Origin of the sequence: Marinomonas sp. A3A (assembly GCF_018336955.1) — a bacterium.
Lineage (GTDB): Bacteria > Pseudomonadota > Gammaproteobacteria > Pseudomonadales > Marinomonadaceae > Marinomonas > Marinomonas lutimaris.
In genome coordinates this window covers 2151056-2208275 of record NZ_CP025532.1, presented here as the reverse complement: position 1 = coordinate 2208275, position 57220 = coordinate 2151056, and the positions used below count along the sequence as shown (strand labels likewise).

61 protein-coding genes (2 of these 61 cut by a window edge) are annotated in these 57220 nt (G+C 41.8%); 17 read left to right on the top strand and 44 right to left on the bottom strand.

What is annotated here, in order from left to right; all coding sequences use genetic code 11:
* Positions 1 to 701 carry the 5' end (the start) of a ComEC/Rec2 family competence protein gene (locus CYL31_RS10225; RefSeq protein ID WP_212918801.1) on the bottom strand. The gene continues 1234 nt to the left of window position 1, outside the view, so 701 of the gene's 1935 nt are visible here — the first part of the coding sequence; its start codon is at positions 699 to 701; its stop codon lies off the left edge, out of view.
* An 89-nt stretch (positions 702 to 790) separates the two neighbouring features.
* Between CYL31_RS10225 and CYL31_RS10220 the strand changes: the two genes are divergently transcribed.
* The gene (locus CYL31_RS10220; protein WP_249411760.1) at positions 791 to 1261 is read left to right on the top strand and encodes a DUF2062 domain-containing protein; all 471 of its coding nucleotides are present in this window, start codon (positions 791 to 793) and stop codon (positions 1259 to 1261) included.
* A gap of 73 nt (positions 1262 to 1334) precedes the next feature.
* Here the strand turns inward: CYL31_RS10220 and CYL31_RS10215 are convergent, their stop codons facing one another.
* The 5 genes from CYL31_RS10215 to dapA all read right to left on the bottom strand — a co-directional run bounded on the left by CYL31_RS10215 (position 1335) and on the right by dapA (position 6063).
* Positions 1335 to 2033: an ABC transporter ATP-binding protein gene (locus CYL31_RS10215; protein WP_212918799.1), complete on the bottom strand. Its 699-nt coding sequence runs from the start codon at positions 2031 to 2033 to the stop codon at positions 1335 to 1337.
* A complete protein-coding gene (locus CYL31_RS10210; protein ID WP_212918798.1) occupies positions 2026 to 3270 on the bottom strand; it encodes a lipoprotein-releasing ABC transporter permease subunit in 1245 nt (414 codons plus the stop codon). The genes CYL31_RS10215 and CYL31_RS10210 overlap by 8 nt, the downstream gene beginning before the upstream one ends.
* A gap of 81 nt (positions 3271 to 3351) precedes the next feature.
* On the bottom strand, positions 3352 to 4068 hold the full coding sequence (purC, locus tag CYL31_RS10205) for a phosphoribosylaminoimidazolesuccinocarboxamide synthase (protein ID WP_212918797.1): 717 nt from the start codon (positions 4066 to 4068) through the stop codon (positions 3352 to 3354).
* A gap of 40 nt (positions 4069 to 4108) precedes the next feature.
* Positions 4109 to 5185, bottom strand: coding sequence for a hypothetical protein (locus CYL31_RS10200; RefSeq protein ID WP_212918796.1), 1077 nt, complete (start codon positions 5183 to 5185; stop codon positions 4109 to 4111).
* Positions 5182 to 6063 (bottom strand): 4-hydroxy-tetrahydrodipicolinate synthase, encoded by an 882-nt coding sequence (gene dapA, locus CYL31_RS10195; RefSeq protein ID WP_212918795.1) that lies wholly within the window; start codon positions 6061 to 6063, stop codon positions 5182 to 5184. Before dapA ends, CYL31_RS10200 begins: the two co-directional genes overlap by 4 nt.
* 216 nt (positions 6064 to 6279) lie before the next feature.
* On the opposite strand from dapA, the gene bcp reads away from it, so the two are divergent.
* Positions 6280 to 6729: a thioredoxin-dependent thiol peroxidase gene (gene bcp, locus CYL31_RS10190; RefSeq protein ID WP_212918794.1), complete on the top strand. Its 450-nt coding sequence runs from the start codon at positions 6280 to 6282 to the stop codon at positions 6727 to 6729.
* Positions 6730 to 6784: 55 nt separating this feature from the next.
* Here bcp and CYL31_RS10185 read toward each other — a convergent pair whose 3' ends face one another.
* Positions 6785 to 7765, bottom strand: coding sequence for an aldo/keto reductase (locus tag CYL31_RS10185; RefSeq protein WP_212918793.1), 981 nt, complete (start codon positions 7763 to 7765; stop codon positions 6785 to 6787).
* A gap of 107 nt (positions 7766 to 7872) precedes the next feature.
* Between CYL31_RS10185 and CYL31_RS10180 the strand changes: the two genes are divergently transcribed.
* Both CYL31_RS10180 and CYL31_RS10175 read left to right on the top strand, forming a co-directional pair.
* Entirely contained in the window at positions 7873 to 8781 is a 909-nt protein-coding gene (locus tag CYL31_RS10180) for a LysR family transcriptional regulator (RefSeq protein ID WP_212918792.1), read from the top strand.
* Between the two features lie 12 nt (positions 8782 to 8793).
* Positions 8794 to 9678, top strand: coding sequence for an AEC family transporter (locus CYL31_RS10175; RefSeq protein WP_212918791.1), 885 nt, complete (start codon positions 8794 to 8796; stop codon positions 9676 to 9678).
* 18 nt (positions 9679 to 9696) lie between these two features.
* Here CYL31_RS10175 and CYL31_RS10170 read toward each other — a convergent pair whose 3' ends face one another.
* Positions 9697 to 10590 (bottom strand): choline sulfate utilization transcriptional regulator, encoded by an 894-nt coding sequence (locus tag CYL31_RS10170; RefSeq protein ID WP_212918790.1) that lies wholly within the window; start codon positions 10588 to 10590, stop codon positions 9697 to 9699.
* 130 nt (positions 10591 to 10720) lie between these two features.
* On the opposite strand from CYL31_RS10170, the gene betC reads away from it, so the two are divergent.
* Both betC and choX read left to right on the top strand, forming a co-directional pair.
* Positions 10721 to 12244, top strand: a complete 1524-nt coding sequence (betC, locus tag CYL31_RS10165; protein ID WP_212918789.1) for a choline-sulfatase — start codon at positions 10721 to 10723, stop codon at positions 12242 to 12244.
* A gap of 42 nt (positions 12245 to 12286) precedes the next feature.
* Complete coding sequence (gene choX / locus CYL31_RS10160; protein ID WP_212918788.1) at positions 12287 to 13228, top strand: choline ABC transporter substrate-binding protein; 942 nt, start codon at positions 12287 to 12289, stop codon at positions 13226 to 13228.
* Positions 13229 to 13314: 86 nt separating this feature from the next.
* On the opposite strand, the gene queF is transcribed toward choX, so the two are convergent.
* From queF to CYL31_RS10145, 3 genes are read right to left on the bottom strand one after another with little or no spacing between them, the layout of a single operon-like run.
* Positions 13315 to 14130 (bottom strand): NADPH-dependent 7-cyano-7-deazaguanine reductase QueF, encoded by an 816-nt coding sequence (gene queF, locus CYL31_RS10155; protein WP_212918787.1) that lies wholly within the window; start codon positions 14128 to 14130, stop codon positions 13315 to 13317.
* An 11-nt stretch (positions 14131 to 14141) separates the two neighbouring features.
* Positions 14142 to 14915, bottom strand: a complete 774-nt coding sequence (locus CYL31_RS10150) for an ABC transporter permease (RefSeq protein WP_012069838.1) — start codon at positions 14913 to 14915, stop codon at positions 14142 to 14144.
* Positions 14916 to 14919: 4 nt separating this feature from the next.
* Positions 14920 to 15834 (bottom strand): ABC transporter ATP-binding protein, encoded by a 915-nt coding sequence (locus CYL31_RS10145; RefSeq protein WP_212918786.1) that lies wholly within the window; start codon positions 15832 to 15834, stop codon positions 14920 to 14922.
* Positions 15835 to 15895: 61 nt separating this feature from the next.
* Here CYL31_RS10145 and CYL31_RS10140 point away from each other — a divergent pair, with 61 nt between their 5' ends.
* Positions 15896 to 16303, top strand: coding sequence for a PA2817 family protein (locus tag CYL31_RS10140; protein ID WP_212918785.1), 408 nt, complete (start codon positions 15896 to 15898; stop codon positions 16301 to 16303).
* A gap of 47 nt (positions 16304 to 16350) precedes the next feature.
* Here the strand turns inward: CYL31_RS10140 and fabF are convergent, their stop codons facing one another.
* The 7 genes from fabF to CYL31_RS10105 form a co-directional block, all read right to left on the bottom strand.
* Entirely contained in the window at positions 16351 to 17592 is a 1242-nt protein-coding gene (gene fabF, locus CYL31_RS10135) for a beta-ketoacyl-ACP synthase II (RefSeq protein ID WP_212918784.1), read from the bottom strand.
* 105 nt (positions 17593 to 17697) lie between these two features.
* Positions 17698 to 17931 carry an acyl carrier protein gene (acpP, locus tag CYL31_RS10130; protein ID WP_012069834.1) on the bottom strand — a complete coding sequence of 78 codons (234 nt, stop codon included), beginning with the start codon at positions 17929 to 17931 and terminating at the stop codon, positions 17698 to 17700.
* A gap of 133 nt (positions 17932 to 18064) precedes the next feature.
* A complete protein-coding gene (gene fabG / locus CYL31_RS10125; protein WP_212918783.1) occupies positions 18065 to 18799 on the bottom strand; it encodes a 3-oxoacyl-ACP reductase FabG in 735 nt (244 codons plus the stop codon).
* Positions 18800 to 18886: 87 nt separating this feature from the next.
* Positions 18887 to 19810: an ACP S-malonyltransferase gene (gene fabD, locus CYL31_RS10120; protein ID WP_212918782.1), complete on the bottom strand. Its 924-nt coding sequence runs from the start codon at positions 19808 to 19810 to the stop codon at positions 18887 to 18889.
* A 21-nt stretch (positions 19811 to 19831) separates the two neighbouring features.
* The gene (locus CYL31_RS10115) at positions 19832 to 20767 is read right to left on the bottom strand and encodes a fatty acid synthesis protein (RefSeq protein ID WP_212918781.1); all 936 of its coding nucleotides are present in this window, start codon (positions 20765 to 20767) and stop codon (positions 19832 to 19834) included.
* Between the two features lie 11 nt (positions 20768 to 20778).
* Positions 20779 to 20958 carry a 50S ribosomal protein L32 gene (rpmF, locus tag CYL31_RS10110; protein WP_072839128.1) on the bottom strand — a complete coding sequence of 60 codons (180 nt, stop codon included), beginning with the start codon at positions 20956 to 20958 and terminating at the stop codon, positions 20779 to 20781.
* 18 nt (positions 20959 to 20976) lie between these two features.
* Positions 20977 to 21498: a YceD family protein gene (locus CYL31_RS10105; RefSeq protein WP_212918780.1), complete on the bottom strand. Its 522-nt coding sequence runs from the start codon at positions 21496 to 21498 to the stop codon at positions 20977 to 20979.
* Between the two features lie 137 nt (positions 21499 to 21635).
* Between CYL31_RS10105 and CYL31_RS10100 the strand changes: the two genes are divergently transcribed.
* Positions 21636 to 22238: a Maf family protein gene (locus tag CYL31_RS10100; RefSeq protein ID WP_212918779.1), complete on the top strand. Its 603-nt coding sequence runs from the start codon at positions 21636 to 21638 to the stop codon at positions 22236 to 22238.
* Positions 22239 to 22247: 9 nt separating this feature from the next.
* On the opposite strand, the gene CYL31_RS10095 is transcribed toward CYL31_RS10100, so the two are convergent.
* The 9 genes from CYL31_RS10095 to dinG all read right to left on the bottom strand — a co-directional run bounded on the left by CYL31_RS10095 (position 22248) and on the right by dinG (position 31847).
* Positions 22248 to 23162, bottom strand: a complete 915-nt coding sequence (locus CYL31_RS10095; RefSeq protein ID WP_212918886.1) for a patatin-like phospholipase family protein — start codon at positions 23160 to 23162, stop codon at positions 22248 to 22250.
* 15 nt (positions 23163 to 23177) lie between these two features.
* A complete protein-coding gene (locus CYL31_RS10090) occupies positions 23178 to 23972 on the bottom strand; it encodes a DUF4892 domain-containing protein (protein ID WP_212918778.1) in 795 nt (264 codons plus the stop codon).
* Positions 23973 to 24011: 39 nt separating this feature from the next.
* Positions 24012 to 24875, bottom strand: a complete 864-nt coding sequence (locus CYL31_RS10085) for an alpha/beta fold hydrolase (RefSeq protein ID WP_249411759.1) — start codon at positions 24873 to 24875, stop codon at positions 24012 to 24014.
* Positions 24876 to 24914: 39 nt separating this feature from the next.
* Positions 24915 to 25394, bottom strand: coding sequence for a phosphohistidine phosphatase SixA (gene sixA / locus CYL31_RS10080; protein WP_212918776.1), 480 nt, complete (start codon positions 25392 to 25394; stop codon positions 24915 to 24917).
* Positions 25381 to 25665, bottom strand: a complete 285-nt coding sequence (locus CYL31_RS10075; RefSeq protein WP_212918775.1) for a DUF4389 domain-containing protein — start codon at positions 25663 to 25665, stop codon at positions 25381 to 25383. The genes sixA and CYL31_RS10075 overlap by 14 nt, the downstream gene beginning before the upstream one ends.
* Positions 25658 to 26686, bottom strand: a complete 1029-nt coding sequence (locus CYL31_RS10070) for an NAD(P)H-dependent glycerol-3-phosphate dehydrogenase (protein ID WP_212918774.1) — start codon at positions 26684 to 26686, stop codon at positions 25658 to 25660. The genes CYL31_RS10075 and CYL31_RS10070 overlap by 8 nt, the downstream gene beginning before the upstream one ends.
* A gap of 53 nt (positions 26687 to 26739) precedes the next feature.
* On the bottom strand, positions 26740 to 28161 hold the full coding sequence (locus tag CYL31_RS10065) for a protein adenylyltransferase SelO (protein WP_212918773.1): 1422 nt from the start codon (positions 28159 to 28161) through the stop codon (positions 26740 to 26742).
* A gap of 28 nt (positions 28162 to 28189) precedes the next feature.
* On the bottom strand, positions 28190 to 29548 hold the full coding sequence (locus CYL31_RS10060; protein WP_212918772.1) for a DEAD/DEAH box helicase: 1359 nt from the start codon (positions 29546 to 29548) through the stop codon (positions 28190 to 28192).
* Positions 29549 to 29723: 175 nt separating this feature from the next.
* On the bottom strand, positions 29724 to 31847 hold the full coding sequence (dinG, locus tag CYL31_RS10055; protein WP_212918771.1) for an ATP-dependent DNA helicase DinG: 2124 nt from the start codon (positions 31845 to 31847) through the stop codon (positions 29724 to 29726).
* Positions 31848 to 31916: 69 nt separating this feature from the next.
* Here dinG and lexA point away from each other — a divergent pair, with 69 nt between their 5' ends.
* Positions 31917 to 32540, top strand: coding sequence for a transcriptional repressor LexA (gene lexA / locus CYL31_RS10050; RefSeq protein WP_212918770.1), 624 nt, complete (start codon positions 31917 to 31919; stop codon positions 32538 to 32540).
* A gap of 104 nt (positions 32541 to 32644) precedes the next feature.
* Here the strand turns inward: lexA and CYL31_RS10045 are convergent, their stop codons facing one another.
* The 3 genes from CYL31_RS10045 to topA are packed head-to-tail and all read right to left on the bottom strand — an operon-like array spanning position 32645 to position 36008.
* Positions 32645 to 32911: a hypothetical protein gene (locus CYL31_RS10045; protein ID WP_212918769.1), complete on the bottom strand. Its 267-nt coding sequence runs from the start codon at positions 32909 to 32911 to the stop codon at positions 32645 to 32647.
* Between the two features lie 2 nt (positions 32912 to 32913).
* Positions 32914 to 33384: a DUF6586 family protein gene (locus tag CYL31_RS10040; RefSeq protein ID WP_212918768.1), complete on the bottom strand. Its 471-nt coding sequence runs from the start codon at positions 33382 to 33384 to the stop codon at positions 32914 to 32916.
* Entirely contained in the window at positions 33381 to 36008 is a 2628-nt protein-coding gene (gene topA / locus CYL31_RS10035; protein WP_212918767.1) for a type I DNA topoisomerase, read from the bottom strand. The genes CYL31_RS10040 and topA overlap by 4 nt, the downstream gene beginning before the upstream one ends.
* Before the next feature lie 190 nt (positions 36009 to 36198).
* Here topA and CYL31_RS10030 point away from each other — a divergent pair, with 190 nt between their 5' ends.
* Complete coding sequence (locus tag CYL31_RS10030) at positions 36199 to 36951, top strand: DNA topoisomerase I (protein ID WP_212918766.1); 753 nt, start codon at positions 36199 to 36201, stop codon at positions 36949 to 36951.
* Between the two features lie 27 nt (positions 36952 to 36978).
* On the opposite strand, the gene CYL31_RS10025 is transcribed toward CYL31_RS10030, so the two are convergent.
* Positions 36979 to 37464 (bottom strand): hypothetical protein, encoded by a 486-nt coding sequence (locus CYL31_RS10025; protein ID WP_212918765.1) that lies wholly within the window; start codon positions 37462 to 37464, stop codon positions 36979 to 36981.
* 63 nt (positions 37465 to 37527) lie between these two features.
* Here CYL31_RS10025 and CYL31_RS10020 point away from each other — a divergent pair, with 63 nt between their 5' ends.
* On the top strand, positions 37528 to 37968 hold the full coding sequence (locus tag CYL31_RS10020; protein ID WP_212918764.1) for a universal stress protein: 441 nt from the start codon (positions 37528 to 37530) through the stop codon (positions 37966 to 37968).
* 66 nt (positions 37969 to 38034) lie between these two features.
* Here the strand turns inward: CYL31_RS10020 and cysS are convergent, their stop codons facing one another.
* The 5 genes from cysS to CYL31_RS09995 form a co-directional block, all read right to left on the bottom strand.
* A complete protein-coding gene (gene cysS, locus CYL31_RS10015) occupies positions 38035 to 39417 on the bottom strand; it encodes a cysteine--tRNA ligase (RefSeq protein ID WP_212918763.1) in 1383 nt (460 codons plus the stop codon).
* 4 nt (positions 39418 to 39421) lie between these two features.
* Positions 39422 to 41095, bottom strand: coding sequence for a glutamine--tRNA ligase/YqeY domain fusion protein (locus tag CYL31_RS10010; protein ID WP_212918762.1), 1674 nt, complete (start codon positions 41093 to 41095; stop codon positions 39422 to 39424).
* Between the two features lie 121 nt (positions 41096 to 41216).
* Entirely contained in the window at positions 41217 to 41546 is a 330-nt protein-coding gene (locus CYL31_RS10005) for an AzlD domain-containing protein (RefSeq protein WP_212918761.1), read from the bottom strand.
* Complete coding sequence (locus CYL31_RS10000) at positions 41543 to 42277, bottom strand: AzlC family ABC transporter permease (protein ID WP_212918760.1); 735 nt, start codon at positions 42275 to 42277, stop codon at positions 41543 to 41545. The genes CYL31_RS10005 and CYL31_RS10000 overlap by 4 nt, the downstream gene beginning before the upstream one ends.
* Positions 42274 to 43257 carry a bifunctional helix-turn-helix transcriptional regulator/GNAT family N-acetyltransferase gene (locus CYL31_RS09995; RefSeq protein ID WP_212918759.1) on the bottom strand — a complete coding sequence of 328 codons (984 nt, stop codon included), beginning with the start codon at positions 43255 to 43257 and terminating at the stop codon, positions 42274 to 42276. The genes CYL31_RS10000 and CYL31_RS09995 overlap by 4 nt, the downstream gene beginning before the upstream one ends.
* A 224-nt stretch (positions 43258 to 43481) precedes the next feature.
* On the opposite strand from CYL31_RS09995, the gene queC reads away from it, so the two are divergent.
* The 4 genes from queC (at position 43482) to CYL31_RS09975 (ending at position 46284) form a co-directional block, all read left to right on the top strand.
* Positions 43482 to 44141 (top strand): 7-cyano-7-deazaguanine synthase QueC, encoded by a 660-nt coding sequence (queC, locus tag CYL31_RS09990; RefSeq protein ID WP_212918758.1) that lies wholly within the window; start codon positions 43482 to 43484, stop codon positions 44139 to 44141.
* A gap of 172 nt (positions 44142 to 44313) precedes the next feature.
* Positions 44314 to 44964 (top strand): 7-carboxy-7-deazaguanine synthase, encoded by a 651-nt coding sequence (gene queE, locus CYL31_RS09985; RefSeq protein ID WP_212918757.1) that lies wholly within the window; start codon positions 44314 to 44316, stop codon positions 44962 to 44964.
* A gap of 40 nt (positions 44965 to 45004) precedes the next feature.
* Positions 45005 to 45508 (top strand): peptidylprolyl isomerase, encoded by a 504-nt coding sequence (locus CYL31_RS09980; RefSeq protein WP_212918756.1) that lies wholly within the window; start codon positions 45005 to 45007, stop codon positions 45506 to 45508.
* Positions 45508 to 46284, top strand: coding sequence for a UDP-2,3-diacylglucosamine diphosphatase (locus CYL31_RS09975; protein WP_212918755.1), 777 nt, complete (start codon positions 45508 to 45510; stop codon positions 46282 to 46284). Before CYL31_RS09980 ends, CYL31_RS09975 begins: the two co-directional genes overlap by 1 nt.
* Before the next feature lie 71 nt (positions 46285 to 46355).
* Here CYL31_RS09975 and CYL31_RS09970 read toward each other — a convergent pair whose 3' ends face one another.
* Entirely contained in the window at positions 46356 to 46670 is a 315-nt protein-coding gene (locus CYL31_RS09970; RefSeq protein WP_249411758.1) for a hypothetical protein, read from the bottom strand.
* 91 nt (positions 46671 to 46761) lie between these two features.
* Positions 46762 to 47373: a MiaE family protein gene (locus tag CYL31_RS09965; protein ID WP_212918754.1), complete on the bottom strand. Its 612-nt coding sequence runs from the start codon at positions 47371 to 47373 to the stop codon at positions 46762 to 46764.
* An 88-nt stretch (positions 47374 to 47461) separates the two neighbouring features.
* Here CYL31_RS09965 and CYL31_RS09960 point away from each other — a divergent pair, with 88 nt between their 5' ends.
* Both CYL31_RS09960 and CYL31_RS09955 read left to right on the top strand, forming a co-directional pair.
* Positions 47462 to 49219: a formylglycine-generating enzyme family protein gene (locus CYL31_RS09960; RefSeq protein ID WP_212918753.1), complete on the top strand. Its 1758-nt coding sequence runs from the start codon at positions 47462 to 47464 to the stop codon at positions 49217 to 49219.
* Positions 49220 to 49622: 403 nt separating this feature from the next.
* Positions 49623 to 52424, top strand: a complete 2802-nt coding sequence (locus CYL31_RS09955) for a bifunctional aconitate hydratase 2/2-methylisocitrate dehydratase (protein ID WP_212918752.1) — start codon at positions 49623 to 49625, stop codon at positions 52422 to 52424.
* Between the two features lie 200 nt (positions 52425 to 52624).
* On the opposite strand, the gene hpf is transcribed toward CYL31_RS09955, so the two are convergent.
* The 6 genes from hpf to leuC all read right to left on the bottom strand — a co-directional run.
* On the bottom strand, positions 52625 to 53017 hold the full coding sequence (hpf, locus tag CYL31_RS09950) for a ribosome hibernation-promoting factor, HPF/YfiA family (RefSeq protein WP_212918751.1): 393 nt from the start codon (positions 53015 to 53017) through the stop codon (positions 52625 to 52627).
* Positions 53018 to 53336: 319 nt separating this feature from the next.
* Positions 53337 to 54014, bottom strand: coding sequence for a YoaK family protein (locus CYL31_RS09945; RefSeq protein WP_212918750.1), 678 nt, complete (start codon positions 54012 to 54014; stop codon positions 53337 to 53339).
* A 166-nt stretch (positions 54015 to 54180) separates the two neighbouring features.
* Entirely contained in the window at positions 54181 to 55299 is a 1119-nt protein-coding gene (asd, locus tag CYL31_RS09940) for an aspartate-semialdehyde dehydrogenase (RefSeq protein ID WP_212918749.1), read from the bottom strand.
* Positions 55300 to 55377: 78 nt separating this feature from the next.
* Positions 55378 to 56457, bottom strand: coding sequence for a 3-isopropylmalate dehydrogenase (gene leuB / locus CYL31_RS09935; protein ID WP_212918748.1), 1080 nt, complete (start codon positions 56455 to 56457; stop codon positions 55378 to 55380).
* 29 nt (positions 56458 to 56486) lie between these two features.
* Positions 56487 to 57137 carry a 3-isopropylmalate dehydratase small subunit gene (leuD, locus tag CYL31_RS09930; protein WP_212918747.1) on the bottom strand — a complete coding sequence of 217 codons (651 nt, stop codon included), beginning with the start codon at positions 57135 to 57137 and terminating at the stop codon, positions 56487 to 56489.
* Positions 57138 to 57148: 11 nt separating this feature from the next.
* On the bottom strand, positions 57149 to 57220 hold the 3' end of the coding sequence (gene leuC, locus CYL31_RS09925) for a 3-isopropylmalate dehydratase large subunit (protein WP_212918746.1). The gene runs 1356 nt beyond the window's last position; the window shows 72 of its 1428 coding nt (coding positions 1357-1428); its start codon lies off the right edge, out of view; it ends in the stop codon at positions 57149 to 57151.

Here is a 57220-nt window from a genome sequence, read left to right as displayed (position 1 = left end):
AATAGATGAGCCAAGCCAAGAGTGCGAATTATCCAAGTATCTCGCTCACTCCACAAATCGTCCTGCCCTAACAGCAATGCTTTAGAAAACCGCCAAGAATTAAAAGATCCAAACAAGGTATCAAGTTTAGTAAATAACTGGTCGTGCAAAGAAAAATGAACTTGATCAATGCTGGATATATCTTCGTTCGCAAATTGAATAGTTAGCTGCGCCATATGTTTTTTTACATAGAGTTGCTTTTGCCACCAAGGACCGTTTTTATCTGGTAGCAAGATATTGGTCACTTCACCTCGATATGAGGCATTCGATTGGGCTTCGTGAATTGAAGCCATGCTGCTAAAGGTTAAAGAAAAATCATCAATAGTTTGCCTGCGACCCTGACCAGAAAAATACACAATACTGACAGGCAACTCCTTAGTTAAAGCAACGACACTTGGAATTTCATGTTTATTGATGATTAAGTTTTTTCTTTCAAAATCAACCAATACAACGCTACCAACGCGCAAAAGCAAAGGTGATGTTGGTAGAAGCTCGCTAGAAATGATGGAAATAAAGGAGAGAAGTGTCAAAAACAAAACTATTAAACGCTTTGACCACATTAAGTAGAGACACACCAGAATGATATGAGTAGAATACACCCACAAATAATCGCTCGGCACCAATATGGCGCCCATCAATATGGACAAACTACTTAGTAACATAAGACCTCCTTGTCTTAAATTGCTAAATTATTTTTTACCTGATTATGCCGAAGAATTATCTAAAAAAATTCATACCAAATCCAGAAAAGTTGAAGCAAAGCAAGGCTTTAGGTCTTTTAGGCGCTCAAATTTACGAAGCTAATTTATGGCATCTAAATCGTAAATCTGTGGCAAGAGCTTTCTTTAATGGCTTATTTTGGGCATTTATTCCGATGCCATTTCAAATGCTTGCATCAGCCTTACTTGCGGTTCCGCTGCGAGCGAACATACCTCTGTCTATTGCTCTTGTATGGATCACCAACCCCCTCACCATGCCATTTGTATTTTACTTCAACTACAAGGTTGGCACATTAATCTTAGGTTCTCACGATGAGAAAAACTTTCAACTCTCCGTTGAATGGATCTGGGATAAAATGGAACACATTTGGATGCCGCTTTATGTTGGCTCAATTGTATCAGGTTTGATTGTTGGTGCGATCAGCTACGCCGTAATCACTATTTTATGGCGCCTTCATGTCATTAAACGCTGGAAAGAGCGTAAACTTAGAAACAGTAAATAACCTATTCAGTAAAAATAAAAAAACCAAGATTCTTTAATCTTGGTTTTTTTGTAGCTAAATTAGCCAACCTTAACTAAGCATTCGCTTGTTTTAACGGATGCAAAGCCCCTTGTGACAAACGATAAGCAGAATCCATCCAACTCAACATTTTCTCGTCATGAGTAACGACAAGAAACGCCATATCATAAGTGGTTTTGAGTGTATTAATTAGATTCTGGATTTCTAAAGATGTTGTTTCATCTAGATTACCCGTTGGCTCATCCATCAACACACAGGCGGGGCGATTTGCTAGAGCGCGCGCAATAGCAACACGCTGACGCTCGCCACCTGATAATTGAGAAGGTTTATGGTTTAAACGATCCTTTAGACCAACCTGAGCCAAAAGCTCTTCTCCACGATGCTGAGCTTCTTTTTTATCCATGCCAGCAATCCACATTGGCATCAATACATTTTCTAATGCCGTAAACTCTGGTAGCAAGTGGTGAAATTGATAAACAAAGCCCATTTCCTTGTTGCGCATCTTAGCTCGCTTTGAATCCTTCATGCTAGACCAAGATACACCCGCCAAACTCACCTCACCGGTTGTAGCCAAATCCAAACCTGCTAACAAATTCAATAAGGTCGTTTTACCAGAGCCTGATGAGCCGACAATGGCACAAGCCTCTCCTTTACTTAAGGTTAGATCGATTGAACGAAAAACATCTACCACCTGCTTACCATCTTGATATTGCTTAGAAAGTTCACGACATTCTAAAACGATACTATTACTCATAACGTAACGCCTCCGCTGGCTCTACTTTCGAAGCTCGCCAAGCTGGGTAAATAGTAGCGGCCACCGTCATAATAAATGCAGATATAACAATTAGCTTCACATCAGACCATTGAAGCTCTGAGGGTAAATAGTTAATAAAGTAAACATCTGCACTCAAGAACTGAACATTTAATAGCGTCTGCAGAGCAGCAATAATCTCACTCACGTTGAGCGCTAAGGTTACACCCAAAATAACACCGATAAGTGTTCCGAGCATGCCGATGAACATACCTTGCACAACAAAGATCCACATAACCTGACTTGAGGTTAACCCCATAGTTCTTAGGATGGCGATGTCGTTTCGCTTATCTGTCACCACCATAACTAAGGTAGAAACGATATTAAAAGCGGCCACAGCAACAATTAACAGTAACAACAAACCAATCATGGTTTTTTCCATTTTTATCGCTTGGAAAAGGCTGCCATGGGTGCGGGTCCAATCACTCACTCTGTTTTGGCCTGGTACTGCACGAGCAATATCCCAAATACGTGACGGCGCTACAAACAAGTCATCAAATGAAATTCGTAGTGCTTCTATGTCATCGTCTTTATAGCGCTTTAACTTAGCGGCATCTTTAATGTTAATGTAGGCAAGACTACTGTCTAACTCCGCCCCAACTTCAAAGGTTCCTACTACGGTAAATCGCTTTAAGACAGGCGCGACACCTGCAATAGACACATTGGCTTTGGGCAGTATTGCCGTTACTTTATCGCCAATATCGACTCTTAACATTTTGGCTAGCTGAGCACCTAGAACAATCCCAAAGCTTGTCTCATTAAGTGCATCCAACGAGCCTGAAGCCATATTGTCGCCAATAATAGAGACCTTCTGTTCCATTTCTGGATTGATGCCATTTAGAATCGCACCATGAACACTTTCACCAGACTGAAACATAACTTGCGCTTGAATATGAGGCGCAACACCCACAACATTTGGCATTTTTTCAACTAATTTTGCGGTATCACGCCAATCATTTAATACAGGATCTCCCCACAAAGTAGCATGAGGAACCATACCTAAAATCCGTTGACGTAATTCACGATCAAAGCCATTCATCACAGATAGAACAGTAATAAGAACCATCACGCCAAGTGCAAGACCAGCGATGGAAGAAAAGCTAATAAAAGAAATGAAGTGATTTGAGCGTTTTGCTCGGGCATAACGCAAACCGATAGCAAAAGGGAGGAAGTTAATCAATGTATGTCCTTGTATAACAAGCTTGCATGGTAAAAATAGAGGAGCAAGGCTCCTCTATTTTGGACTAAGTTACCAATCCGCTTATGCGTCGAAATCGATACCTATACGACGACCTACATCTTCGTAAGCTTCGATCACGCCGCCCAAGCCTTGACGGAAACGATCTTTATCTAATTTTTCTTTGGTTTTGGCATCCCACAAACGGCAACCATCAGGTGAAAATTCATCACCTAATAAAACCTCACCTTTATATAGGCCAAATTCCAATTTGTAATCAACTAGAATCATACCGCCTTCGGCAAAAATCGCTTTTAATACATCATTCACCTTGAATGTAAGCTCTTTTGCTTTAGCCAAGTCTGCTGTTTTTGCCCAACCGAATGATTCAACATGAGATTCGTTGATCATTGGATCACCCAACGCATCGTTCTTTAAAAACAATTCAAATGTTGGCGGCGTAAGAGTAATGCCCTCTTCCACGCCTAGACGTCGACAAAGACTACCGGCAGCAACGTTTCGAACGACACACTCAACAGGCATCATATCAAGGCACTTAACAAGTGACTCTGTATCACTTAAAAGCTTTTCAAAATGCGTTGGGATACCTGCTTCTTGTAGTTTTGTCATGATGAATGCATTGAACTTATTATTCACCATGCCTTTACGGTCAAGCTGTTCAATTCTTTTGCCGTCAAATGCAGAAGTATCATCACGAAACACTAGAACCATTTTGTCAGGATCATCTGTACGGAATACAGATTTTGCCTTACCTGCATATAGCTCTTGTCGTTTTTCCATTGGAGGGTCTCCAGTTTTCTTTTTGAGGGGTTAATCGTATTTAATTTACAAAGCGTTGTGCTAAATGAAATGAAGTCACTTCAGGTGAGTCCATTCCAGAAACATCAATAACTAAAAATTCACCGGCTTTTTGACGCGTGATTTCGTAAGGATATTGACGCTCTTCCCAGCTAACATCGTCTAAGTTTCGACGCTTAGTCTTAAGAGATTTCGTCTGTTCTTTACTTACCAATGGCAAATTTAAATCTATTACATCACCTACACGAGCAACGTCCTCTGGTGGGACTGGCGCTAACAATTGATCAGATCCAGGCATTAAGTAAAAGCCTGCAGCATTTAATTTAGCTTCAATATCAGCAGATGAAAGGTCATTGCCTAGGTAAATTGCGAAAATACCATGATGATCAACCCAAACTGGGTATGAAGAAGCATCACCACGGTTAGAAAGATAAGCTGAAGATTGATTCAATTGACGCCCCATTGTCCCCCATAAACGCACAGCAACGGAATAGGCATCATCATTCTGAACTGGGCTCATCCAATTACCTGGCTCTATATCTTTTTGTTCATCACGAAACTGAACGGATACGATTGTTTTGCCATCTTCTATTTCATTAAAACGAAAAGAGAAGGCTGTTTTAGTTGGTGGAATACGGGTGATGTTACTCCATAGTGACGCCCACCAACCTTGTGGATGAAAATCAAAAGGAACCGTTGTAATTTGATTATCCGTTTGTGAAGCAATTGAAGTGCCCGCACCATGCAACGCTGTTAGAAAATCCGTCACGATACGTTTAGATTGAGCCAAATTGGCAGGAGCAGTAAATTCTATCGCATCGTCTTGCTCAGCAACATCAACGGCAACCATAGGGTAAAATACAAACGGTGCTCTTGGCGTGGTGTAAACTGTCTTTTCTTCTAAATTAGCAATGTCTTTTTCATTAGGGATAACTAACACGTCTTTCGATGGCGTAGAGCCCGCTGGCACGACCAAAGTAGAGGTTACAGGCTTATCTTCTTGATAATCATCTGAGTGATCCGTAAAGAAAATGCTGCAACCTGACAACAAAATAGTTAACGAACCTGCGCCCATTAACTTTAAAGTAAACTTATTCATACTAATAAAACTCCAGCTTCTATCATGGCTTGTCGAACGGCTGAATGATGCTGTTCAGAAAGAGGTGTAAGTGGCAATCGAATCCCTTCTTCGCATAGCCCCAATTGACTACAAGCCCACTTAACTGGGATAGGATTAGATTCTAAAAACAAATTCTTATGGAGCGAAGAAATGGTAGTGTCAATTGAATGTGCTTGGTCAGCTTTACCAGCCAATGCTGATTCAGCGGCTTGAGCGACTGCTTTTGGAGCTACGTTTGCCGTAACAGAAATATTACCTTTACCACCCAACAGCATCAACGAGACAGCAGTCGGATCATCACCAGAATATACGGCAAAACTTTCAGGCAAGGCGTTAATTAATGCTTCGCCACGCTCTAGATTACCAGTGGCATCTTTAATACCAACAATATTCTTGACCGAAGCAAGTCTTACAACTGTATCATTTTGCATATCACACGCCGTTCTGCCCGGTACGTTATATAGAATTTGGGGAATATCAACTGCTTCAGCTATCGCTTTAAAGTGCTGATACAAACCTTCTTGAGTTGGTTTGTTGTAATAAGGGGTAACGAGTAAGCACGCATCTGCACCAGCTTCTTTAGCACGACGAGTAAGGTCGATGGCTTCATGAGTAGCGTTAGCACCGGTACCTGCAATAACAGGAACTCGACCTTTTACGGTATTAACTACTTGACGAATTACATTAGCATGTTCTTCTGGTGTCAGAGTAGAAGATTCGCCTGTGGTTCCCACAGCAACAATCCCGTGAGTGCCCTCGTTAATATGAAACTCTATTAGATCATCTAATTTTTTAGTATCTACAGCGCCATCTGGTGACATAGGTGTAATAAGCGCAACTAAACTACCTGTGATCATTTCGAGTCTCCGATAAAATTATAAGCGCGCCTATAGTAACGTCCAGACTCTGGTTTAACAATAATTGACGGACGTAAAGCAGGAGTAAATTAACAAGAAACAGTATTCGAGGGGATTTTTCACTTAGGTCTTGTTAAGCTATTGCTTGTTAAACAAATACTATTAATAGATAAACTATTTTTCTTTCAATATTTCGTTGGACAGTAGAGTAACTTTATGACAATCGAAATCGGACAAACTGCACCGGATTTTAACGCCAAAGATCAGAACGGCGACACCATTACACTTAGCCAATTCAAAGGCAAAAAAGTCGTCTTGTATTTTTATCCTAGAGACTCCACTCCTGGATGTACCGCCCAAGCTTGCGACTTGCGAGATAATTATCAAACACTTCTAGACCAAGGCTTTGTGATTCTTGGAATCAGTACTGACACTGAGAAGAAGCACCAAAACTTTATCGCTAAATATGATCTACCTTTTCCACTGATCGCAGATACAGAGAAAGAAGTTCATGAGCTATATGGTACTTGGCAGCTGAAGAAGTTCATGGGACGGGAATCAATGGGCACGGTAAGAACGACCTTTATCATTGATGAAAACGGCATCATTTCGGATATCATCAGTAAAGTTAAAACCAAAGCCCACGCTGAGCAAATCTTGAAGTAAACAGGACAAAAATGGCGCGGTAATATTCGCGCCATTTTTTACTTAGTCACCAAACTTAAATACCACCTCGAATATGCTCTCTCACTTCTTCCCGATAAAAATCCGCTAATAACGCATGCAACTCTTTACTCAAAGGCGGTAGAGACGATACAGCGGCATTGCGCAACACTTGAGAAGATCGACTGGCGCCAACAATGATACTTGAAACTTGAGGCTGATCTAGAATCCAGCGTAGAGATACATCCAATACATTATGCCCTTCTGGCAGTTTTCCCTTTAACGTTTCAACTAGCTCAACACCTTTTGCGAACGGTATGCCATTAAAGGTTTCTCCCACATGAAATGCCGCGCCATCCTTGTTATAAGAACGATGATCATGCTCACTAAAAATATGATTCAGTCCCATTTTCCCTGAAAGCAAACCACTTGCTAATGGTAATCTAACAATGATGCCAACATCATTTTTTTCAGCTAGAGGGAATAATGACTCAACTGCATCTTGGCGAAATACATTAAACAATATCTGTAAGCTGGCTAATTCTGAATGATTACAACAAAACATCGCCTCATCCAACATTTCCACACTGGCACCAAAATGTTTAATGACACCTTCTTTTTTGAGGTCTTCCATCCAAGCCAATATATCACCTGAAAACAAGACATCGCGAGGAACACAATGCAATTGAGCAAGGTCGATTGTTTCAACACCTAGACGTTGAGCGGAAGCCTGCAAGCTTTTTTTCACAGCTGCCTTGCTGTAACCATCAGGGTAAAGCTCAGCACTTCTACCTACTTTGGTTGCTATAACAGGTGATTGGCTCAACGACTTACGCCATTGCCCTATTCTTTCTTCACTTAGGCCACCACCGTAAACATCTGCCGTATCAAAAAAGCGAATACCTTCCTCTACTGCTGTTTGCAGTATCGCATTCGCTTCTTTATCTTCCACTGGACCAAAATCATTACCAAGCTGCCAACAACCCAAGCCAATTTCTGATACTTCAAATCCTGTCTTTCCTAGTATTCTGGTTTTCATAAACACTCCTATAAACGAATTAATGACGAATGCCACTACTATACGAGCCTTTTAACTGTTTATAATTATCGATACATTGAATTTATTGTTTAACAAGGCTTAACAATATGAGTGCGCATTTCCCAGAAGGTATAAGAGAATTTTTAGCCGTAGTCGAAGTACACAGCTTTTCAAAAGCCGCGGAACAACTCAACATTTCTCGCGCAAGAGTGTCTCAAATAATCAGCCGTCTAGAAAAAGACCTAGGTGTCCAGTTACTCTATCGATCCACACGCTCACTTTCCCTTTCACCCGCTGGCGAAACTTTCTACCAACTGTCTCGTCAAGGTGTTGACCAGCTAGAGCATGCCGTTTTGTCTGCTCAGAATGCTCATTCGAGTATTGGAGGACAAATCAGAATCAATTCCGTGGGCGGTTTATTTGGCGAAGAAATACTCGCCCCCATCTTAATTCGATTTATGAACGAAAACCCAAAAGTAGAAATAGAACTAAGTTTTTCTAGCACAAGAGAAGATTTGATTGAGTCGCAATACGACCTTGTTGTCAGAATGGGCTCGCTTACTAATTCAAATTTAATAGGCCGAAAACTAACGAGTTACACCAACTATCTAGTTGCTAGTCCTGATTATTTTGACAGCATGCCGAAACTAAACAGCCCGAAAGATTTGCTGGATCACACGTTAATCAATGGCTCAGTAAAAAGATGGTCGTTCACGCACATTGTCAGCAAAGAGAAGTATGAGCTTCCGGCGCAAGGTAAATTAAAATGCTCAAACGGACATGTGGTAAAACTGGCAACCCTAGAAGGAACTGGCATCTCTAGACAACCTTCCTATTATGTAAAACAAGACATTCAATCAGGTCGATTGATAACGCTTCTACCAGACTGGCAATTACCTAATTCTGATGTCACTTTACTTTATCCTCAATCAAGAAATATCAGTCTTAGGGTAAAAGCATTAGTGCACTACCTTGTGGAAGCCTTTAACATAGAGGCCATAGATAACAATGCCTAACTAAGGATTTCTATGCTCTCAGCATTAGCCAACTCACTCATTCCTATCTTACTGCTTATTTCTTTGGGCTTTTTTCTTGGTAAAAAGACAGACTATTTAGAAAGTCCATCCTTAGGGGCTTTAGTCTCAAATTTGGGTTTACCCGCCCTGTTGCTTTATTCTGTTTTATCAATGCAGATGCAAGTTTTCAGCATGCTTAAAATTATCGCTGCAACCATTATTGTTTTGGCTCTAGTATCGCTGATTTCATTTGTTTTTCTCAAAGCGCTCAAGCTACCTACGCGTTTTTACTTACCCCCCTTGGTCAATCCTAACACTGGCAACCTTGGCATTCCTGTCGCTTATGCATTATTTGGAGCGGAAGGCATGGCCATCGCGGTAGTAATTTCATCCGTGGTTCAGATTAGTCATTTCACCCTAGGCGTTGGCTTTATGTCCGGAACCTACCACCCTAAGCAGCTTATAAAAAATGGTCCCGTTATTGCCTTAGTGGTTGGCGCCCTTTTCCTAAGTTTTCACATTAGCTTACCCACGCCCTTAATGAATACACTGAACATGCTCAGCCATATAACATTACCTATTATGCTAATGCTACTGGGTAAGTCCATCAGTAGCCTGTCAGTAAAAGAAAGTAGCAAAATAGGTCGGGCAACTCTTTTGTCACTATTTCGCCCTTTAGTTGGCGCACTCTGTGCATGTTTGGTAGTTTACTTTTTACCACTTAGCCCCTTAGAAGGCTCTGTATTAATTGTACTAAACACTATGCCAGTTGCTGTTATTAGCTATATGCTAGCAAGCAAATTTAAGGGACCAGTTGATGATATCGCTCTTATGATTCTTTTATCTCTACCTCTTTCACTTTGCGCTGTTGGCTTATTGTGGTGGTTGTATTTATAGGAAAGTACGGTAGAAAAACTAAGATTTTAGCCAATCTAGAAAAGCAGCAACGGGGGCCGTGGGAGCCTGTTGCTTTGAAAGAACAATGTAATAACCATTATCAGATTGCACCGTAAAGTTTGGTAGTGCGACCAATACACCACTTTTTATAAAATCATCTACTAGAGGCGACCATCCAAGACCAATACCTTGCCCAGAAATGGCAGCCTGCACTAGCAATGTATAATTATCAAACTCCATCACAGATTCTGATGGTTGCCACTGAGAGCCATTAAGTTGGAACAACAACTCCCAATCCATCCATTTTTGTCCCATATCAGCATTCAGCTTCAAGAGCGGCGCATTTACCAAATCGACCAAATCTGTAAAACCAGAGAACTCACCCAGTAGCTTAGGACTGCATACAGGATACACGACTTCAGGTAATAGCTTTTCTGTCAGATAGCCTTGATATTGACCATGGCCAAACAAGACTGCCACATCCGCCTCAAGAGAAACCAAATCCACTTCGGATTGAGAGGTTTGGATACGAATATCAATATCTTTATGTAGACGTCGAAACTCCGGTAAGCGAGGCATTAACCAAAAAGCGGCAAAAGCGAAATCCGTTGCGACAGTAATACGCTGAGATTTCGGCTTTTGCTTTATCTTTTGCATCACATTTCGCAAGTCCTGCAAACTCGACTGTGTCGTTTTTAGCAAAATATGACCCGCATCGGTCAATACCACGCCACGATAAATTCGCTCAAACAATGGCGTACCAAGTGAGACCTCTAACGCCCTTATTTGCTGGCTTACCGCTGGCTGCGTCGTCCCCAACTCTCTTGCGGCAGCGGTAAAACTCAACAGTCTTGCAGATGCCTCAAAAACGACAAGCGATTGCAATGGCGGTAATTCCGAGTTCATTAGCATAAGTTCAACTTATCCGATGTATAAGAATTTAGTCAGTTTACAGCATCTCTATCATAGCGCAATGTATCTAAAATAAAGCAAAGATCACCAATTACATCAAAGTTTAACTTTTTATCCATTAGGAAAAACCATGTCAAAAACACAACCTAATATTCTTTTTATTATGGCTGACCAACTAGCGGCATCCGCCCTTCCAATCTATGGCCATCCAGTCGTAAAGACACCTAATCTAAGCAAGCTGGCAAAAGAAGGTGTTGTATTTGATTCCGCCTATTGCAACAGTCCCCTTTGCGCACCTTCTCGATATGTTCTTATGACAGGCCAGCTGCCAAGTAAAATTGGTGCTTATGATAACGCTGCCGATTTATCTGCTGACATTCCAACATTCGCTCATTACCTTCGTGCGCAGAATTACAAGACGGCGCTATCTGGGAAAATGCACTTTTGTGGTCCAGACCAATTACACGGCTTTGAAGATCGCCTCACTACAGATATTTACCCAGCAGATTATGGCTGGTTTCCAAATTGGGACGATCTTAAAACGCGCCCAACCTGGTACCACAACATGTCTTCAGTTACTCAAGCAGGCCCCTGTGTACGCAGCAATCAATTAGATTTTGATGACGAAGTGGTTTTTCATGCTCAGCGTTATCTCTATGATTATGTAAGACGTGAGCAAGATAGACCCTTCTGTTTAACTGTTTCCATGACACATCCTCACGATCCCTACGCAATCCCTCAAGAGTATTGGGATAGATACAGAGATGACGAAATAGACATGCCAAAAATATCCATCAGCAGAGAAGATCAAGACCCACATTCTGCTCGGCTACAAGAAGTTTATGCCTACTACGATCAGGAGCTGAGCGAAAATCAAGTACGTAATGCTCGACACGCCTATTACGGAGCGATCAGTTATGTAGATGACAAAATAGGCATGCTATTAAAAACATTGAAAGAAACCGGCTTAGACGACAACACAATTATTATTTTCTCGGGTGATCATGGCGACATGTTGGGCGAAAGAAATCTTTGGTACAAAATGTCGTTCTTTGAAGGCTCTGCTCGCGTACCAATGATAGTCCATGCACCTAAACATTTTTCACCTAAGCGAGTTAAAGAGTCGGTTTCCACAATGGATCTATTGCCTACCTTTCTAGAGATAGCCACTAACACCTCTGATCACACCTATGCCATGCCTATTCAAGGAAGAAGCTTAATGCCTCACATCGAAGGTCGAACAGATGGCCACGATGAAGTGATTGGTGAATATTTTGGTGAAGGCGCAATTGCTCCTTTATTTATGATACGAAGAGCACAGTACAAATATGTCTATTGCCATATTGACCCAGAGCAGCTTTTCGACCTAGAAAATGACCCTGATGAACTCGTGAATCTAGCGACAGACCTGAAATACGCCGATTTATTACAGACATTCAAAAATGAAGCACTGGAGCGATGGGATTCTGCGGAATTAACTCAAGATGTACTTATCAGCCAGCGCCGTCGTCGTTTGATAGTAAAAGCCATGGGCAAAGGCAAAAAAACAGCTTGGGATCATCAACCAATCTTTGATAGTAGTGAAATGTACATGAGAAATCATATTGATCTAGACGACCTAGAAAGCCGATCCAGATTTCCTAAAGCACAGTAAACAACATCTTAAAAAAGCACAATCACAAATAGGAGCACGAGAATGAAAGTACTTTCTTTTAGCGCAGGATTAAAAACGCTTGGTATAGCGAGTCTACTTTTAGGAAGTGGCGCCGCCCTATCTGCTGAACCCGAGCAATGTAAAAAAATCACTTTTAGTGATCCTGGTTGGACAGATATCGGCGCAACAAATGGTGTCGCCACCACGCTACTAAAAGCAATGGGATATGAGACACAAGTCTACCTTCTTGGCGTTCCCGTCGGCTTTGAGAGTTTAAAGAATGGCGAGATTGATGTCTTCATGGGCAACTGGATGCCAGCCCAATCTGCTTTCATGGATAAATACAAAGACAATATCAATATTATCCGTACCAATTTAGAAGGCGTGAAGTTCACTTTGGCCGTGCCTAAATATGTCTTCGACGCAGGTGTTAAAGATTTTTCAGACCTAGCCAAATTCAGCAAAGAGTTTCGTCAGCGAATATATGGTATTGATGCCGGTGCACCAGCAAATCAAAAGCTCCAAAACATGATAGATACCAATGACTTTGGCCTCAAAGACTGGAAGGTTGTCGAGTCTGGTGAACAGGCTATGCTATCTCAAGTAGCAAGAACCGTAAAACGCGATAACTTCATTGTATTCCTTGCTTGGGAGCCTCATCCGATGAATGTTAATTTCGATTTAAAATACCTAACAGGTGGAGATAAATATTTTGGCCCTAATTACGGTGGTGCCACGATAAGGACAGTCACTCGCAAAGGCTATACAGAAGAATGCCCAAATGTGGGTAAACTACTAAGCAATCTAGAATTTGGCCTGAAGATGGAGAATGAAATAATCGCTTCAGCTGAAAAACCAGAGCAAGCAGCTGCCAGCTGGATTAAAGCTCATCCTGAAACGTTAGATAAATGGCTACAAGGTGTAACAACTTACGATGGAAAACCAGCATTACCAAGCGTCAAAAAACAACTTGGCCTAATGTAGCGCAAATTTAAAAACTAAAAAACCGCACAATTTGACATTATGCGGTTTTTCATTCCAGTACTTCCAGCCTTATAAATTACCAAACTTTACTGGCGCGTTAAACGATCATTCCCTAACATCAATGGCGCTGTTGAACGATATGGATTGATATCCAATCCTCCACGCCTTACATAGCGTGCATAGACAATTAAACTCTCAGGCTTACACTGACGCATGATATCAATAAAAATCCGCTCAACACATTGCTCATGAAAGTCCGTATGCTCACGAAATGAAACAACATACTTCAACAAGCTTTCGTGGTGAATCTTAGGTCCTTTATAATCAATAAAAACTGATCCCCAATCTGGCTGATTGGTCACAGGACAATTTGATTTTAAAAGATGGCTCACTAATCTCTCTTCGACCACCCCCATTGATTCATCAGTTTCTAACAAACCAGAATTTGGGTGATATTCTGATATATCAACATCCAATTCATCGATGCAATAATCAGGCGTTAATACCACCAACGAAGCCATTGAATCAACATCGCGAATAATAACCGTCACTTCTGCACCAGCAGCACTTGAAAGATCCTTCTCGAGTATGGCCTGCACTTCTTCAACTGAGCCATACCGCATTTGATTCAATGAATTCAAATACAATTTAAAGGATTTGGATTCAATGATATTTGGCGAATTACAAGGCAAACGAAATTCAGCCAAGGCAACCATTGGCTTACCTTTCAAATTTAGCCATGACAACTCATAAGCATTCCAAACATCTTCACCAAAAAATGGTAGACGCTCAGACTCAATAGCCATCTCAGTCCATTTATCAACTCTTGCAATGGGGTAAAGCAACCCTGCATCGTATTCAGAAACATATTCTGTTTGCTGACCTAAGGGTAAAAAGCCCATATAACACTACCTCAACTTCTAATACCTTTGCCCTGATTGAGCAAACGTAGACCGAACCCAAACAACACCACAATAAATACGCAAACAATGACAAGTGCCCAATATACGTTGATATCAGAAACACCCAAAATACCGTAACGAAACGCATTAACCATATAAAGAACTGGGTTTAATAGCGAAACAGATTGCCAAAAATCAGGCAATAAATCGATAGAATAAAAAACCCCGCCTAAATAAGTGAGCGGTGTTAAAATAAAAGTGGGAACAATGGATACATCGTCAAAACTTCTAGCGTATATGGCGTTAACAAAACCGCCTAGAGAAAACATAATAGCAGTCAAGCACACCACAAGAATGGTTAGAAACAAACTCTCTAACGCTAAATGAGTAAAAAACAACGACAGCACGGTAACAATCAAGCCAACACACAAACCACGAGCCACACCGCCAAGCGTGTATCCCATTAGAATCACCCAATTTGGTGTAGGTGAAACCAATAATTCTTGCACACTATGTTGAAACTTCGCAGAGAAAAACGACGAAGAAACATTCGAATAGGAGTTGGTAATGACAGACATCATAATCAAGCCCGGCACAATGTACTGCATATAACTGAAGCCACCCATTTCACCAATTCGATCACCGATTAAGTTTCCAAAAATAGCAAAATATAATGTCATCGTAATGGCTGGCGGCAATAATGTTTGTGGCCAAATACGAGTAAATCGACGAATCTCTCTTACCAAAATCGTATAAAATGCGACCCAAATTTCCGAATTTTTCATCTATCTAGCCTTTAATTAATTTAACGAAGAGCTCTTCGAGTCGATTAGACTTGTTACGCATACTCACGACGTTAACGGAAATTGCATCAAGCGCTTGAAAAATAGCGTTGATAGACTGCCCTTTAATCACTTCAACTTCGATCGTACTCGCATCTTTACTCATTACCACACTGAAGCCAGGCAAAGCCCAGCCATTGGGCAGACTAGTATCTAAATCCAAAATAAAGGTTTCTTGATTAAGTGTTTTCAACAAAGCCTTCACACTGGTATTTTCAACAATCTCACCAGCATTAATAATGGCAATATTGCGGCATAACTGTTCTGCTTCTTCCAAATAATGTGTGGTTAAGATAATTGTCGTACCTTGCTCATTAAGTTTTTTAATGAATTCCCACATTGAACGACGAAGCTCAATATCAACCCCTGCAGTGGGCTCATCTAGAATAAGCACTTCAGGCTCATGAATTAACGCCCTTGCTATCATCAGGCGACGTTTCATACCACCAGATAACATTCTCGATTGATCGTTTCTTTTATCCCAAAGATCCAACTGCTTCAAATATTTTTCCGCTCGCTCTTCTGCTACGGAGCGACTAATGCCATAAAAGCCCGCCTGAGTTACCACCACATTAAAGACGGTTTCAAAAACGTTAAAATTAAACTCTTGAGGTACAACACCTAAATATTTTTTAGCTTTAGCAAAATCCTTATCAATATTTGTACCAAAAATGGAAACATTGCCCGATGTTTTATTCACTAACGAGCATAAAATACCGATTGTCGTAGATTTGCCCGCTCCATTTGGGCCGAGTAACGCAAAGAAATCTCCTTTTTCAACTTTTAAATCGATACCTTTTAGTGCTTCAAAGCCGCTATCATAGCGCTTTTTAAGGTCACTAATTTCGATTGCATATGTCATAATTGAAGTTCTCGTACGGCAGTAGCCGACTAAATAGTTACTTAATTAAATAGGGTTTTACGTGGAATCACGCACACAATACATACTTGACGCTTTTGCTGATTTACGTCAGCGCATCGCAGAACACACACCTTTTGATCAGCCAGAATTGGCAGAAGAAGAATTAGACTTCTTAGAAAAGTGGGACGACCTGATAAAAAATATTCAGGAAAACACCCATGATTATACTTTTGATGCCCAAGAAGTATTATCACGCTTCATACGATGCTACGCAAATCTAGTCCCACTAATAAAGAGGGAGCTATTATGGTTTATCGGTGGCGAATGCCTGCATTTTCTAGGTGATGAGGAAATTGCTCTTTATCAACAGCTAGAAGATCATTTATATGAGCTAGACAGTCAAAATAAAAGCTATGATATATCAAAAGAAATTAGTGCATTACGCGGCACACCAACTCAAATCCATTAAAAAGTTAGCTAAGGTGGACGGATAATAATCCGTCCACACAGTAGTGCCTAAGATATTTTCTTAAACACCAGCGTTCCATTCGTCCCACCAAAACCAAACGAGTTGTTCAAAACAACGTCTATTTTACGTTTTTGAGGCGTTCCAGGAACGTAATTTAAATCGCAACCTTCACCAGGCTCTTCTAAGTTAATCGTCGGTGGTGCAACCTGATCTCGAATGGAAAGTATCGAAAATATTGACTCGACTGCCCCAGAAGCACCAAGCAAATGCCCTATCATCGATTTAGTCGAGCTCATAGCAACATCCGAAGCATCTTCACCCATAAGAGCTTTTACAGCCTGTGTCTCCGCAAGATCACCGGCAGGTGTCGATGTACCATGGGCATTAATATAATCAATATCTAAAGGCGTGAGATGCGCATCTTTCAAAGCTGCTCTCATCGCAGATGCTGCGCCTTCACCACCTTCAGGTGGTGCTGTCATATGATATGCATCATCACTCATACCAAAGCCAGCGAGTTCGGCATAAATCTTCGCACCACGAGCGACAGCATGTTCGTATTCTTCTAACACTAAAATACCCGCACCATCCCCCATAACAAAACCATCACGGTCTTTATCCCATGGTCGACTTGCTGTTTTGTGGTCATCATTGCGAGTTGACAAAGCTCTAGCCGCCCCGAAGCCACCAATACCTAATGGGGTAATGGCCATTTCAGCTCCGCCAGCAATCATTACGTCAGCATCGCCATAAGCAATCATACGGCCAGCCATACCAATATTATGCGTACCAGTAGTGCATGCAGTAACTATAGAAATATTAGGGCCTTTAAAACCAAAACGAATTGCAACATGACCTGAAATCATATTAATAATCGCGCCTGGAACAAAAAAAGGAGAAATACGTTTTGGGCCTGACTCATTCAACAGCTCTAAGTTTTTTTCAATCATTGGCAAACCACCAATTCCTGAACCTATAGCGCAACCTACACGGTTTAAATCCGCCGTATCGGCATTAAGATTGGCATCATCCAAAGCTTGCACTGCGGCTGCGATACCATATTGAATGAAAAGATCCATTTTGCGAGCTTCTTTGACACTCATATACTGAGTCGCATCAAAACCATTTACTTGCGCTGCAAAACGGGTGGAAAACTGGCTAGCGTCAAAAGAAGTGATCTCCGATACACCACTTTTGCCTTCCAAGATATTATCCCACGTATCTTTCACATTATTGCCAAGGGGTGTCACCATTCCCATTCCTGTGACTACAACCCGACGACGAGACATAAGATTTCTCCAGCAATTCGCCCTAAATTCTCTAAGAGCTATTAATAAGAAAAGCCGCTGTAAAGAATACAAGCGGCTTTTCGGAAAACTCAGTTCACCAATATCTTACAAGTTAGCGTTGATGTAATCGTTCGCTGCTTGTACGGTAGTGATTTTTTCAGCTTCTTCATCAGGAATTTCAGTATCAAATTCCTCTTCAAGAGCCATTACAAGCTCAACTGTATCTAGGGAATCTGCACCTAGGTCATCAACAAAAGATGCTGAAGCAACAACATCCTCTTCTTTAACACCTAGTTGTTCACAAACGATTTTCTTAACGCGTTCTTCAATGCTACTCATTAGAAGTTCCTACTCTACTCATTAACAGCTCAGTGTGAGCATATTATAAAAATTCGATCACCAAAAAAAGTGTGATTCTCGACATGAACCGGAGACGTATTTTCGTTGAATTAAATATAAAATTCAACTCAAATTACGACATATACATACCGCCATTGACATGTAATGTCTCGCCGGTGATGTAAGCAGCGCCATTAGACGCCAAAAATGCGACTGCTGCCGCAATTTCTTCTGGTTGACCAAGGCGTGATGAAGGCACTTTTTCGACCAATTTGGCCTTGTGCTCTTCAGGCAACACTTTAGTCATATCTGTTTCAATGAATCCTGGAGCAACACAATTTACAGTGATACCACGAGACGCAATCTCTGCCGCCAAAGAACGACTAAAACCTTCTAGTCCAGCTTTTGCTGCAGAGTAATTGGTTTGTCCGCCATTGCCCATAGAACCAACAACAGAGCTAATACTAATGACACGACCGAATTTTGCTTTAGTCATGCCGCGTAAGCAAGCTTTTGTAACACGAAAAACAGAAGTTAAATTGGTGTTGATCACTTGATCCCACTCATCTTCTTTCATTCGCATCATTAAATTATCACGAGTAATGCCGGCATTGTTAACAAGAACCGTTGGTGCACCAAATTCCGCAGTAATTTCTTTAATTACCGCATCAACTGACTCACTTGATGACACATCAAGTACCCAGCCTTTACCATTAGCACCCAAATACTCAGTAATACTTTGCGCACCAGACTCGCTAGTTGCCGTACCAATAACGGTTGCACCCTGCTCAACTAAAGCAACAGCAATCGCTTTACCAATGCCGCGAGTAGCTCCAGTTACCAGAGCAATTTTTCCTTCAAGACTCATGCTTGCCTCCAACAATCTATTTCAAAAAATGCATTTCGGATCGTTTGTTACGAACCATGCACTTGTAGTACCTATAATAAAATTCTATTACGCAGATAAAGCCGCTTCAAACCCAGCCAAATCACCCAGAGAAGAAACCTCCAAGCCTTTAACGATGCGCTTATTAAGACCACTAAGCACTTTACCAGGCCCACATTCTACCGTCGAAGTTACACCTAACTCGGAAAGCAATATAACAGATTGCGTCCACAAAACTGGCTCGCTCAATTGAGTAACCAAGTTTGCCTTAATTACAGAAGGGTCAGAAACTGCTTGAGCCGTAACATTCTGCACCAAAGTACAAGAAGGCGAATTAAATATAATCGTCTCAAGCTTTTCAGCCAACTTAGCACCCGCTGAAATCATAAGCTCACAATGAGACGGAACACTCACTGGTAAAGGCAAAGCACGCTTAGCACCCGCTTCTTTTGCATTTACCATCGCAGCTTCTACCGCCGCTACATGACCTGCAATAACCACTTGACCAGGCGAGTTAAAGTTAACCGCACTAACAATACCTGGAGCCGCCACGCACGCAGCAACCACTTTGTCATCATCAAGACCGATGATGGCAGCCATAGCACCTTCACCTGCAGGAACAGCTTGCTGCATGTATTCACCACGCAACTTAACAAGTTCTACCGCGTCAGTGAAAGCAATCACACCAGCACAAACCAAAGCAGAATACTCACCAAGACTATGACCTGCAACATACGCAGGCTTATCACCGCCTTGCTGCTCCCAAAGGCGCCATAAAGCAACACTAGCCGTCAACAAAGCGGGTTGCGTTTTATCCGTTTGACTAAGTCTCTCAGCATCATTTTGCACAAGATCCCATAAATCATAACCAAGAACATCAGATGCTTCGGCGAAAGTTTGCTTTATTATATCGTGTTTTTCCGCCAAATCAGCCAACATCCCCAACTGCTGAGAACCTTGACCCGGAAAAACAAAAGCTAATTTAGTGCTCATTTAATCTCCTAGCTATAAAGCCTAACTACAAAGACGCGCTTCTATCGCAGAATATAAATCTGCTCGCGCAATATCAATTCCATACTCAATTGCACCGATCATAGCAGACAAATCTGAACTACCATGACCTTTTACCAAATTGCCACGCACTCCAACTAAACAAGCGCCATGCCTGCGTTCAGTTTGGTAAAAAGTCTCAAATAAGGATGACACACCATCCACCCCTTTAAACTTACTCATCATAAAAGACAAAAGCCCTTCTGACGCTTTTAGCACAGCATTCCCAACCATACCATCACAAACAATGACGTTTTTATCGCCATCAAACAACTCAGTACCTTCAGCATAACCAAAATACGCCGGCCATTTTTTACTAGCCAAAAGTCGATCTGTTTCTCGGATAACTGCACTTCCCTTCGAGCTTTCAACACCGACATTTAGCAGCCCAACTCGTGGCGCCTCGTCACTTAACGCTTCAATATACGCCGCACCTAATTCAGCAAAACCAACCAGCATGGATGGCGGACAATGAACATTGGCACCCAAATCCACCAAACAACGCAACGGATTAGAATAAAGTTCTCTTATTAACGCAGGATACAATTTAGGACGTAACACACCCAGTATGTGACGCGCCAATGCAACCATAGCTCCCGTATTACCCAAGGTCACAACGACATCTGAAGACTGCTGAGCCAATGCATTTAAAGACTGATATAGTGTACTGTTTCGACGACGAAACAAAGATAATACTATCTCTTCATCACCATCGATAACATCAGAGCAAGTAATCAGAGATAAACGTTCATGAGGCGCAGGAAGTTCAAGACCGGAATTAGGGGAATAATAGATGGTTATGACGACATCGTGATGGCGAGAAAGAATCTCCACTGCACCGTCAAATGCAATGCGGGGACCTAAGTCCCCGCCCATAGCGTCTAAAGCTACCCTGATCATGGGTATCTTAGTTACTCACCTTTAGGGGTGATAACTTGACGACCACGGTAAAAACCATCTGCAGAAATGTGGTGACGACGGTGAAGTTCACCAGTTGTCTTTTCTACAGAAAGAGTTGGACCAGTCAAAGCATCGTGTGAACGGCGCTGGCCGCGACGTGAACGAGTTACTTTACTTTTTTGTACTGCCATTTTTTGGAGCTCCTAACTTTACTTGGCCTTTAATTGGGCCAATATACTAAATGGATTCGGTTTTTCGTCATCCGGTGCGTCATCGGTAGACGAGGCATACTTTACAGCTGTTGGGTTGCAACCACTTTCTTCGTGATAGGCGACGATTGGCAGGGCAAGTATAATTTCTTGCTCAACCATGTCTGCCAAAATTACTTCACCATCGGTCATGACAACAGGATCGTAATTGTTCGGTAGATTCTTAGCATGATCTTCGTCATAAACGAATCCCAGCGACAAATCTAACGCCAGATCATGTGAAACAGCCCCCATACAACGTTGACAAACAACTTGTACCTGAGCTGTTAATGAACCGGTAGCAATATAGCGCCTATCCTCATCAACTCTAAAGTCTAGATGAATAAAAGCATTACCCTCATCAGAGGCTAATATAGCACAAAGCTCCTTAAATTCATTAAGGGGCACGTACCCTTCGAACGCTTGCTCATAGCTAGCGTATTTACGAGGGTCAAAATATTTAGGTAACGTATCATTCAACATGGCGGGGGATAATATTGCTAAGGGCCCATTTTGTCAAAGTCTAACTGCTCTTAAAGCACTTTTTTTCACTTTTTTAAGCCATTAGAGGCAAAAAAAAGTAGAATTCTCTTTCATCCCAATAAAACGATTAGAAAACAATGCAAAAAAAACTCATACTCGGCTCATCTTCTCCTTACCGAAAAGCACTTTTAGAACGCCTAAGAATCCCTTTTGAATGCCACTCACCCAACATTGACGAAAGCCCACGCCTACGAGAATCCGCTGTTGATTTAGTCAAACGCCTTAGTATTGCCAAAGCGCATGCCGTTAACCTTGAGCGTCAACAAAATAATCAAGACTCAGAAGACCTCATTATAACATCAGATCAAGTTGCAGTATTAAATAGCCAAATTTTAGGAAAGCCCCATACGGTAGAGAATGCCATAAAGCAGCTATCTAGTTTTAGCGGAAAAAAAGTAAGTTTTCTAACCGGTCTTTGTATTTTTAATCAACAAGACCAGTCTTATCAGTACTCATTAAGTGAATACCACGTCCACTTCAGGGCACTGACAACAGAAGAGATAACTCACTACGTTTATCTTGAACAACCACTTGATTGCGCTGGCAGTTTCAAATGCGAAGGCTTGGGAGTTTGTCTTTTTGAAAAAATGGAAGGAGATGACCCAAATAGCTTAATTGGATTACCGCTTATTTCTTTGTGTCGCTCACTTAGAGAGCTAGACGTAAACCCAATAGGCTAAAAGCAAACACTAATAGCCTTTAGGGAAAGAAAAATAGCTAGACTTTGGCGACTCAAGACCATCAATCGCTTTTAAAGCGGTTTCATAACCAAATTCAACCAACTCTTTAGCTCGCCAAAACTCATAGAAGCCAGAGATATCCTTAGGTATAGAGATAAGTAAATCTGGTGGATAGCCAGCTAACTTATACTGAGTAAGAGACTCTTGCATAGTCTCAAACATCATATTAATGGTCTGTAACCTTCCCCAACTTTCTGGCGAATACTTAGCTTTCTCTTCCAATCCATCTTTGTTTTTGCCAAAAAAACCTTTAGTGCTCAACCACCAAGCAGGTCCTTCTGGATCACTATCAGAGACGCTATCAATAACACGCTCGGCAGGACCATTAAGATCAACCGCGACAATATAATCCGCTCCAGCTGGCACAGAAGGAATTATAGGCAAAGGGTTCAACACCCCACCATCAACATACATTTGACCATTAAGAGTAACAGGCAGCACTAGAGACGGTATAGCAGAGGATGCTCGCATAGCGTTTATCAAATCGCCACGCTGAAACCAAAATTCTTTCTGATTCAATAAGTCGACCGCAACAGAGGTGTAGGCTATAGGCAGAGACTCAATAGTTGGTTCCCCTATCATTTCTTGAATTTTCTCAAAAAAGCGATCACCTTTTACATAACCACCGTTCAATATAGACATATCCAATAGACGAATAACATTTATTCTGTCTAATGATTCTGCCCATTCACGATATTCAGGCAGTTTACCCGCAGCAAAAACACCACCAATAATAGCGCCAATAGAGCAGCCAGAAATACTCACTATGTCATATCCACGATCTTCAAACGCTTGGATCACACCGATATGCGCATTACCACGCGCTGCGCCACTTCCCAAAACAAGAGCAACCGTTTTTTTCATATTCACTACTACCGCCTAAGGACGCACATAAACAAAAGAGATACGATTAACACCAAGAGACACAAGCCCCAGATCCGCTAAATTAATAAACCTAACCTTGGTTTTGAGTCGGTCCCCTAACCCCGCGGATAAAGTTGAGATAAGTTGATCTCCCCTCTCTATTGCACTTAAACTTCCTGTTTTCTGGCTAGTTACAAAACCAACCACATTTTGTCCCGCAGGTAAGTCATTAACAAAACGACGTATTCTAGGAATATCTTGGGCATCCATTTGAGCAACAATTTCAAACTCTGTGTCGTTCGCTTCAGTAGATTTCACTTCATCCAAACGAACCATAACATCGCCCGCGCCGCGACGATTAAGGTACAAGACCTGATAGACATCTTGCTTATTCTTCACCACAAGTAAAAATTGACTTTGATCCGAACCATACAAGAGATAATCGCCAAAGAAATTATTCGCCCAAGCATTGCTACTACCACAACTACGACTATCACACTCAAATAAGACACTACGCCCATCACTTAACATCTGCGAACGGTAATGAGCATAAACATCAGACAAAAGTGCATTGCGATTGATTTTGTATAGTGAAGAGAAATAGTCACCTTTCAAGCGAATAACTGTCTCAGGCTCCCATCCACTGCCAGCACGACGAATTTTACTTAAAGGAATCTCGACAAATTGTTCAGCCTGAGAATTACTTTTAACTAACTGTGCATCTCGATAAGGTTCAATCCCTAAAATCCCAGCAAAAGAAACACTGCTAAAAGTGGCCAATAGACATAACACAACACGAAATTTAACCATACAACCTTCCTTTCATCCTAGCTAAGGATGGGTTACGCATTAGTTTTGATCAATAAATCGCTGGATCTCAGTCGCTACTGCAAAACAAGTATCTGGTTCAAGATGAAAATGGTGATTTCCTTCAAGCCATTTCAACTTTATCCATGGGAATTGAGCCGCACGCTTTTCCACTAACTGATGATCATTTTGATAAATCCCATCTTTAGCGACCAAAGCCAAAGTTGGGCATTTAATTTCTTGCATAAAAGCCTGAACACTTTCTTCATCCATCCGAAATGGCGAAGGAAAAGTCAATTTACCATCATGACGCCACGTCCAAATTCCATCAGCGTTCTGCTTTGCACCACGCTCCACTAGCATTTTCGACGCAGATTTAGATAACTGAGTAAAACCGTCCATACGAGCAAGCACCATACCTTCTTTGGTTGGATAGCTGGTGTCTCTACCTAAGCGATATTTTGCCATTTTATTAACCGCTCGCTGCAACGTCACCACGCGATCTTCTGGTGTGCCACTTAACGGCCCCATATTATCAAGCACAATCAGCCCACGAACTTTATCAGGAGCAATAGCCGCCACCAACATAGCAACAGCCCCTCCCATACTATGACCAATCAACCAAACACTTTGCTTGGACTGGTTCAAAATAGAAACCACATCCAAAACATAATCCCATAAATGATAAAAACTTCCCGCTGGACGGTGTAAAGACAAACCATGTCCTGCAAGATCTAACGCAACATGAGAAAAATCAGACAAATGAGGAGATAAATTAGAAAAAGTGGCCGCATTATCAAGCCAACCATGCAGCGACAACACTTTAAGCGCTGATGTATTTTTAGGTAACCATTGAAGCGCTGCAATTTCAGTATGCGCGAGCTTATAAACGATTTCATTTCCCATATTTGCTTTTAACCAACCCATTAAATTCAATTAAATAATTTATGATGGTGAAACACACCAACGAAATTGACAGCATGCTCCGGCAAAAAACTCACCTTCAACAGAAGCTAACGTCGCTGTTGTCATCGCAAAACTAACAGGCAAGGGCTCATCAACTAAAAAATCTATAAACTGATGAGCAAAAGGTTGATGAGTCACTAGCAAAATAGAATCATAAGACTGATCATTTAGCCAATTAGCCACATCCATACTTTGGCCTTCTGGTGTAATTAGAGGACAATCTTTCACCTCAACAGAAACATCAAGATCAGCCAAAAAAACTTTTGCTGTTTGCTGCGCCCTAATATAGGGACTGACAAAAACCACATCAAACATCTCGCTTTTGTTACGATAAGCACGGGCCACTGTTTTCACCTCAGCCACCCCTAGCTCTGTTAGCTCACGACGCTCATCGTGGTCATAACCATATGGTTGAGCATTGCCATGGCGCAAGACATATAGGCGCTTAAGCTTCTTCATCCGTATTCACCTGAGGCCATGGCTGAAATGGAAAAGGTTTTTCTTCTGACTCAAAAGACAAAAATGAGAAAATTTGACCAATAAAAGCCGTCACACTTTTTAACCAAGAAGACAATGTAACGGGTTCATGTTTGGAGCCTAATTTCACCAAGCTTACCAAAACAAGCAAAACACCAAATACAGTGACAGTAATATTCAAAACCACCCAATACAGCAGCATAAAAATCACACGAAACCAAAAACCTTGATCAGCATAACCTGGCTTAGACATTCTTATTCCCCTCATTTGTCGCAAATTCGACATCCCATTTTTGCTCGCCAGTCATCATCGAACCAATCAATGACTCCAGCTTAGCGCCTTCAAATAATAATTTAGATAAACCTTCCGCAAGAGGCATGTACAAGCCATGTTTATGCGCTTCATCCACCACCATTTTTAAGGTGTTAACCCCTTCCGCGACCTCACCAATCCCACCAATGGCTTCATCTAAGTCGTGACCCGAACCAATAGCAAATCCGACACGATAGTTTCGACTCAAAGGTGATGTACAAGTTGCAATTAAATCTCCCATTCCTGCCAAACCAAGAAATGTCATCGGGTTAGCACCAAAATGTACAGCAAACCGACTCATTTCAGCTAAGCTTCGAGTCATAATCATCGACATTGTGTTTTCGCCAACATTTAGAGCTTTAGCAAGACCACATACGATCGCATAAATGTTCTTCAACGCTCCAGCCAATTCAACACCGGTGCTGTCGGTATTTTCATATACTCTAAAAGTAGGAGACTTCAACAGCTCAATAACTCGCTGACGAACTTTGTCATCCGCACTGGCAATTACCGTTCCTGTCATCTGCCCTGCCGCGATTTCTTTCGCTAAGTTTGGACCGCTCAATACGCCAATTTTCTGAGTAATAGGGTTTCGACGCAAAACATCACTCATAAGTTCAAATCGATTTGGATTAAAACCTTTAGTCGTGCTAATTAATATTTTATCCGCTGTTAATAAAGGCTCAATACGCTGAACAACCTGTTCAAACGATTTAGAAGGAATTGATACAAAAATCGTATCACTATCGCGTATTGCTTGTTCTAGATTACTTGTCGCCAATAACTCACGATGCAAAGGAGCATTAGGCAAATAACGACTATTCAGCCCTGTCAGATTGATTTCCTCAACCTGCTCTTCATTACGCATCCACTGGCTAACTTGATGGCCATTTTTGGCCATAATATTTGCCAAGGCAGTACCAAAACTACCACCACCTAATACACACACAGAATGCTTCATAATGACCGTTTCTCTTTAAAAAATATCGTCTGACTATATAAAAACGAACAACACTAAGACGAACAACTCACTTCTAATGACTTACCCCACTCTGGCGCCCTTTGCGCCAACGCATCAGACTCCGTATGCTCATCGAATGGATGGGTAAGCACGTTCAATAAATGGCGGAAGGGCAAATAGTCCCCTTGCTCTGCGGCAAGAATCGCATCATGAGCCAAATAATTCCTTAGAATAAACTTCGGATTTACTGACAACATGGAAGCACTCACTTGAGCCCATTCCACATCACTTTTCATTCGCGCAGATTCATAACGCTCAAGCCAAGCCAACAGCCGCTCTCGATCAATTACTTCATCCAGTAAGAATGCGAATTCGCCTTGTTCATAGTGACTTAATAAACGAAAAAACACGGTGTAATCCATTTTTTCAGCGGCTAATATTGTAAACAACGCTGGCAATAATTCATGCACATCTTGCGTAGAGGTTAATCCCATTTTTCTCATCATCAATGAATCATAATGAGTCTGCAATTCTGGCTCATAACATTGCAAAATAGCGATAAGCTGATCGCGCTCAAGATGCTTTGAAAAACACCGCATCAAGCAATTGAGATTCCATAAACCCACACCTGGCTGACGAGAAAAAGCATAACGCCCCTCATGATCTGAATGATTACAAATCCAATCTGGCTCATAGTCTTCCATAAAGCCATAAGGACCATAATCAATCGTCTCACCAGTAAAAGAAAAATTATCTGTGTTCATAACGCCATGTTGAAAACCCACAGCTTGCCATTTAGCAATCATTCTTGCGGTACGTTTTACCACTTCAATTAACATGTTTTCTAAAGGAGAGTCTGCCGTTAAACAGTCTGGATAATAGTGCTTAAGACAATATTCAATCAACTGATCCAGTTCCACTTGCTTACCTTGATAAAAAAAGTATTCGAAGTGGCCAAATCGGATATGCCCTTGTGCAACCCTAAGCAGCATAGCCCCGGCCTCTGGCGTTTCTCGATACACTGCTTCTCGGCTGTCATAAAGCGCCAAAGCACGAGAAGAAGGCACCGATAGAGCAGTCATTGCCTCACTGGCCAAATACTCACGAATGCAAGAACGCAAAACAGCCCGACCATCCCCGCGTCGAGAATAAGGCGTAGGCCCAGCTCCTTTCATATGCAAATCATACAAAAGGCCATCTTGACCACGAACTTCCCCCAACAATACACCACGGCCATCACCCAATTGAGGTGAAAAGCCACCAAACTGGTGACCCGCGTAGACCATACTTATGCTAGAAGGCAAAGTCTCTTCGCCACTCAAAAGGCGTTTAGTTTCGGTAGACTTAATATTAATAGACAGAAAAGTAGCGAGCGATTGGTTAAATTCAACCAATCGCTGCTCTAGAAGTGGCTGGATAAGGGTTTTCGAAGAAAATGCCTCACCCAAACTTGCAAAATGGTGTTCTAAATTCATCTTATCTCACTTAAAAATTAAGCGATATTTATAGAGATGTATCAACCATGTACTCACAGCGGATGCTCTCACCAACGACTCTTTCGATTTCAGGAATCATGAAAGCATCGTCTTCACTGGCAAAACTCACAGATTTACCCGTTTCACCACCACGACCAGTACGGCCGATACGATGCACATAATCTTCTGGGTCTTCAGGTAACGAATAGTTTACAACTAATTCAACGTTGTCTACGTGTATACCACGTCCAGCAACGTCCGTTGCCACAAGAACTTGGATAATACCTTCTTTGAAGTTTGCCAAGGTTTTCACACGTTTATCTTGCGCAACTTCGCCAGACAATATCGCACAATTAATATTAGCTTTGCGTAAACGCTCATAAAGATCACGAGTTTCATCACGGCGGTTAGCAAAAATAATAGTGCGTTGGCCGCCATTTTTTTCGATCAACTGTTGCAATACTGGCCATTTCTGATCTGCTTCTACAGTATAAATAACCTGATCAATATTTTGGTTTGTCGCTTCTTTTGGGACAACAGACACTTCTTTAGGGAAGTAAGTCCATTGTTGTGCCAGTGCTTGAATATCTTTCGGAAAAGTCGCACTAAACAACATCGTCTGTCTTATTTCTTTATGCGGAGTCATACGAATAATGCTTTTTACATCTGGAATAAAACCCATAGACAACATGCGGTCAGCTTCATCTAACACCAAGCACTCCACTTTACCCAGTTGCACTTTGCGACTGCGGGCAAAATCTAACAAACGACCCGGTGTGGCAACCAAAATATCAACATTTTCAGTTTCTAATGCGATCTTTTGTTTTTCATAACTCAAGCCGCCAACTAAAGTCACAACATTCAAATGACAGTTCGACGTTAGCTTGACTGCCTCGTCAGCGATTTGTATCGCCAATTCACGAGTTGGTGCGATAATCAGACCACGTGCAAAATTATTCGCTCGTTTTTCTTCAAGAGGATAATCAAGAAAATCACTGATCATCGCAATTAAGAAAGCAGCTGTTTTACCTGTACCGGTTTGAGCCTGACCAATAATGTCATAACCTAATAATGTCATTGGCAAGGTTTCAGCTTGGATTTCACTGCAATATTCAAACCCCATTTCAGCAATAGACTTAATCACTCGATCAGGAAGATTTAAGTCGTGGAAGCGCATCTTGCCTTCAACATCAGCAACAGGAAAATCTTCTATGGACCAAATTTTAGAGTTTGCATTCCCTGCAGGCTTTGTCTCATTACTTACTTGTGTATTAGCTTGAACACTTGCAGGACTATCATCATTATTTCTTGGACGCTTATTTGGGCGACGTGTACGTTTTGGTTTTGCTGTGGTTTCTGATGGTGCTTCTTGAGTTTGGTTTTCCATATTGGAATCTATACGCTTCTATTGTGTTTTGAGGTTAATAATCTTTGCAAGGAGTGTACCTAATTGGTAAAGCTTTATCACCCCTTGCTTACGCTTTGTTGAACCTAGAGAAGGTACGAATAAGACATCTTATCTCAGCATGTGGATAAAAATCTGTTATTTGCACCTTCCAAAGCTACTGATAGTTATACGGCGGCAAGCTATTAATTAACTGCAAACCATAACGTTTAGTCCGCAAGCGCTTGTCCAAAATATGTATTTCACCCGTGTCTTTCTCGCTTCTCAGTAACCGTCCAGTCGCCTGCACTAAGCGTAAAGAGGCATCCGGTATGGTTATCTCCATAAATGGATTACCACCACGCTTCTGAATCCATTCAGCGAGTGTCGCTTCAACGGGATCATCTGGTACCGCAAAAGGAATCTTGGCGATATACACGCAGGTCAAATAATCACCTGGCAAATCCACACCTTCGGCAAAGCTGGCTAAACCTAGCAGCAAACTCCCCTTTCCGTCATCGATACGAGACTTATGCGAATCTAAAATAACTCGTTTAGATTGCTCACCTTGCATCAAGAGTATTTCTTGCAAACCAGCAGACACAGACTGAGCCACTTCTTCCATCTGACGTCGAGACGAAAACAACACCAAACTGCCCTTTTCCGTATTAACATGCTTATCTAAATAAGCAACAATTTCGGCGGTATGTTGCTCTACTCTATTAGGTTCATTCTCCATATCTGGAACCACTAAAAGACCATTTTCTTGAAAATTAAACGGACTAATAACGCGCAGATATTCGCTCTCGCGAGGCACACCTGAGCGCATATTAAAACGATGAAATTGATTCAACGCCGTCAACGTAGCAGACGTAACAACAGCACCGAAACATTTATCCCACAATTGCTGCTTTAATGTGTTCGCCGCAAGAATAGGAGAACCACCGAGTTCAATATCTTGCTCCATCCCTTGACCAGATAACACCAACCAACGAGCATTAGGAGGGTAGTTCTGATCATCAACGGTAGAATACAAACGCCATAGCCCAATGCATTGTTCTAAACGACCAAGAATGACACCCAAAATTGGTTGCCAAGTTTCCGCTGTTTCAGGTGTCACGCCCATCCCTTCATTTTGCTTAGTCTTTTTACATTCGTCTTGGATGCTTTCAATATTGTTGAATAATTTTTGATAAGACGTTTGCAAACTATAAGACAACTGACGCAGCTCATCTGGAATCTGACCGAATTCAAATCGGTGTTGATTATTTTCTTGGTCCAAGCCCAAGCCCTGAATATAAGGAGCTAAACCTTGCTGTGCGTATTGGATGAAGTTAACAATGCTTTGGATTTGCTGAGGGATTTTTAATAATAACTGCCCCGTTAAACTAACATCGTCTGTTAGCTCTTGCTTCAAATTAACCAGATTTTTTTCCAACTGACGCAACCAAGTAATGCTTTGCTGCAAACGAACTTCATGACGAAAGTGCCCTATCGCTTTATCAGGAAGATGATGACCCTCATCAAAAACATAGATGGTTTCTTTTGGTGGTGTCAGTATTGCACCGCCGCCCAATGACAAATCAGCCAACACCAAATCGTGGTTGGCAACGATCACATCGGCCACTTCAATCTCAGCACGCGCTTTAAAAAATGGACAAGCCGAATAATTAGCACAATTACGATTGGTGCATTGCTGATGATCTGTGGTTAAGCGACGCCAATCTTGATCTCGAACGATGCCAGCCCAATTATCTTTATCACCGTCCCAATCGCCTTTTTGCAAAGCTGCGTCCATTTCTTGATATAGAACCGTATTGATATCATCTGAATGTAGATGTTGCTCAAAAAGCCCAGCAAACATATCGTCCATTGACTGCTCTTCTGAGCTCAGAAACCCCTCAAGATTATTCAAGCATAAATAACGCCCTCGCCCTTTCGCAAGAGTGTATTTAAAAGTCAGCTCTGTATGCTCAAGCAAATCAGGCAATTCTTTATGCAAAATCTGCTCTTGAAGCGCCACAGTTGCAGTAGAAATAATTAATTTGAGACCACGGGCTTTTGCGATAGGAATCGCCGCAAGACAATAAGACAAGGTTTTACCCGTGCCTGTTCCAGCCTCGATAACGGCAACATGCTTCTCTTCAAGGCGCTCACCTTCCGAGCCTTGCTTAATGTTACCCAAGGTTCGAGCGATCGCACCAATCATCTGGCGCTGTCCAGCCCTTGGTTTATGGGACTTCGCATCTAAAGATGCTCGGTATGCAAGTTGAATCTGTTTTTTTAGTTCGTCTGAAAGCATTTATATCATTGAGTATAGTTAGGAATGCTGTATATAATAACAGTAACTGTATAAACAACCAGATAACCTATGATTAAATTAACCAAAAGACAATCTGACGTACTAGAAACCATTCGCGAATTTATTAGTGAAACAGGTTTTCCACCGACTAGAGCAGAAATAGCGCGCCGGCTTGGGTTTAAATCTCCTAACGCCGCCGAAGAGCATCTAAAGGCCTTAAGTAAAAAAGGTGCAATAGAGATGCTGTCTGGCGCATCAAGGGGAATACGCTTAATTGATCGTGCTTCAAATGACGACCCAACAGCGGACCTTGGCTTACCTGTTATCGGCAAAGTCGCTGCAGGTTACCCTATTTTAGCTCAGGAAAACATTGCTTCCCATGTGAACATCCCTGCAAACATGTTCTCTCCACAAGCCGATTACTTCTTGTCTGTCTCGGGAACCAGCATGAAAGACATCGGAATCATGGAAGGAGACCTATTAGCCGTCCATAAAACCACCACAGTGCGCAACGGCCAAATTGTCGTGGCCCGTATTGGTGACGAAGTAACGGTTAAACGCTTCGAGCAAAAAGGCAGTATCGTTCGACTAATTCCAGAGAATGAAGAATTCAACGACATCATTGTCGACCTTGAAAGCGAAGAGTTCGCCATTGAAGGTTTATCTGTTGGTGTGATTCGTCAAGGGCTTTAAGTAAGACCCTCCAAATCCGCACCTTGTAAATAAAAAAGCGAAGCTTAGGCTTCGCTTTTTTATTTCAGTTCATACTTCATTCCATCGACATCATCAAAGATGATTTAGTGCAAAATCTTAGGACGGAAATCTTCGTCATCAATATACTCTGAATCTTCATCAAAAAACGAATCATCTGAATATACAAAATCAATGCCCGCATGGAACATACATTTTGCCAACTCAAAGTAACGGTCTTTTAAATAAGATCGAGTATCATCTGAAATCTGCAATGTTGCTAATGGAACGGTTTCCTCACCATCTTCACTGGCTGGACGCAGCACAATATCGCCATTATCCAGCTCAACAATTTCTAGGTAGGACTCTTTCATATTCAATACTCTGATGACTCTTCTCTAAAACGTAATACCAATTCGACCAACTTGGTCAAATAGAAACTCACAGACGCACCCGCATCACTTCCACGGCCAATCAGATTGTCACTTTGTACCACTGATGACATAGAAGAACGGCATTCAAACTGAACCAAATACGCTTGATTCAACTGAGAACACCAGGAATCTGTTCGCGAAGACAAGTCCGCCAACTCTGCCAATACAGGAATAACAATTTGCTTATCTTCTGACTCAACCAATAACTTAACAACATCCAGCGACCCAGATAACGAATAAGCGGCAGTGACTTCTTTCAGCAAACCATTAAGAGCACTTCTTAACTGAAAAATAGCCGAGCTTTCCAGCCCGACTTTTAACCATGCCTCATCACTGTCTTGACTCTGCTTAATAAAGCGTCTTGCCGTATCGAGTTTTTGATTGGTTAAGCTAGCTAAACTGGCTCCGCTCATTTTTTCTTACCTTCCTCAATCACCCATTTAGAGCCAACATAAAATGCCTTCCAACCTGTTGGCTTGCCTTCTTCTTCCGTCATGACATATTGCTCTTTCGTCTTACGGCTATATCGAATGATGGCTGGGCGACCTTCAGAATCTTTTTTAGGCGCTTTTGCAAAAAAATGATACTTAGGATCTATTTGATCCATGTATGGGAGCAATTCTTCAACCAACGGTGCACGAGTTTCGCGTTTACGTGGAAATTGACTTGCCGCCAAAAACAAACCCGTTGCACCGTCACGAAGCACATAGTGATCTTCTACTTTTTGACAAGCAAGATCGGGCATTGGTACTGGATCCATCTTCGGTGGCGCAGCTTCACCACTCTTCAGTAACTTACGAGTATTTTTACACTCATCGTTAGTACAGCCAAAGTACTTACCAAAACGGCCAGTTTTAAGCTGCATTTCTGATCCACACTTATCGCACTCAAGAGTCGGGCCATCATAGCCTTTAATTTTAAAGACACCAGTTTCTACTTCGTAACCAGAACAAGCCGGATTATTACCACAAACATGAAGTTTACGATGCTCATCCATTAAATAGCTATCCATGGCCGAGCCACAAATTTTGCATCGATGCTTATTAATAAGCGCTTTAGATTCGCCTTCTTCATCATCTACGGCAATCGCTTCATCACCACGAGTCAAGTTGATGGTTGCTTTGCAACGCTCTTTTGGAGGCAAGGCATAACCAGAACAAGACATGAACACACCTGTACTCGCAGTACGGATCTGCATTGGTCGAGAGCAGGTTGGGCATTCTATGTCTGTTGGCGTTGGCTCATTTAGCATCATGCCGCCTTCTGGCGATTCTGCTTTAGCTAACACCGAGCTAAAATCTTTATAAAACGCATTAAGCGTTTTAATCCAATCTTTATTACCTTGAGCAATATCATCTAGCTGCTCTTCCATTTGAGCCGTAAAACTGAAATTCATCAAAGAATTAAAGCTATCGACCAAGCGCTCAGTAACGATATCACCCATTTTTTCAGCATAAAAACGACGATTTTCAACACGCACATAACCACGATCTTGGATCGTAGAAATGATAGAGGCATAAGTTGATGGGCGGCCAATTCCGCGCTTTTCAAGCTCTTTAACCAAACTTGCTTCACTAAAACGTGCTACAGGTTTAGTAAAATGCTGCTCAGGCAATAACTCTTTAAGCGCCAGATATTCACCCTGCCCCACGTCTGGCAAAATATTATCTTCGCCTTTTTTAGCAACCGTCTGCATAGCGCGAGTATAACCATCAAAGCGCAAAATACGTCCCTTGGCTTTAAACTCGTATTCACCACTGGTCACAGTAATAGTTGTAGAGGTGTATTCCGCAGGCGTCATTTGGCAGGCCATAAATTGGCTACGAATCAGATCGTACAAGCGATGCGCGTCTTTTTCCATGCCAAGTAAATCATCCACACGCACATTCACATCAGAAGGCCGAATGGCTTCATGCGCTTCTTGAGCGCCTTCTTTGCTACTGTAACGAATAGGATCAGCTGGTAAATAAGCCTCACCAAAGTTGGAAAGAATATAGCCTCTCAACGCCTCTACCGCATCAACACTTAAATTGGTCGAGTCAGTACGCATGTAAGTGATATAACCACCTTCATACAGGCGCTGAGCAAGCATCATGGTCTTCTTAACACCATAGCCCAAGCGAGTGCTTGCCGCTTGTTGTAACGTAGAAGTAATGAACGGCGCAGATGGCTTGCTGCTTGTTGGCTTGTCCTCTCGACTACTAACTAGGTATTTCGCATCATTTAAACGAGCAACATGCTCATCAGATTGCGCTTTGTTAACGGGTCGATATTCTTTATCTTGGTATTTTGCAGCCTCGAATTTAATAACTTCTTTCGATGGCGTCGCAAGCATTGCATCCAATTCCCAGAACTCATCAGGAATAAACGCACGAATCTCTTTTTCGCGCTCGACAATTAATCGCACAGCAACCGATTGAACTCGGCCAGCTGATAAACCTCTCGCCACTTTTGACCAAAGTAGCGGTGACACCATAAAGCCAACCACTCGGTCTAAGAAACGACGAGCTTGTTGAGCATTCACCCGATCCATATCTAATTCAGATGGTGTTTCAAATGCTGCTTTGATGGCTTTTTTTGTAATTTCGTTAAATACCACTCGCTTGTAGCGGCTATCATCACCACCAATGGCTTCACGAAGATGCCATGCTATTGCCTCTCCCTCTCTATCCAAATCGGTTGCGAGATAGATGGTGTCAGCATTTTTTGCCAAACGCTTTAATTCATCAACAACCTTTTCTTTACCCGGCAGAATTTCGTAGTGAGCCTTCCAGTTACTTTCTGGATCAACTCCCATTCTAGAAATTAACTGTTTACGCGCTTTGCTACTTTTATACTCAAGTTTTTCTTCCGGACTCATTTTACGCGTCAAAGCAGCTTGCTTTGCACGCTCTTGAGGCGTAGAGGTGGCAGTTGTACCTGAAGGTAAGTCACGAATGTGTCCCACACTCGATTTGACAATAAAGTCGTTACCTAGGTATTTGTTGATGGTTTTCGCCTTTGCTGGCGATTCCACGATAACCAGTGATTTTCCCATTGAACTGTGTAAGCCTTTTAATAAAGTAGGTCTGCAAATCCACGTTGCACGAAGTTTAATCTCTAGGGGCGCTGATATTAAGCAAACACCTTTTATATGACAAGCGATCCCTGTATTGTTTCACATATTAAATCTTGCTGAACTTAGTATTTCTTATTTAACATACTGAATTCGTTGCTTAAGGACAATCATGGCTACCCTTCAAATATTAACAATTGCAATTTTGATCATTATTGTACTTTTGTCTGTGGTCATTGGATCACGCGCACATCAAAAAGAAAAAGAAATTACTGAAAGACGCGTAAAACAATTGCAACTATCGAATCGTGCGGATCGCGTTGAGCAACATATCCGCGGTTTAAAGGATATTAATACCGATACCATTGCCACCGATGTGCTTTATGATTTCTATCTAGACACACTTCGAGAGCTTCTGCAATATTCTGATGATCCTGAAAAGATCGAAGTACGCATTGCAACCGCCGAAGAAGGTCGAGATAACGATCCGATTGAATTTAACCCAGAGCCCGATCTTTTTAGCTTCCAAGAAAAAACAAATTATAAAGAACGCCTTACGAAACTGGCTAAAATGTTACTTTATTTACGTCGCAAAGGACGTATAAGTAACACACACTATCAAGCCTGTTATGAATATCTTCGCTGGCTCAATTTGTGGATTCAACTAAACCGCCAAATGGTTCAAGCAAATAAAAACTTTGCCAGCGGAGATATGCGCGTTGCACAAACCCTGTATGGCGTAATATTGTCACACATTAAATCAGACGCAACAGAACGACCAGAAAAAAATACTCTCAAAAACTTCGTAACAGATCGAATGAAACAAATACTGTCACCTAAAATTGAAGCAATGAAAGACAGCGACAACCCAGAAGACGTATTGAGCGAACTCCTTCAAAACTTAGAAATCCCTAAGAACTCTTAAGCCTTTCAGCGTCACGCAATACGTCTTTTACGTGACGCTTTTTAACTCTACCAATGAATATATTAGTGTAGACAACTCATCCAAGACCAACTCATCGCCTGCCTCATCCCAATACAATGACACACTCTCTGGTGTTATTTTTATCGCCACAAGCAATGCCCCGTGTTTTTCCAACACTTTTTGGGCATCAGCAGTCAATGGAAATAATTCACTAGACCACCACCCATCAAGCAAGGCATTATATTTCCATACCTCATAAGGTAGCAGCCAAATACAATCTGGCAAGGAAGTCACAGGCTTCAATCGGTAAAAAGCATAAGCAATTGTTTTTTGCCTATTCATTGATTTATCCCACTTGTCAGGGAGATCAATTGATGTAAGCTGAACTGTGAGACCAAGTTTTCGAGCATGCATACGTAAAGCCATGCGTTGACGCTCTTTTTTAGGAGGCATAATCCATAACGCTGACCCCATTAAAGATAATGTAATGAAAATAACAATAAGAGCGGTCATATTTTAATGTCTCTCTAGTTTTAAACTAAAATAAATAAATCGAGCCAAATTTGGAGGTGTTCTATGATGTATAGCAGAATTCTACTCGCTGTTGACTTAACCGATGAAAGTATCAAGGTAGCTAACAAAGCCGTTGCACTTTGCAAAGCAACGGGTGCGGAACTTACCATACTTCATGTTATTGAATCACTCAATTATGCCTATGGTGGTGATGTCCCAATCGATATCACAGATATCCAAGCACAACTACAAGAAACAGCCAAAGAGCGAATTGCCATCCTTGAAGCTCAATTGGATGTTCCTGTTCAAGAAAGCTGCATTTCTCAAGGTGGCATAGAAAGCGAAATACACCGCATAGCCGAAGAGAAACGAGTCGATCTGATCGTAGTTGGAAGTCATGGTCGTCACGGTCTTGCTCTATTACTTGGATCCACAGCAAATGGCGTTCTTCACGGCGCACCATGCGACGTATTAGCGGTTAAAGTGGCTAAAGACAAAGACTAACGTAAACTAATCACACAATAAAAAAGGCGATGATCCCATCGCCTTTTTTCTTTTTAGATCAATACCTTAACTTCTGGTCCAAGTTGTCCCTTCTCGACTATCGAGAAGTTCAATTCCTTGACCAGCCAACTCATCACGTATCTCATCACTACGAGCAAAGTTTTTATCTTTGCGAGCTTGCGTTCTTTCGTCGATCAAAGCCTGTATTGCAGCTTCATCCAATCCCTCAGACACAGTGCTGTTTTGCAAAAAGTACTCTGGATCTTGATACAACAAGCCAAGCAATTCTGCCAAAGAGCGTAACTCTGCCGCCAACACTAACGCTTTGTCTGCATCTTCTGCTTTTGCTTTATTTAGTTCGCGAACTAGCTCAAACAACACAGAAACAGCAACCGCTGTATTAAAATCGTCTTTCATAGCCTCTTCAAAGCGCTCAGTGAAGACTGTCGGCTCAAATGATTCAGCAACTGGCTGCTGACGCAATGCAGTGTAAAGACGCTCTAGAGCAACCTTAGCTTCCATCAAACTTTGATCGGAGTAATCAATCGCACTACGATATTGACTTGAAACCATCAGGTAACGAACCACCTCAGGGTTAAACTTAGCCAAGACATCGCGCACTGTAAAAAAGTTACCCAAAGATTTTGACATTTTTTCGTTATTAACACGAACCGCACCACAGTGCATCCAGTAGTTAACATAATCCTTACCAGTCGCTGCTTCAGACTGAGCAATTTCGTTTTCATGATGCGGAAACTTAAGATCAGGCCCGCCGCCATGAATATCAAAATGACTACCAAGACAGTTAGTCGACATGGCAGAACATTCAATGTGCCAACCAGGACGACCATCACCCCAAGGAGAAGGCCAAGATACTTCGCCAGCTTTCGCTTGTTTCCACAAAACGAAATCCGCTGGATGCTCTTTGGCTACTTCAACATCAATACGCGCACCAGCTAACATATCTTCAAGCTTACGGTTATTCAGCTTACCGTAATCTTTGAATTTAGTGGCTCGATAATAAACATCACCTGAAGTGCCCTGATAAGCAAAACCTTTATCAATAAGGATTTGCACCATATCGATAATTTCTTGCATGAACTCAGTGGCTTTTGGCTCACGATCTGGCATTTTATTACCAAGACGCAGTTCATCTTCACGCTGTGCAGCAATCATACGCTCAGTTAACGACTGCGTTGATTCGTTATTTTCTTCTGCACGCTTAATGATCTTGTCATCAACATCGGTAATGTTGCGAACGTAATTCAGCTCATAACCGAGATGACGAATAAAACGCGAAATAATATCAAAGGAGATCATCGCGCGAGCATGTCCAATGTGGCAGAAGTCGTATACCGTGTTACCACAGACATACATACCCACTTTGCCTTCTTCAATGGGTTTGAAAATTTCTTTCTTCCCGCTTAGGGTGTTGTAAATCTTCAACATGCGATTAATTTCCTTTTGCTTCGATTTTCGCCCAAGAATCACGTAATGTCACAGTACGGTTAAATACCATACCGTCTTCTTTCAGATCGCGACAGAAGTACCCTTCACGCTCAAACTGGAAGCCTTGACCTTTGTCAGACGCCAACAAAGATGGCTCAACTTTAGCATTTGTCAATACCGTCAAAGACTCTGGATTAATAAAGTCTAAGAAATTCTTATCTTCATAATTTGCATCAGGCGCTTCATTTACGAACAAACGATCATAAAGATTAACTGTTGCATCTACTGAATGTTTTGCGCTCACCCAATGAATCACACCTTTTGGTTTGTAATCTTCTGGATTCACACCAAGCGTGTTTTCATCATAGCGACAAAGTAATTCGACCACTTCGCCCGCTTCGTTTTTAATCGCTTTATCACAAGTAATGACGTAACCGCCACGAAGACGAACAGCACCATCAAGTGTCAAACGCTTCCATTTACGAGGAGGCACTTCGGCAAAATCCGCAGCATCTATGTATAACTCTTTGCTAAACGGCACTTCACGAGTGCCAGCATCTTCGTTTTTCGGATGATTGCTAACAGTGAAGATTTCTTCTTTGTCTGCTGGGTAGTTGGTCAAGGTCACCTTAATAGGATTTAGCACAACCATGACGCGATTTGCGCTTGCATCCAAATCTTCACGAATAGCATGTTCTAGCATACCAACATCCACAACACTGTCAGACTTGGTCACACCAATACGTTCACAGAAGTTACGGATGGACAAAGATGTATAACCACGACGACGCAAACCAGAAATCGTAGGCATCCGTGGGTCATCCCAACCATGTACATGCTTTTCATCTACTAACTGCTTCAATTTACGTTTACTTGTCACTGTGTAGTTTAAGTTCAAACGAGCAAATTCAATTTGCTGTGGATGAGCTGTTTTTAACGTCTCCAATACCCAATCATACAAAGGACGATGATCTTGGAATTCCAATGTACATACAGAGTGAGTAATGTTTTCCAATGCATCAGACAAGCAATGAGTGAAGTCATACATTGGGTATACACACCATTTGTCACCTGTTTGGTGATGGTGCACATGGCGAACACGATAAACGATCGGATCGCGCATATTGATATTTGGGCTCGCCATATCAATTTTAGCACGCAGAACCACTTCGCCATCTTTGTATTTACCATTTCTCATGTCCATAAAAATAGCCATGTTTTCTTTAACGGTACGATCACGGAATGGGCTATTTTTACCTGGCTCTTTTAGGGTGCCACGGTATTCCCGCATTTGCTCAGCATTAAGTTCACAAGCATAAGCTTTGCCTGCCTGAATAAGCTGCACAGCAAAATCAAATAACTGATCAAAATAGTCTGAAGCAAACTTAGGTTCGCCTTTCCATTCAAAACCAAGCCATTCAACATCACGCTTAATAGACTCAATGTATTCAACACTTTCCTTCTCTGGGTTAGTGTCATCGAAACGTAGATTACATTGACCGTTGTAACGCTGCGCTAAGCCAAAATTAAGGCAAATAGATTTAGCATGGCCGATATGTAAGTAGCCATTTGGTTCAGGTGGAAAGCGAGTAAGAACCTTACCGCCATGCTTGCCTGATTCGTTATCTTTATCAATGATTTGGGTAATGAAATTACCTGGTTTAGACGTTTCTGACATGTTTGATGTAAGTCCCGATAAGTGTTGGTCTAACAATATTGTTACTTTGATCGGCAAGTATATAGTATTTAGGTTTCCATGGGATATTGAGCAGAAAATCTTTTCTGCCTTTTTCTCTTTTTTATAAAGAAAATCCGTATTTCGCCACGAAAAAAACCAAAACGCCCACTAGAATAGTTAGCAATTGCTGCTGACGCCAAATACCCACAACAAAAGCCGCTAACGCACCAAGTAACCAAGGGTTAGATAGCGAAATATCTATCTGCTGCGTTGGCATCAAAATCATCGGTGTGATGATGGCTGTCAAAACCGCAACGGGAACAAACTTCAACGCTTTTTCAATAAAAGTAGGCATGACAACTTTATCTGCTCGTGCAAACAAAACAAACCTCACGCCAAAGGTCACAGCAAACATGCCAAGAATAATGATAGTCCCTTGCCACAAAGTCATTTGCTTACCTCTTGCATACTTGCTTCTGATTTTGAAATTGTTTTATTAGAAGAATCACTCACAAATCCCATTGCCACACCGATTACCGCAGAGACCAGCAGCCCTAAATTATTTGGCAAATCAGATAGAATAATTGACGACACACCAGCACTTAACAAGCACAACCAAAAAGCTTTATGTTTCAAATATGGTGTAATGATGCCAATAAAGGTCGCCACCATTGCAAACTCTAACCCCCACTCACTCATCCCGGGAATTAGTTCACCGGACAGAACGCCTAAAACCGTGGTCACATTCCACATGATATAAAACGAGAGAAACGAACCGAGGTAGACTTTATGGCCATTTTTTTCATCTGCTGAACCTACTTCATACATGGGGCGAACCGCTGCATAAGTTTCATCAGTCAGACCAAAGCCCATGACAATTCTCATCGACATAGGTAAATGTTTCACAAACTTAACTAGATCTGCTGCGTACAAAAGATGGCGTAAATTAACGATAAAGGTTGTCGAAACAATTACCCAGATGGGTGCATGTAATGCGATCAAGCCAAGTGCGACAAATTGTGCAGAGCCAGCAAACACAAAGGCCGACATAGCAACAGCAAACCAAGGACTCAATCCATAGCTGGATGCTAACGAACCAAACAGCAAACCAAATGGTATGCCGCCAATAATCATAGGAATGGAGGCAATAGCACCTCGCCGCATATCTTGTATTGTATTCATGAAAGATCTCGATTCGTTTTCAATATTAATAATTTTTCCATATAGACATCCGCTCTTGCGTACAAGGAAGGGATCGGAAATGGTTTCTCAACAAAACCGTTTTTATCATAAAGATGCCGTGCTACGTCTAAACAAGATGCCGTTTCTAGTGATAATGTTGAAAAACCACCTTGAGTAGCAAAATCAATCGCAGTTGACAGCAAGCGTTGAGCAATCCCTTTACCTTGAGCGTGCTCAGCAACTGACAATTTAAACACTTCTCCTTTTTTGAGATCAGAAGAACCGCCCTCCATAGAAGCAAAAGCAATAGTTCCAACGACTGAATGAACCGATTTTGTTTTGCGAATCGCCACCCAAACCACCCCGCCTTTTTCAATGATTTCTTGATTAGGGTTGCTTAGGGTGATTCGATCCTTTTCAACAATATGATTAGGAAAGTAACGCTCCAGCCAAGCCATATTAAGATCATAAAACGCTTTTTCGTGCTGCGTTTCTAGCAAGACAATTTCAATAGGCTCTAAACGGTCCAGTACCTTATCCGCCAAACTGCTACTCAAAACCTGTGACTCCAAGCTAGACAAACTAGCCATGAAATTTTCACTAGAAAAAGCGGTCATTTTTTCAAGGATGATTTTCATTTCTTGTAACACTGGCTCTACACGTTGCATAGCGCTTAGGCCAAACGCAGAAAGGCACAAGGAAGATCTTCGCTGATCTTGCTCATCGACCGTTTTCTCTAACAAGTTTTCTTTGATCATCTTAGTGGTTTGCTTGCTCACCGCTGGATGACTTAGATGCAAGCGTTCAGCAATTTCCATCACGGACAAACTGCCTGTTTTTTGCAACAACCTAAGGATGGGGAAGTAGGTTGCTGAAATAGGTATATCGCACTGGGAATAGATTTCTTGTACTTGAATAAACAAGTGATCACTTAACCGCTTCAATCGACTACCTAGTGTTAATACTCCAAATTGTTCCATACGATTTCCAATATACAAACTTGATTAATAAAAAACATAAAAAAATAGGTAACCAGTTACGCAAATAAAATTATCGCAAAGCTTAAGTGGTTACAAGCCCTATTTCCTCTTAGATTTCTAGTTTGAATGATTGGCTGTCTGCTATACTCCGCGCTTTATCAACCCTCGCCTTGCTACTGTAATTTTTACAGAGGCTAATGAGGTTTATTTTGAGGAGCCAAAAGATGTCTGAAAAAGCCGTCGTTGTATATTCAGGAGGAATGGATTCTTTTACCGTTCTGAATACAGCAATTCAAAACGGATTGGATGTTTATGCTTTATCCTTTAACTACGGACAAAAGCACAGTAAAGAATTAGAAGTCGCCGCACGAGCCTGCCGTGAATTAGGCGTATCCCATAAAGTTGTCGATATCACCGCAATCAATAGCCTAATGGCAAACTCATCGCTCACCAGTGATGCAGAAATTCCAGAAGGCCATTACGAAGACGACAACATGAAGTCTACCGTAGTGCCAAATCGCAACATGGTCTTGCTTTCTATGGCGATTGCTTATGCCGTTTCATTAGAAGCAGGCAAAGTCTATTACGGTGCTCATTCAGGCGATCACCATATTTATCCTGATTGCCGTCCAGAATTTGTGGAAGCGATGAACGCGGTATCTAAAATTGCCAATTATCAGTCTGTAGAAATCGTCACGCCATTTTTACATTCATCAAAAGGTGAGATCTTAAAAGCCGGATTGGATATGAACCTTAACTATGCCAATACATGGACTTGTTACAATGGTCGCGAAAAATCTTGTGGTAAATGTGGCGCTTGCTACGAACGTTTAGAAGCGTTTGCAGAACAAGGCCAAACAGATCCATTGGATTACGAAGCTTAAACAAGAAGTTAGACAAAGAATTATTCCTGATTTTAGTGTGTTTGTTTTAGTGCCGATTGGTTTTTGTTCCACAAATCCCCAATTTGGCGATTAAATTATCAACTAAAGTTATAACCCTTACCTCGACTGTTTTTCGAGATGCTGCTTGTCAGTATGTAATAGGTATAACCAAATGTATTCTATTAAAGAAGCCTTTTATTCGTTACAAGGCGAAGGTGCGCATGCTGGACGCCCTGCTCTATTTTGTCGTTTTACCGGCTGTAATTTATGGTCTGGCTTAGAAAAAACACGCGCTAAATCCGAATGCCAGTTTTGTGACACCGATTTTATCGGTACAGATGGGCAACATGGCGGAAAATTCAAAACCGCCGAACTATTACGGGCCCATATAGATGCGCTTTGGCCGGAAGGTCAAGGACACAAATACGTTGTTTTTACTGGCGGCGAACCTGCTCTTCAGCTGGATACCGAGCTGATTGCTGAAATGAAGCGATACGGTTATACCATCGCGATTGAAACGAATGGCACTATGGTATTACCCGATGGGATTGATTGGATATGTGTTAGCCCAAAAACAGCTAAACCCTTAGTTGTAACCAAAGGCAATGAACTCAAGCTGGTATATCCACAATCACATATTTCACCTGATTTATTTGAAAAGCTAAATTTTCAGCACTTTTACCTTCAACCGATGGATCAAAGTCACTTAACAGCAGATCAAATTCCACTCGTTGACACTCAACAAGCCACTTTACATTATTGTTTATCGCATCCACGGTGGCGTCTTAGCTTACAAACACATAAAATGCTCAACATTGATTAGATAAACGACACTTTACTATTAATTAAACAAGGAATCTTAAATGATTATTCTACACACAAATCACGGTGACATTCACGTTGAACTAGATTACGAGAAAGCGCCAAAATCTGCGAAAAATTTTGAAGATTATGTCACTTCTGGCTTTTACGATGGCGTTATTTTCCATCGTGTAATCAATGGCTTCATGGTTCAAGGTGGTGGCTTTGAACCAGGTATGACTCAAAAAGAAACTCGTACTGCAATTGAAAACGAAGCAGACAATGGACTTAAAAATGAAGTTGGTACATTAGCGATGGCTCGCACCATGGACCCACACTCGGCTTCTGCGCAGTTTTTCATCAACGTTGCAGACAACAGCTTCCTAAACCACCGCAGCAAAACGCCAGATGGTTGGGGCTACGCAGTATTTGGTAGAGTAACCGCCGGTATGGACATCGTTAACAAAATCAAAGAAGTGAAAACAACAATGAAGTCAGGACACCAAGACGTTCCTGCTGAAGACGTTATCATTGAAAGCGCTGAACTGGTAAAAAGCGAAGGCTAATGATTCGTTATTTTATTTCAGATCTACATCTAAGTGACAAACGCCCGGATTTAATCCGAGCGTTTGTACAAATGAGTAAAGAGCTTATTGCACGTGAAGAAAAGGCAACACTGTATATTTTAGGAGATTTCTACGAAGCTTGGATCGGTGACGATTATCAGGCAAATTGGAATACTGAAATAGAAAATGCCTTAACTGAGCTGTCTGAGTCTGGAATCGCTTTGTACTTTTTACATGGCAACCGAGACTTCTTGATAGGTAGCGATTGGATCAGTCGTGTTGGTGCTACGCTTATTCAAGAACAAACCAAGTTACTTCTTGAAGATAACGCTGTGCTGTTAACACATGGTGACGAATACTGTTTGGAAGATACTGAATACCAAGCATTCAGGAAAACGGTACGCTCCAGCGCTTGGCAGGAACATATTCTTGCTTTGCCGCTTGAGCAACGTGTCGCGTTAGCAGCCCAACTTCGCAATGACAGCAAATCAATGGCATCTGATAAATCCATATCAATCATGGACATCACGCCATCGGCTGTTGAAGAGTCTTTAGCGCAACACCACTGCAAAACATTGATACATGGTCACACACATCGCCCTAATGTACACAAAAACGATCAGCATCTGCGCTGTGTACTTGGTGATTGGGATGACTCTATCTGGCTAGCGAGCATTGAAGGTAATACCTACACTCAAAGCAAAGCTTCTGTAGATAATTTCTTGCAGAACGGATTAGCTGGACTAGAAGCGATTCATAAAGAAACGCTTTATTAGATATCGCACTCGTCATTTTGAAAAGTACTACTCAAAAATGCCAGCTTAAGCTGGCATTTTTTAATGCTCATTTAACGATTCAAAAGCTCTCTCACCCAAAGCGTTTCCTCTGAATTACGAGATCGACTAAATTCAACATTGCGATTGTGCAGCATTGCTACAGCACGAAAAAAGGCATTATTAACAATCACCGGACTCAATTGAATACCGTAAGCTTGCCACCAATATTGCTGCACTTTACAAGTAAGCAGTTGGTACAAGAAATCCAGCTCAAGAGATCCTTTATACATCACGTCCAAGTCTACCACAGGGTCTACTTTCGCAATTTCCAATGCGAGCCAATACGTGACATCTGGCAGGGTTTCGCTCTTATGTATACCCATCATATTCTCCAGAAGCTCTGACGATAATATGAGTGTAGCACCCTGCCTAAAAGTCACCATTAAGATGTGCAAATAGATTGTGGAATTTTGTAACCTACATCAGACTTGGGGGGCCACTATGCATACGGAATTCGGTATCTGGCTCCGTGATTAGCTTCTCTTCTAAATCTCGGAAAAAAGCTACACGATCATCAATGGGTTCATTTGAGTATTCTTTTGCAAGCTCAAGGTAATCTTCAAAATGCCTTGCTTCTGATTTTAGCAATGAAATATAAAACTTCGACAACTCTTCATCAAGATGCGGAGCCAAGGCAGCAAAACGCTCGCAAGAACGTGCCTCAACAAAAGCACCGATAATCATAGTATCAACCAGACGCGCAGGTTCATGGGTTCGAATGTGTTTGCGAAGACCGTCAGCATAGCGTGAGGCCGACAAGTGATCGTAAGTAACCTCTCGTTTGCGCATAATTTTATGAACTTGCTCGAAATGCAATAATTCCTCACGGGCCAAACGAGACATTTTATGAAGCAAGTTATCGCGATCAACGTAGCGATACATTAGACTCATAGCCGTTGAAGCCGCTTTTTTCTCACAGTGAGCATGGTCATTTAATAGCAGAGTTTGATTTTCTAGAGCCCAATTTACCCATGCCTCAGGAGACTCACACGGAAGAAATTCAACAAGCTCTGGGTACGCTGATAACATTACTCTACCTTTTTATGTTAAAAAACGTGATTATACCCTGTATTAAGCACTTAGGCAGCAACGTCTTGATTTGGATATCAAATTCGTAATGAATGATTTTTATGACCCCAAAAAACTGAAAATTGGCCAACATGTTGGCGTCGAGCTAGATCCGTATGTTTTAAACTACCCTATGGATAGCCATAAAACCACTTGGGTTGCAGATCAGGGTGGGCGCCCTTTTGTGCTGCGTTTCTTTCAATCTAGCAAAGGAAAGGTTGAAGATTTTTTACAAAACTCTAGGAAATACGCCAGCGTAAAACACCCTGCAATCACTCCAAATTACCCGCCTTTTTATTCTAATTTGTGGGTTTTTTCATGTTCTGCTGTCTGTGGTGGTGAAAACCTCTACAGCTTTTTAGGCAAATATCCTGACGGAGCACCTCTTAATGTTGTCATTAGCTTATTCGACAATATTGCCAAGGCATTGGATCAAGTCCATCGTAACGGTCTATTCCATGGTCATTTAGATTTAAACTCTATCCATGTAGTGAATGGACTAGGTTTAATGACAGGGTTTGGTTCGCATAACTGGATGAAAAGAATTGAGTCCAGTGAGATGGACTCTCGTTTTTTTCCTCCTGAATATCTAAAAAAAGAGCAACAGCGCACACCCGCTTCAGATAGCTTTGCTTTTATGCGCCTCTTGATGGCTGCACTATTGGGCGAGTCTATTCTTGATAAAGATTTCACTACTGGACTTCCAGATACTCACCCTAATTTAAGCGATGCTACATGGAGCCGTTTACTAAAATGGAGTCGTGAAAACGAACGCCACCGCCCTAAATCCTTAACCGAAGTAATTCGGATCATCCGAGCGAATCTTTATAAACCAGAAGTAAGTGATAGTTCAGCAACAAAACGAGCAGTGAAACGCTATATTCGTACTGTGTCGCCCATCACTCTTGGTGCTGGCGCTTTTATCGCCACAAGCCTTATTGCGGCGATCGTCCTATGGCCTGATTCACCACCACCTGAAAAGGTGGTTATTACTCCTAAAGTAGAACAACCGGAAGTTGTAATAGAAACGCCATTCGAAGCCTTGCCACAAGTATTAGAAGAACCCCTCATATCTGGTGGCACAGCACCTAAAATTGAAAAAATCCCTCCTGCGACTTTTATTATGGGCGATCAAGGTCATATGGGTGACGATAATGAAAAACCAGCTCATGAAGTCGACATACCTAATGGGTTTTACATCAGTAAATATGAAGTCACCTTTGACCAATATGACAAATTCGCCAAAGCGACCAATAGAGAACTTCCTCCAGACAATGGTTGGGGGCGAGGAGAACGCCCCGTCATTAATGTCAGCTGGCACGATGCCAAGGCCTACACTGCTTGGATATCTAGCGAGACGAATGCTGAATACCGTTTGCCAACAGAAATAGAATGGGAGTATTCCGCCAGAGCAGATTCAAGCACCGCCTTCTGGTATGGCGATAATGTAAAACAAGGCTATAGCGTCTGTGATAGCTGTGGGAGCAAGTGGGACGGCATATCGTCTGCGCCAGTTGGCAGTCAAGCGAGTAATCCACTAGGCTTATTTGATATGCACGGTAACGTCGCAGAATGGGTAGAAGACTGCTATCACGACACGTATGACGGTGCGCCAACTAAAAATCAGGTTTGGTTAGCCAATCAATGTGATAACAGAGTACTTCGGGGAGGATCTTGGTTTGATATCCCACGAGTTGGCCGTAGTTCTACTCGTTATAGAGCTCAACCTGATTTAAAAGCCAGCAATTGGGGCTTTAGGGTGGTGAGGATTATTCAGCAAGCTGATGATTTAGCTAAATCAGAATAATTCCGCTAAATGTCACCTATTCGAAATTGTTATGGCGCATAGTAAGTCTTGAGCGCTTTTTTTCTATAAAATAAGTGCATCAAAAAATGATAAAAGCATCTCACGACTTATTTTTTGTATTAAAGCAAGTCGGCGTTTTTAACATTGAGATCTGTAAAGTCAAAAAATTAAACTAAGGGGAATCAATATGCTAATAACATATTGTAGACAGGTCGAAAGACTTGTATTGGGGGACATCCCTGCATCTACCCCTTGATGCAAAAAAACGATCTGTATAGAAACAGCTAATCAAAGGAATGAAGAAATAAGGTTAGTCGCACTATTTTCTTTAGGGCAAATATAGTTAACCTAAATTCCATTATTAGCACATAACATTATCGTAAATTATTATTCAGAGGTGCAAATGAGCTTATATTTAGAGTACTTACAAGAAATAGAGAATCGTAAAAGCCAGGGATTGCATCCTAAACCGATTGATGGCGGCGACTTATTATCTGAAATCATCGCTCAAATCAAAGATACCGAGCATGAACACCGTAAAGAATCTCTAGACTTTTTCATCTACAACACCTTGCCTGGCACAACAAGCGCTGCAGTCGTTAAAGCAGAATTCTTGAAAGAAATTATCCTAGGCGAAAGTAATGTAAAAGAAATCTCACCTGAGTTCGCTCTAGAACTACTTTCTCATATGAAAGGCGGTCCATCAGTTGAAGTATTGATTGACCTTGCATTGTCAGATGATTCCTCTGTTGCAACTCCTGCTGCTGAAGTTTTAAAAACCCAAGTATTTCTGTATGAAGCAGATATGGAGCGCCTAGAATCAGCTTACAAAGCTGGTAACACTATCGCTAAAGACATTTTAGAAAGCTACGCTAAAGCAGAGTTTTTCACTAAGCTTCCTGACATCAGCGAAAAAATTGAAGTGGTAACTTACATTGCCGCTGAAGGTGATATCTCTACAGATTTGCTATCTCCAGGTAACCAAGCTCACTCACGCTCTGACCGTGAACTTCACGGTAAGTGCATGATCACACCTGAAGCTCAGCAAGAAATCAAAGCATTACAAATCAAACACCCAACAGCGAAAGTTATGCTTATCGCAGAAAAAGGCACAATGGGCGTTGGTTCTTCACGTATGTCTGGCGTAAATAACGTCGCGCTTTGGGCTGGTCAACAAGCAAGCCCATACATTCCATTCGTGAACTTTGCTCCAGTTGTTGCGGGCACGAACGGCATCTCCCCAATTTTCATGACGACTGTTGGTGTTACTGGCGGTATCGGTCTAGACCTGAAAAACTGGGTTAAGAAAGTGGATGCTAATGGTAAACCAGTTCTTGATGCTAATGGCGATACCGTTCTTGAGCAAGCCTACTCAGTAGAGACAGGTACTGTTTTAACAATCAACACTAAAGAAAAGAAACTTTACAACGGTGATAAAGAATTAGTCGATGTTTCTTCCGCTTTCACTCCACAACAAGTTGAGTTTATGAAAGCCGGTAGCTCATACGCTGTTGTCTTTGGCAAGAAACTACAAACGTTTGCCGCTGAAACACTAGGTATCCCAACGCCTACTGTCTATGCTCCTGCACAAGAAATATCTAATGATGACCAAGGTCTAACGGCAGTTGAGAAAATCTTCAACAAAAATGCAGTGGGTGTTAAATCTAAAAAAGCACTACATGCTGGGTCTGATGTTCGCGTAAAAGTAAACATTGTTGGCTCGCAAGACACGACTGGCTTAATGACGGCCCAAGAATTAGAGTCTATGGCAGCTACTGTCATTTCTCCAAGCGTTGATGGTGCTTACCAATCTGGTTGCCACACTGCGTCTGTTTGGGATTCAAAAGCGCAAGCTAACATTCCAAAACTTATGTCTTTTATGAACAAATTTGGATTAATCACAGGTCGTGATCCAAAAGGCGTTTATCCTCCAATGACTGACGTTATTCATAAAGTCTTGAATGATATTACTGTTGATGACACAGCGATCATCATTGGTGGTGACTCTCATACTCGCATGTCTAAAGGCGTCGCTTTTGGTGCCGATTCTGGAACAGTTGCGTTGGCTTTAGCGACAGGTGAAGCAACTATGCCAATCCCTGAATCTGTCAAAGTAACCTTTAAAGGCGAAATGAAGAGCCACATGGATTTCCGTGACGTTGTACACGCTACGCAAGCTCAGATGCTTAAACAATTTGGCGGCGAAAACGTATTCCAAGGTCGTGTAATCGAAGTACACATTGGCACGTTGATGGCTGACCAAGCGTTCACCTTTACTGACTGGACTGCTGAGATGAAAGCAAAAGCTTCCATCTGTATTTCTCAAGACAAGACTCTTATTCAATCGCTTGAATTAGCAAAAAAACGCATTCAGATCATGATTGATAAAGGCATGGAGAATGAAGCTCAAACGCTTCATGGCTTGATTGCTCTTGCTGACAAGCGTATTGCCGGTATCACTTCAGGCGAACAACCTGCCTTGGTTCCAGACAACAATGCCCATTACTATGCTGATGTCGTTGTTGACCTTGATGAAATCATTGAACCAATGATTGCCGATCCAGACGTTAACAACGATGACGTTTCTAAGCGTTACACTCACGATGTGATTCGCCAAATATCTTTCTATAAAGATAAACCTGTTGATCTAGGTTTCGTTGGTTCTTGCATGGTTCACAAAGGCGATATGCAGATCATCGCTCAAATGCTTCGCAACCTTGAAAAACAAAATGGTAGCGTATCATTCAAAGTGCCACTAGTTGTTGCGCCACCAACATATAACATCGTTGATGAGCTAAAAGCAGAGGGTGACTGGGATATTCTGAAGAAATATGCTGGTTTTGAATTTGACGATGCTAAACCAAAAGGCGAAGCACGTACTAAATACGAAAACATCATGTACTTGGAACGCCCTGGATGTAACTTGTGTATGGGTAACCAAGAGAAAGCAGAGCCAGGCGATACGGTTATTGCGACCTCTACTCGATTATTCCAAGGTCGTGTTGTAGCGGATTCTAAAGAGAAGAAAGGCGAATCTTTGCTTGGCTCCACTCCAGTCGTTGTACTTTCTACAATATTGGGACGTTTCCCAACATTAGAAGAATACAAAGCTGCTGTAGCAGGCATTACACTAACGGATTTCGCTCCACCGCTAGATGCAATGACAATGGCTCCAGTAGAGTTTATTCCTGTAAACAACATCTAAACCCTACAGTAAAATCATATTGCTAATATGATGCAATGCCGGTGTTAATCTACAAAAAGCCTTACAGGCAATGCGTAGAGGTTAACACCGGCATTTTTTTATTGGGCTAAAACGATAAAACCAGTAACTTACAAGATAGCGACCAACAAAAACAAAAAAGCCCCGCATAAGCGAGGCTTTATCCTAGAAGATTTGGTTAACTAAATAACTTCACGCTCAACAAGCTCATCAAATTCAGCTTGCAGCTGACGCTCTATAGGGCTTTCCACATCCTTAGCGTTAATATGGTGCTGTCGACCAGCATGTTTCGCTTTATGTTTAATTAACTGTTTCTCCAACTTGCCAACTAACATGTCAAGGGCAGGTTTGAGTTGTTTATCTGTTTGTACCATTGCAAAAAGGTCATGACCAGGAATATGAACACTGGCTTCTACTATTAATTCATGAGTCCCATGCTTCTCTGTATTTAAGGTCACATTAATGGTGGTTATCTGATTATTGATGCGCGCCAAGTGATCCATTTTTTCTTTTACTACTTCTTGAACTTCTTCACCAGATTGGACGTGGTGACCGCTAATATTCAATGTATACATAGAGAATTTCCTTCTGTTTTGGTCAGGTTTTTTTATTAACTTAAGTCTTGTTCCTCCTCTGCTGCCCTTACCTATAATCTAAGGATGGTATGATCAGATTTCAATGCTCAGATTGTAAATACTTGTTCAAGATCATGAACGAACCCAATAATTTACATTCCAACACAAACAAACCTCCTTAAAACACTTTATATATCAATATCATAAGTCTAAATATCTAGCAAATATTTCAGTCTATATTATTTTAAAATATGCAATTATTTTCCCTGCAACAAACTCAATCATCACCATAACAAATCTAAATAGCCATTTTCTTTGCCTAAACAGGCTCTACATCTCGCATCAAACGGCTACTGTACAACCGATAGAGAATCGCAAGAAATACACACAATCCAGCCGGTACAGATAACGCATAAAAACTAAACTGATGAAATAGCCATGCGCCTATTGATCCGCCAAAAATAAAACCTGTCACTATGATGATAAACAAAAAAGCTCTGCGTTTATCAAGAGTCTTTCCCTGCAAAGCCCCTCCCAACATAATCCCTAAATCCGTAAAGATCCCTGTTAAATGAGTTGTTCGCACTACAGCACCGCTGTAGGTCGTTGCAAGAGCATTTTGCAGGCCGCAAGCTGCTGACGCGAAATAATGTCCAGAGGTATGATTACTTAACAAAAAATACATAGCAATTAATAAAAAAGCGGCCTCAACAATTAATAAGACATCGTACAAGCGACCCAGTTTCAACGATGTTCCCGTCAACATAAAACCAGAAAGCGCAGAGCCAAATAAGAAGCTTAGCAGTATTCCAATTAGATGCAAAAGTGTCTCTGGTATTGGGTTTAACAACGCGCTACCTATAAGTGTAGCAGTCCCCGATAAATGCGACACGGCCTGATGTTGAAAACCCAATAAAGCAACGGCATTAACACTTCCAGCGATCAAAGCGAGCAAAAATGCACCGTACTCTACCCACTTTGGTAATCTTGATAACACACACCCTCCTAGAGCTTCTATATTGTCTTGGCCACGTAATCCTACATATCCAATAAATGGAGCATGCAACTCATTGATAACATCATGCCCTTACCCACCAAGCAAGCAAAAAAAAGCGCCAGTCACGAATGACTGGCGCTTTCATTTAAAGCCAAACTAGATGTATCTAGTCATTTAGTAAGATGCGTAACATGCGACGTAATGGCTCTGCTGCACCCCATAATAGCTGGTCACCAACAGAGAAAGCGCTGATATATTCAGGCCCCATGTTCAACTTACGAATACGGCCAACAGGAATGTTCAATGTACCTGTTGCCGCTGTCGGAGTTAAACGCTCCATAGTCGCTTGCTTATCATTAGGAACCACACTCACCCAATCGTTATGCTGAGCGAGCATGCCTTCTATGTCCGCAACAGGAATGTCTTTGTTTAGCTTGATAGTATAAGCCTGACTATGGCAACGCATCGCACCGATACGAACACAGAGACCATCAACTGGTATTGGTTTTCCATCAACACCTAAGATCTTGTTACACTCAGCCTGTGCCTTCCACTCTTCGCGGCTTTGACCATTATCAAGCTGACTATCGATATAAGGAATCAAAGAGCCAGCCAGTGGCACACCAAACTGATCAGTAGGCAATTTACCAGAACGCATTGTTTCTGCGACCTTACGATCAATTTCAAGAATCGCGCTAGCAGGATCAGCGAGCTCTCCGGCAACAGAATCTTGCAGCATGCCCATTTGATTGATTAATTCACGCATGTGGCGTGCACCGCCACCAGAAGCGGCTTGGTAAGTCATAGAGGTCATCCATTCAATATGACCTTTCTCGAACAACCCACCTAGCGCCAATAACATCAAACTAACGGTACAGTTACCGCCAACAAACGTTTTTACGCCATTGCTCAAACCTTGCTTGATAACATTTAAGTTAACAGGATCAAGCACGATAATGGCATCTTTATCCATACGTAGAGAAGATGCCGCATCGATCCAGTAACCTTTCCAACCAGCATTACGCAACTGTGGGTAAATAGCCTTGGTGTAATCCCCGCCTTGACAGGTAATAATAATATCCATCTTTTTCAATGCTTCAATATCGCTTGCATCTTGAAGTAATGGAATATCTTTACCAATTTCTGGACCTTTCTGCCCCGTTTGAGATGTAGTGAAGAAAACAGGATCAATATGATCAAAGTCTTTTTCTTCCATCATTCGTTGCATCAACACGGAACCGACCATTCCGCGCCATCCGACTAAACCTACAGTTTGTTTTGACATGGTTAACGTTACCTTTTTTTGTGGGGCCACTCATACCAAGAGCAGTATCCCTAATGAATACCCAATATCGTTATGATATTAAGCTTTTAATGCTGCTAGAACGGCATCGCCCATGGCTTTCGTACTAACCGTTTCGCATCCTTTTGATGCAATATCTGCCGTTCTTAGACCTAGATCTAGAACCTTACTTACTGCCGCTTCAATAGCATCCGCCGCATCTTTTGCGTCTAAAGAATAACGCAACATCATAGCAACTGACAAAATTGTCGCCAATGGGTTAGCGATTCCTTTGCCTGCAATATCTGGCGCAGAGCCGTGACATGGCTCATACATACCGCGACCTTCAGCATTTAGAGAAGCAGAAGGTAGCATACCAATAGAACCTGTCAACATGGCAGCAGCATCAGAAAGGATATCACCAAACATATTGCCAGTAACCATTACATCAAACTGTTTTGGTGCACGAACGAGCTGCATTGCAGCATTATCTACTAGCATATGAGTCAATTCGACGTCAGGATACTCTTTCGCTACTTCTTCCATAACTTCTTTCCAAAGTACCGTTACTTCCAACACATTGGATTTATCTATAGAGCACACTCTTTTACCACGTTGACGAGCGGCTTCAAAAGCAGAACGACCAATTCGACGAATTTCTGACTCATTGTAAACGTACGTATTAAAACCTTCACGCTCGCCATTTTCTAATACACGAATACCACGTGGCTGACCAAAATAAATACCACCCGTTAACTCACGAACAATAAGGATGTCCAAGCCAGCAACGATTTCTGGTTTCAAACTAGACGCATCCGCTAGCTGCGGGTACAAAATTGCAGGACGAAGATTCGAAAACAGCTCAAGATTAGAACGTAAGCCAAGTAAGCCTTTTTCAGGGCGAACAGACATGTCTAACTTATCCCACTTAGGACCACCCACAGCCCCAAGCAAAATAGCATCTGCTGCTTTCGCTTTTGCTAATGTCGCTTCTGGCAATGGTGAACCCGTTTCATCGTAAGCAGAACCACCAACCAAGGCGCTTTCATGCTGAATATTCAATGAGAACTGTTCGTTCACCGCATCTAACACACGAACCGCTTGCGCAACGATTTCTGGACCAATACCGTCACCCGGTAATACCAATACATTTTTAGTCATTTTAAACCCTTAAAAGCTATGTCTTTTATTTACTGACCGCGTGGCAAGAAAAGCCAAGGCGCATCATTCATACGTTTTTCTTCGTAACGGCGAATCGCAGAATCTTGTTGTAAGGTTAAGCCAATATCATCCAAGCCATTCAACAAACAATGTTTACGGAAGTTATCGACATTAAACTCAAATGTCGCACCAGAAGGCGATGTGACCGTTTGTTTTTCAAGATCGACAATCACTTGAGCACCTTCGCGCAATGCCACTTCTGCAAACAATTGATCTACTTCTTCTGCTTGTAAAACGATAGGCAATAAGCCATTTTTGAAGCAATTGTTATAGAAGATATCAGCAAAGCTTGGCGCAATAATCGCGCGAAAACCATAATCATCCAATGCCCAAGGCGCATGCTCACGGCTAGAACCACAACCAAAGTTTTGTCGAGCCAATAATACGCTCGCACCTTTATAGCGATCTTGGTTCAGCACAAAATCCTTACGTATTGGTCGACCATCGCATTCTTGATCCGGCTGGCCTTCGTCTTCATAACGAAGCTCATCAAATAAATTTTTACCAAAGCCCGTACGCTTGATGGATTTCAAGAACTGCTTAGGAATAATCATATCGGTATCAACGTTTGCCAAATCCAAAGGAGCGGCTAAACCTGTGTGTTTAGTAAAAGGACGCATGCTCTTCTCTCCTAGTGTTTAACAAACTCATTAACATCAACAAAGTGACCAGCAATCGCAGCCGCCGCAGCCATCGCAGGACT

Excerpts from the sequence above, each read along its gene's own strand:
- CYL31_RS10095 (WP_212918886.1), bottom strand. The coding sequence starts at position 23,162 with ATGAAAAAAACGGTTGCTCTTGTTTTGGGAAGTGGCGCAGCGCGTGGT.
- CYL31_RS10020 (WP_212918764.1), top strand. The coding sequence starts at position 37,528 with ATGATGTATAGCAGAATTCTACTCGCTGTTGACTTAACCGATGAAAGT.
- dapA (WP_212918795.1), bottom strand. The coding sequence starts at position 6,063 with ATGATCACAGGTAGTTTAGTTGCGCTTATTACACCTATGTCACCAGAT.
- fabD (WP_212918782.1), bottom strand. The coding sequence starts at position 19,810 with ATGAGCACTAAATTAGCTTTTGTTTTTCCGGGTCAAGGTTCTCAGCAG.
- CYL31_RS10085 (WP_249411759.1), bottom strand. The coding sequence starts at position 24,875 with ATGGGAAATGAAATCGTTTATAAGCTCGCGCATACTGAAATTGCAGCG.
- choX (WP_212918788.1), top strand. The coding sequence starts at position 12,287 with ATGAAAGTACTTTCTTTTAGCGCAGGATTAAAAACGCTTGGTATAGCG.
- asd (WP_212918749.1), bottom strand. The coding sequence starts at position 55,299 with ATGTCAAAACAAACTGTAGGTTTAGTCGGATGGCGCGGAATGGTCGGT.
- CYL31_RS09980 (WP_212918756.1), top strand. The coding sequence starts at position 45,005 with ATGATTATTCTACACACAAATCACGGTGACATTCACGTTGAACTAGAT.
- fabF (WP_212918784.1), bottom strand. The coding sequence starts at position 17,592 with ATGTCTCGTCGTCGGGTTGTAGTCACAGGAATGGGAATGGTGACACCC.
- acpP (WP_012069834.1), bottom strand. The coding sequence starts at position 17,931 with ATGAGTAGCATTGAAGAACGCGTTAAGAAAATCGTTTGTGAACAACTA.
- CYL31_RS10150 (WP_012069838.1), bottom strand. The coding sequence starts at position 14,915 with ATGAAAAATTCGGAAATTTGGGTCGCATTTTATACGATTTTGGTAAGA.
- sixA (WP_212918776.1), bottom strand. The coding sequence starts at position 25,394 with ATGAAGAAGCTTAAGCGCCTATATGTCTTGCGCCATGGCAATGCTCAA.
- CYL31_RS10010 (WP_212918762.1), bottom strand. The coding sequence starts at position 41,095 with ATGTCAGAAACGTCTAAACCAGGTAATTTCATTACCCAAATCATTGAT.
- CYL31_RS10030 (WP_212918766.1), top strand. The coding sequence starts at position 36,199 with ATGGCTACCCTTCAAATATTAACAATTGCAATTTTGATCATTATTGTA.
- CYL31_RS10145 (WP_212918786.1), bottom strand. The coding sequence starts at position 15,834 with ATGACATATGCAATCGAAATTAGTGACCTTAAAAAGCGCTATGATAGC.
- queC (WP_212918758.1), top strand. The coding sequence starts at position 43,482 with ATGTCTGAAAAAGCCGTCGTTGTATATTCAGGAGGAATGGATTCTTTT.
- leuB (WP_212918748.1), bottom strand. The coding sequence starts at position 56,457 with ATGACTAAAAATGTATTGGTATTACCGGGTGACGGTATTGGTCCAGAA.
- queF (WP_212918787.1), bottom strand. The coding sequence starts at position 14,130 with ATGGGCTTTTTACCCTTAGGTCAGCAAACAGAATATGTTTCTGAATAC.
- CYL31_RS10090 (WP_212918778.1), bottom strand. The coding sequence starts at position 23,972 with ATGGTTAAATTTCGTGTTGTGTTATGTCTATTGGCCACTTTTAGCAGT.
- CYL31_RS10065 (WP_212918773.1), bottom strand. The coding sequence starts at position 28,161 with ATGAATTTAGAACACCATTTTGCAAGTTTGGGTGAGGCATTTTCTTCG.
- CYL31_RS10000 (WP_212918760.1), bottom strand. The coding sequence starts at position 42,277 with ATGAATACAATACAAGATATGCGGCGAGGTGCTATTGCCTCCATTCCT.
- CYL31_RS09995 (WP_212918759.1), bottom strand. The coding sequence starts at position 43,257 with ATGGAACAATTTGGAGTATTAACACTAGGTAGTCGATTGAAGCGGTTA.
- CYL31_RS10185 (WP_212918793.1), bottom strand. The coding sequence starts at position 7,765 with ATGAAAACCAGAATACTAGGAAAGACAGGATTTGAAGTATCAGAAATT.
- CYL31_RS09960 (WP_212918753.1), top strand. The coding sequence starts at position 47,462 with ATGAATGATTTTTATGACCCCAAAAAACTGAAAATTGGCCAACATGTT.
- dinG (WP_212918771.1), bottom strand. The coding sequence starts at position 31,847 with ATGCTTTCAGACGAACTAAAAAAACAGATTCAACTTGCATACCGAGCA.
- CYL31_RS10200 (WP_212918796.1), bottom strand. The coding sequence starts at position 5,185 with ATGAATAAGTTTACTTTAAAGTTAATGGGCGCAGGTTCGTTAACTATT.
- topA (WP_212918767.1), bottom strand. The coding sequence starts at position 36,008 with ATGGGAAAATCACTGGTTATCGTGGAATCGCCAGCAAAGGCGAAAACC.
- purC (WP_212918797.1), bottom strand. The coding sequence starts at position 4,068 with ATGGAAAAACGACAAGAGCTATATGCAGGTAAGGCAAAATCTGTATTC.
- CYL31_RS10025 (WP_212918765.1), bottom strand. The coding sequence starts at position 37,464 with ATGACCGCTCTTATTGTTATTTTCATTACATTATCTTTAATGGGGTCA.
- CYL31_RS10100 (WP_212918779.1), top strand. The coding sequence starts at position 21,636 with ATGCAAAAAAAACTCATACTCGGCTCATCTTCTCCTTACCGAAAAGCA.
- CYL31_RS10215 (WP_212918799.1), bottom strand. The coding sequence starts at position 2,033 with ATGAGTAATAGTATCGTTTTAGAATGTCGTGAACTTTCTAAGCAATAT.
- hpf (WP_212918751.1), bottom strand. The coding sequence starts at position 53,017 with ATGTATACATTGAATATTAGCGGTCACCACGTCCAATCTGGTGAAGAA.
- CYL31_RS10075 (WP_212918775.1), bottom strand. The coding sequence starts at position 25,665 with ATGTCTAAGCCAGGTTATGCTGATCAAGGTTTTTGGTTTCGTGTGATT.
- CYL31_RS09955 (WP_212918752.1), top strand. The coding sequence starts at position 49,623 with ATGAGCTTATATTTAGAGTACTTACAAGAAATAGAGAATCGTAAAAGC.
- lexA (WP_212918770.1), top strand. The coding sequence starts at position 31,917 with ATGATTAAATTAACCAAAAGACAATCTGACGTACTAGAAACCATTCGC.
- CYL31_RS10070 (WP_212918774.1), bottom strand. The coding sequence starts at position 26,686 with ATGAAGCATTCTGTGTGTGTATTAGGTGGTGGTAGTTTTGGTACTGCC.
- bcp (WP_212918794.1), top strand. The coding sequence starts at position 6,280 with ATGACAATCGAAATCGGACAAACTGCACCGGATTTTAACGCCAAAGAT.
- CYL31_RS09970 (WP_249411758.1), bottom strand. The coding sequence starts at position 46,670 with ATGATGGGTATACATAAGAGCGAAACCCTGCCAGATGTCACGTATTGG.
- CYL31_RS10105 (WP_212918780.1), bottom strand. The coding sequence starts at position 21,498 with ATGTTGAATGATACGTTACCTAAATATTTTGACCCTCGTAAATACGCT.
- betC (WP_212918789.1), top strand. The coding sequence starts at position 10,721 with ATGTCAAAAACACAACCTAATATTCTTTTTATTATGGCTGACCAACTA.
- cysS (WP_212918763.1), bottom strand. The coding sequence starts at position 39,417 with ATGTTGAAGATTTACAACACCCTAAGCGGGAAGAAAGAAATTTTCAAA.
- CYL31_RS10170 (WP_212918790.1), bottom strand. The coding sequence starts at position 10,590 with ATGCTAATGAACTCGGAATTACCGCCATTGCAATCGCTTGTCGTTTTT.
- CYL31_RS10115 (WP_212918781.1), bottom strand. The coding sequence starts at position 20,767 with ATGATCAGGGTAGCTTTAGACGCTATGGGCGGGGACTTAGGTCCCCGC.
- CYL31_RS10180 (WP_212918792.1), top strand. The coding sequence starts at position 7,873 with ATGAGTGCGCATTTCCCAGAAGGTATAAGAGAATTTTTAGCCGTAGTC.
- queE (WP_212918757.1), top strand. The coding sequence starts at position 44,314 with ATGTATTCTATTAAAGAAGCCTTTTATTCGTTACAAGGCGAAGGTGCG.
- fabG (WP_212918783.1), bottom strand. The coding sequence starts at position 18,799 with ATGAGTCTTGAAGGAAAAATTGCTCTGGTAACTGGAGCTACTCGCGGC.
- CYL31_RS10045 (WP_212918769.1), bottom strand. The coding sequence starts at position 32,911 with ATGAAAGAGTCCTACCTAGAAATTGTTGAGCTGGATAATGGCGATATT.
- CYL31_RS10060 (WP_212918772.1), bottom strand. The coding sequence starts at position 29,548 with ATGGAAAACCAAACTCAAGAAGCACCATCAGAAACCACAGCAAAACCA.
- CYL31_RS10005 (WP_212918761.1), bottom strand. The coding sequence starts at position 41,546 with ATGACTTTGTGGCAAGGGACTATCATTATTCTTGGCATGTTTGCTGTG.
- CYL31_RS10040 (WP_212918768.1), bottom strand. The coding sequence starts at position 33,384 with ATGAGCGGAGCCAGTTTAGCTAGCTTAACCAATCAAAAACTCGATACG.
- leuD (WP_212918747.1), bottom strand. The coding sequence starts at position 57,137 with ATGCGTCCTTTTACTAAACACACAGGTTTAGCCGCTCCTTTGGATTTG.
- rpmF (WP_072839128.1), bottom strand. The coding sequence starts at position 20,958 with ATGGCAGTACAAAAAAGTAAAGTAACTCGTTCACGTCGCGGCCAGCGC.
- CYL31_RS09965 (WP_212918754.1), bottom strand. The coding sequence starts at position 47,373 with ATGTTATCAGCGTACCCAGAGCTTGTTGAATTTCTTCCGTGTGAGTCT.
- CYL31_RS10175 (WP_212918791.1), top strand. The coding sequence starts at position 8,794 with ATGCTCTCAGCATTAGCCAACTCACTCATTCCTATCTTACTGCTTATT.
- CYL31_RS09975 (WP_212918755.1), top strand. The coding sequence starts at position 45,508 with ATGATTCGTTATTTTATTTCAGATCTACATCTAAGTGACAAACGCCCG.